The 57671-nt window shown below is 33.3% G+C and carries 52 protein-coding genes and 6 pseudogenes (1 of these 58 running past the window's edge); 49 read left to right on the top strand and 9 right to left on the bottom strand.

From position 1 onward, the window contains the following. The 4 genes from COE49_RS24140 to COE49_RS24125 all read left to right on the top strand — a co-directional run. Positions 1-252: the end of an ABC transporter permease gene (locus COE49_RS24140; RefSeq protein WP_088229115.1), read on the top strand. 2088 nt of this gene lie to the left of the window's left edge; the window shows 252 of its 2340 coding nt (coding positions 2089-2340); its start codon lies beyond the left edge, outside the window; it ends in the stop codon at positions 250-252. 10 nt (positions 253-262) lie between these two features. After that, complete coding sequence (locus COE49_RS24135; protein WP_140417251.1) at positions 263-1024, top strand: ABC transporter ATP-binding protein; 762 nt, start codon at positions 263-265, stop codon at positions 1022-1024. Positions 1025-1124: 100 nt separating this feature from the next. Further along, a complete protein-coding gene (locus COE49_RS24130; RefSeq protein ID WP_088229117.1) occupies positions 1125-1835 on the top strand; it encodes a class I SAM-dependent methyltransferase in 711 nt (236 codons plus the stop codon). Between the two features lie 120 nt (positions 1836-1955). After that, a complete protein-coding gene (locus COE49_RS24125) occupies positions 1956-2363 on the top strand; it encodes a VOC family protein (protein WP_088229118.1) in 408 nt (135 codons plus the stop codon). Between the two features lie 46 nt (positions 2364-2409). Here COE49_RS24125 and COE49_RS24120 read toward each other — a convergent pair whose 3' ends face one another. Next, positions 2410-4095 carry an alpha-keto acid decarboxylase family protein gene (locus COE49_RS24120; RefSeq protein WP_088229119.1) on the bottom strand — a complete coding sequence of 562 codons (1686 nt, stop codon included), beginning with the start codon at positions 4093-4095 and terminating at the stop codon, positions 2410-2412. A gap of 107 nt (positions 4096-4202) precedes the next feature. Between COE49_RS24120 and COE49_RS24115 the strand changes: the two genes are divergently transcribed. The 6 genes from COE49_RS24115 to pepD all read left to right on the top strand — a co-directional run bounded on the left by COE49_RS24115 (position 4203) and on the right by pepD (position 8661). Continuing rightward, on the top strand, positions 4203-4685 hold the full coding sequence (locus COE49_RS24115; protein ID WP_088229120.1) for a MarR family winged helix-turn-helix transcriptional regulator: 483 nt from the start codon (positions 4203-4205) through the stop codon (positions 4683-4685). A 169-nt stretch (positions 4686-4854) separates the two neighbouring features. Further along, the gene (gene gpmA / locus COE49_RS24110; protein WP_088229121.1) at positions 4855-5592 is read left to right on the top strand and encodes a 2,3-diphosphoglycerate-dependent phosphoglycerate mutase; all 738 of its coding nucleotides are present in this window, start codon (positions 4855-4857) and stop codon (positions 5590-5592) included. Between the two features lie 188 nt (positions 5593-5780). Then, positions 5781-6518: a type II toxin-antitoxin system SpoIISA family toxin gene (locus COE49_RS24100; protein ID WP_140417294.1), complete on the top strand. Its 738-nt coding sequence runs from the start codon at positions 5781-5783 to the stop codon at positions 6516-6518. Between the two features lie 112 nt (positions 6519-6630). Beyond that, on the top strand, positions 6631-6759 hold the full coding sequence (locus tag COE49_RS24095; RefSeq protein WP_140417252.1) for a D-alanyl-D-alanine carboxypeptidase: 129 nt from the start codon (positions 6631-6633) through the stop codon (positions 6757-6759). Positions 6760-6831: 72 nt separating this feature from the next. After that, the gene (gene spoIISB, locus COE49_RS27735) at positions 6832-7008 is read left to right on the top strand and encodes a stage II sporulation protein SB (RefSeq protein ID WP_000852590.1); all 177 of its coding nucleotides are present in this window, start codon (positions 6832-6834) and stop codon (positions 7006-7008) included. A gap of 183 nt (positions 7009-7191) precedes the next feature. Next, positions 7192-8661, top strand: coding sequence for a beta-Ala-His dipeptidase (gene pepD / locus COE49_RS24085; RefSeq protein ID WP_088229124.1), 1470 nt, complete (start codon positions 7192-7194; stop codon positions 8659-8661). A gap of 62 nt (positions 8662-8723) precedes the next feature. Here pepD and COE49_RS24080 read toward each other — a convergent pair whose 3' ends face one another. Continuing rightward, positions 8724-9194, bottom strand: coding sequence for a DUF5065 family protein (locus tag COE49_RS24080; protein WP_088229125.1), 471 nt, complete (start codon positions 9192-9194; stop codon positions 8724-8726). A gap of 207 nt (positions 9195-9401) precedes the next feature. Here COE49_RS24080 and COE49_RS24075 point away from each other — a divergent pair. From COE49_RS24075 to COE49_RS23960, 20 genes and pseudogenes are all read left to right on the top strand, one after another. Then, positions 9402-9845, top strand: a pseudogene (locus COE49_RS24075) (CatB-related O-acetyltransferase); the annotation flags it as partial. A gap of 138 nt (positions 9846-9983) precedes the next feature. Continuing rightward, a complete protein-coding gene (locus COE49_RS24070; RefSeq protein ID WP_140417253.1) occupies positions 9984-10580 on the top strand; it encodes an SGNH/GDSL hydrolase family protein in 597 nt (198 codons plus the stop codon). Positions 10581-11222: 642 nt separating this feature from the next. Further along, positions 11223-11543, top strand: a pseudogene (locus COE49_RS24065) (serine hydrolase); the annotation flags it as partial. A gap of 624 nt (positions 11544-12167) precedes the next feature. Then, the gene (locus tag COE49_RS24055) at positions 12168-13523 is read left to right on the top strand and encodes an RNA-guided endonuclease TnpB family protein (RefSeq protein WP_088229128.1); all 1356 of its coding nucleotides are present in this window, start codon (positions 12168-12170) and stop codon (positions 13521-13523) included. Positions 13524-13810: 287 nt separating this feature from the next. Then, a pseudogene (locus tag COE49_RS24045) lies at positions 13811-13918 on the top strand (metallophosphoesterase); the annotation flags it as partial. 212 nt (positions 13919-14130) lie between these two features. After that, the gene (locus COE49_RS24040) at positions 14131-14382 is read left to right on the top strand and encodes a hypothetical protein (RefSeq protein ID WP_088229129.1); all 252 of its coding nucleotides are present in this window, start codon (positions 14131-14133) and stop codon (positions 14380-14382) included. Positions 14383-14567: 185 nt separating this feature from the next. Beyond that, positions 14568-15293, top strand: coding sequence for an ABC transporter ATP-binding protein (locus COE49_RS24035; protein WP_088229130.1), 726 nt, complete (start codon positions 14568-14570; stop codon positions 15291-15293). Next, entirely contained in the window at positions 15290-16309 is a 1020-nt protein-coding gene (locus COE49_RS24030) for an ABC transporter permease (RefSeq protein ID WP_098252112.1), read from the top strand. Before COE49_RS24035 ends, COE49_RS24030 begins: the two co-directional genes overlap by 4 nt. A gap of 24 nt (positions 16310-16333) precedes the next feature. Next, a complete protein-coding gene (locus COE49_RS24025; RefSeq protein WP_088229132.1) occupies positions 16334-16987 on the top strand; it encodes a TetR/AcrR family transcriptional regulator in 654 nt (217 codons plus the stop codon). 4 nt (positions 16988-16991) lie between these two features. Continuing rightward, entirely contained in the window at positions 16992-17960 is a 969-nt protein-coding gene (locus COE49_RS24020) for a YbgA family protein (RefSeq protein WP_088229133.1), read from the top strand. 216 nt (positions 17961-18176) lie between these two features. Continuing rightward, a complete protein-coding gene (locus COE49_RS24015) occupies positions 18177-19322 on the top strand; it encodes an acyl-CoA dehydrogenase (protein ID WP_098946132.1) in 1146 nt (381 codons plus the stop codon). A 15-nt stretch (positions 19323-19337) separates the two neighbouring features. Beyond that, on the top strand, positions 19338-20675 hold the full coding sequence (locus COE49_RS24010; RefSeq protein ID WP_098946131.1) for an acetyl-CoA carboxylase biotin carboxylase subunit: 1338 nt from the start codon (positions 19338-19340) through the stop codon (positions 20673-20675). 26 nt (positions 20676-20701) lie between these two features. Further along, positions 20702-20917 (top strand): acetyl-CoA carboxylase biotin carboxyl carrier protein subunit, encoded by a 216-nt coding sequence (locus COE49_RS24005; RefSeq protein WP_002056745.1) that lies wholly within the window; start codon positions 20702-20704, stop codon positions 20915-20917. Between the two features lie 21 nt (positions 20918-20938). Then, complete coding sequence (gene mvaB, locus COE49_RS24000; RefSeq protein ID WP_098946130.1) at positions 20939-21850, top strand: hydroxymethylglutaryl-CoA lyase; 912 nt, start codon at positions 20939-20941, stop codon at positions 21848-21850. A gap of 4 nt (positions 21851-21854) precedes the next feature. Next, a complete protein-coding gene (locus COE49_RS23995) occupies positions 21855-22643 on the top strand; it encodes an enoyl-CoA hydratase (RefSeq protein ID WP_098946129.1) in 789 nt (262 codons plus the stop codon). Between the two features lie 2 nt (positions 22644-22645). Next, positions 22646-24187 (top strand): acyl-CoA carboxylase subunit beta, encoded by a 1542-nt coding sequence (locus COE49_RS23990; RefSeq protein WP_098946128.1) that lies wholly within the window; start codon positions 22646-22648, stop codon positions 24185-24187. A gap of 49 nt (positions 24188-24236) precedes the next feature. Then, on the top strand, positions 24237-26177 hold the full coding sequence (locus COE49_RS23985) for an AMP-binding protein (RefSeq protein ID WP_088229139.1): 1941 nt from the start codon (positions 24237-24239) through the stop codon (positions 26175-26177). A gap of 1297 nt (positions 26178-27474) precedes the next feature. After that, the gene (gene exsK / locus COE49_RS23970) at positions 27475-27789 is read left to right on the top strand and encodes an exosporium protein ExsK (RefSeq protein WP_088229141.1); all 315 of its coding nucleotides are present in this window, start codon (positions 27475-27477) and stop codon (positions 27787-27789) included. Positions 27790-27908: 119 nt separating this feature from the next. Beyond that, positions 27909-28448 carry a GNAT family N-acetyltransferase gene (locus COE49_RS23965; RefSeq protein WP_098357552.1) on the top strand — a complete coding sequence of 180 codons (540 nt, stop codon included), beginning with the start codon at positions 27909-27911 and terminating at the stop codon, positions 28446-28448. A gap of 47 nt (positions 28449-28495) precedes the next feature. Continuing rightward, a pseudogene (locus COE49_RS23960) lies at positions 28496-28740 on the top strand (DinB family protein); the annotation flags it as partial. A gap of 50 nt (positions 28741-28790) precedes the next feature. Here COE49_RS23960 and COE49_RS23955 read toward each other — a convergent pair. The 3 genes from COE49_RS23955 to COE49_RS23945 form a co-directional block, all read right to left on the bottom strand. Continuing rightward, a complete protein-coding gene (locus COE49_RS23955; protein ID WP_098946127.1) occupies positions 28791-29807 on the bottom strand; it encodes a D-alanyl-D-alanine carboxypeptidase family protein in 1017 nt (338 codons plus the stop codon). Between the two features lie 182 nt (positions 29808-29989). Further along, the gene (locus COE49_RS23950) at positions 29990-31147 is read right to left on the bottom strand and encodes a sensor histidine kinase (protein ID WP_088229144.1); all 1158 of its coding nucleotides are present in this window, start codon (positions 31145-31147) and stop codon (positions 29990-29992) included. Continuing rightward, complete coding sequence (locus tag COE49_RS23945) at positions 31137-31832, bottom strand: response regulator transcription factor (protein ID WP_088229145.1); 696 nt, start codon at positions 31830-31832, stop codon at positions 31137-31139. The genes COE49_RS23950 and COE49_RS23945 overlap by 11 nt, the downstream gene beginning before the upstream one ends. A 229-nt stretch (positions 31833-32061) precedes the next feature. On the opposite strand from COE49_RS23945, the pseudogene COE49_RS28170 reads away from it, so the two are divergent. From COE49_RS28170 to COE49_RS23920, 5 genes and pseudogenes are all read left to right on the top strand, one after another. Beyond that, a pseudogene (locus COE49_RS28170) lies at positions 32062-32190 on the top strand (HAD family hydrolase); the annotation flags it as partial. 13 nt (positions 32191-32203) lie between these two features. After that, entirely contained in the window at positions 32204-32878 is a 675-nt protein-coding gene (locus COE49_RS23935) for a DUF3885 domain-containing protein (protein WP_098252120.1), read from the top strand. Beyond that, the gene (gene mtnN, locus COE49_RS23930; protein WP_098252121.1) at positions 32875-33612 is read left to right on the top strand and encodes a 5'-methylthioadenosine/S-adenosylhomocysteine nucleosidase; all 738 of its coding nucleotides are present in this window, start codon (positions 32875-32877) and stop codon (positions 33610-33612) included. Before COE49_RS23935 ends, mtnN begins: the two co-directional genes overlap by 4 nt. Positions 33613-33666: 54 nt before the next feature. Next, a complete protein-coding gene (locus COE49_RS23925) occupies positions 33667-34407 on the top strand; it encodes a class I SAM-dependent methyltransferase (protein WP_098252122.1) in 741 nt (246 codons plus the stop codon). Between the two features lie 27 nt (positions 34408-34434). Continuing rightward, positions 34435-35283: a GNAT family N-acetyltransferase gene (locus COE49_RS23920; protein ID WP_088229149.1), complete on the top strand. Its 849-nt coding sequence runs from the start codon at positions 34435-34437 to the stop codon at positions 35281-35283. A 50-nt stretch (positions 35284-35333) separates the two neighbouring features. On the opposite strand, the pseudogene COE49_RS28165 reads toward COE49_RS23920, so the two are convergent. Together COE49_RS28165 and COE49_RS28160 are read right to left on the bottom strand one after the other, a co-directional pair. Then, positions 35334-35696, bottom strand: a pseudogene (locus COE49_RS28165) (transposase); the annotation flags it as partial. Between the two features lie 159 nt (positions 35697-35855). Beyond that, positions 35856-35990, bottom strand: a complete 135-nt coding sequence (locus COE49_RS28160; RefSeq protein WP_255291286.1) for a helix-turn-helix domain-containing protein — start codon at positions 35988-35990, stop codon at positions 35856-35858. Positions 35991-36286: 296 nt separating this feature from the next. On the opposite strand from COE49_RS28160, the gene COE49_RS23910 reads away from it, so the two are divergent. The 12 genes from COE49_RS23910 to COE49_RS23855 all read left to right on the top strand — a co-directional run bounded on the left by COE49_RS23910 (position 36287) and on the right by COE49_RS23855 (position 52272). Next, positions 36287-36766 carry an SRPBCC family protein gene (locus COE49_RS23910; protein ID WP_088229150.1) on the top strand — a complete coding sequence of 160 codons (480 nt, stop codon included), beginning with the start codon at positions 36287-36289 and terminating at the stop codon, positions 36764-36766. Between the two features lie 79 nt (positions 36767-36845). Further along, positions 36846-40016, top strand: coding sequence for an ATP-binding cassette domain-containing protein (locus COE49_RS23905; RefSeq protein ID WP_098946126.1), 3171 nt, complete (start codon positions 36846-36848; stop codon positions 40014-40016). A gap of 1174 nt (positions 40017-41190) precedes the next feature. Further along, positions 41191-42219 (top strand): LacI family DNA-binding transcriptional regulator, encoded by a 1029-nt coding sequence (locus COE49_RS23900; RefSeq protein ID WP_088229152.1) that lies wholly within the window; start codon positions 41191-41193, stop codon positions 42217-42219. A gap of 102 nt (positions 42220-42321) precedes the next feature. Continuing rightward, positions 42322-43572, top strand: coding sequence for an ABC transporter substrate-binding protein (locus COE49_RS23895; RefSeq protein ID WP_088229914.1), 1251 nt, complete (start codon positions 42322-42324; stop codon positions 43570-43572). Between the two features lie 26 nt (positions 43573-43598). Next, entirely contained in the window at positions 43599-44558 is a 960-nt protein-coding gene (locus tag COE49_RS23890) for a carbohydrate ABC transporter permease (protein WP_098357548.1), read from the top strand. Between the two features lie 15 nt (positions 44559-44573). Beyond that, positions 44574-45401 (top strand): carbohydrate ABC transporter permease, encoded by an 828-nt coding sequence (locus COE49_RS23885; RefSeq protein ID WP_098357547.1) that lies wholly within the window; start codon positions 44574-44576, stop codon positions 45399-45401. 48 nt (positions 45402-45449) lie between these two features. After that, positions 45450-46052: a YesL family protein gene (locus COE49_RS23880; RefSeq protein WP_098252123.1), complete on the top strand. Its 603-nt coding sequence runs from the start codon at positions 45450-45452 to the stop codon at positions 46050-46052. A 37-nt stretch (positions 46053-46089) separates the two neighbouring features. Then, positions 46090-47853, top strand: coding sequence for a glycoside hydrolase family 36 protein (locus tag COE49_RS23875; RefSeq protein ID WP_098252124.1), 1764 nt, complete (start codon positions 46090-46092; stop codon positions 47851-47853). Positions 47854-48015: 162 nt separating this feature from the next. Next, positions 48016-49344 (top strand): alpha-glucosidase/alpha-galactosidase, encoded by a 1329-nt coding sequence (gene melA / locus COE49_RS23870; protein WP_088229157.1) that lies wholly within the window; start codon positions 48016-48018, stop codon positions 49342-49344. A gap of 290 nt (positions 49345-49634) precedes the next feature. Continuing rightward, a complete protein-coding gene (locus COE49_RS23865; RefSeq protein ID WP_098357545.1) occupies positions 49635-50468 on the top strand; it encodes an alpha/beta fold hydrolase in 834 nt (277 codons plus the stop codon). A 156-nt stretch (positions 50469-50624) separates the two neighbouring features. Then, the gene (locus COE49_RS23860) at positions 50625-51407 is read left to right on the top strand and encodes a VOC family protein (RefSeq protein WP_098946125.1); all 783 of its coding nucleotides are present in this window, start codon (positions 50625-50627) and stop codon (positions 51405-51407) included. 115 nt (positions 51408-51522) lie between these two features. Continuing rightward, on the top strand, positions 51523-52272 hold the full coding sequence (locus COE49_RS23855; protein WP_088229159.1) for an aminoglycoside phosphotransferase family protein: 750 nt from the start codon (positions 51523-51525) through the stop codon (positions 52270-52272). An 87-nt stretch (positions 52273-52359) separates the two neighbouring features. On the opposite strand, the gene COE49_RS23850 is transcribed toward COE49_RS23855, so the two are convergent. After that, positions 52360-53328, bottom strand: coding sequence for a phosphotransferase enzyme family protein (locus COE49_RS23850; protein ID WP_098357544.1), 969 nt, complete (start codon positions 53326-53328; stop codon positions 52360-52362). 107 nt (positions 53329-53435) lie between these two features. Here COE49_RS23850 and COE49_RS23845 point away from each other — a divergent pair, with 107 nt between their 5' ends. Then, the gene (locus tag COE49_RS23845; RefSeq protein ID WP_098252128.1) at positions 53436-54242 is read left to right on the top strand and encodes an AraC family transcriptional regulator; all 807 of its coding nucleotides are present in this window, start codon (positions 53436-53438) and stop codon (positions 54240-54242) included. Positions 54243-54256: 14 nt separating this feature from the next. On the opposite strand, the gene COE49_RS23840 is transcribed toward COE49_RS23845, so the two are convergent. Next, on the bottom strand, positions 54257-55948 hold the full coding sequence (locus COE49_RS23840; RefSeq protein WP_088229162.1) for a M3 family oligoendopeptidase: 1692 nt from the start codon (positions 55946-55948) through the stop codon (positions 54257-54259). 181 nt (positions 55949-56129) lie between these two features. Here COE49_RS23840 and COE49_RS23835 point away from each other — a divergent pair, with 181 nt between their 5' ends. Beyond that, positions 56130-57500: an aminotransferase-like domain-containing protein gene (locus COE49_RS23835; RefSeq protein ID WP_098252129.1), complete on the top strand. Its 1371-nt coding sequence runs from the start codon at positions 56130-56132 to the stop codon at positions 57498-57500. The last annotated feature ends 171 nt before the right edge of the window (positions 57501-57671 follow it).

The raw sequence follows: 57671 nt of genomic DNA, 5'->3' as shown, positions 1-57671 counted from the left end.
TATATAACTCGTTCTATTGTCATCGTATTAATAGGCATTTTAACAGGGACATGTATAGCTGCTACGTTTGGTGAGATGTTAGTAAGTTGGTTAGGCTCATTTATGGGAGCAGGTCATATAAAGTTTGTCGTGAATCCTATCGTTTCCTATGTAATATGTCCAGCTATATTATTTATATCTGTGATAGCAACAACACTTTTCAGTAGTTTTACAATGAAACAAACAGACGATTTAAAACGAAATGGAGAGTAGGGGTTGTAACGTGAAAAAATTTTTAGAAGTAAAACAATTAAACAAAACATATTCAATAGATGGAAATGCAAATTATCACTTGTTAAAAAATATAGATTTAGAGATTTATGAGGGAGAATTTGTATCGGTTATGGGACCTTCTGGTTCTGGAAAATCGACGTTACTTTATACTATTAGCGGGATGGATCAAATGTCATCTGGAAGTGTGAAAGTTGATAGTAAAGAATTATCATGTATGAAAGAAGAAGCGTTAGCGAAATTGCGCCTTACTGAAATAGGATTTATTTTTCAGCAGAGCAACCTTCTGAGAAACTTGAATCTATTTGATAATATCATTTTGTCAGCATATTTAGCGAAATGTGAGAGTAAGAAAATAGTAAATGAACGTGCTCTGGAGCTAATGGGGAAAATGGGGATAAGTGATATAGCGTCTCATTATATAACCGAAGCATCCGGAGGGCAATTACAAAGGGTCTCTATATGTAGAGCACTCATTAATAATCCAAATATTATTTTTGCTGATGAGCCAACGGGTGCTCTAAATTTAAAATCAACAGAAGAGGTAATGCAAATCTTATTAAATATTAACCGCGATGGAACTACAATTATGTTAGTAACGCATGATGTAAAGGTAGCAGCGAAAACAGAAAGAGTTCTTTTTATGGCGGATGGAGAAATTGTTAGTGAAATACAGTTAGGTAAGCTTAGGAGTGATGATTTAAAAGCGCGAGAAGAGAAGTTGTTAAAATGGTTATCTATACTTGGATTTTAAATAGAAAACCTCCTATTGAATGTAGGAGTTTTTCTATTTGCCTGAAATTTCTAAAAGATATATAATGATTTTCTGACTATTAATTCATGGAGGGGTATTAATGAAAAATGAAACGTTACGTACACAAGAGGATATTTTAAAAATGTTGGATTCATTATTAAGACCGGCAGAACCGTTTTGGAATGAATTTTATACGAATAGAGAAAAAGATGTTCCGTTTTTTGGGAATGTACCAGATGAGAACCTAGTTTCGTATATACAAAAAGAGTGGGTTTCAAAAGGAAATGCACTAGAACTTGGATGTGGTCCGGGTAGAAACGCAATTTATCTAGCAAATGAAGGATTTGATGTAACCGCAGTGGATTTATCTATAGAAGGCATTAATTGGGCGAAAGAGAGGGCTTTAGCAAAAGGGGTAGAAATTGAATTTATTTGTGATTCGATTTTTAATTTAGAGGCTCAAAATGAATTTGATCTTGTTTATGATTCAGGTTGTCTTCATCACATTCCACCACATAGAAGAATGAATTATATAGAGTTAATTGAAAAATCTTTAAGATCGGGTGGTTATTTCGGATTAACATGTTTTGCAGCAGGCGATTTAGATGAGCGAAATGGATCAGAAATAACAGATTGGGACGTATATAGAGGATGGAGTTTACAAGGTGGTCTAGCATATTCAGAAGAGAAATTAAGAGAGATATTTAAAGAATTTGAAGTGATTGAAATTAGAAAGATGAAACAAATGGAACAACCAAATGAAATGTTTGGAGAATCATTTCTTTGGACAGCATTATTTAAAAAGAAATAAAAAAGTAGATATTTGACAAACTCATCGTTTTTATAGACAATACATTTATAGGAATATACGTTCGGTTTTTATGAACCGATGTAAGTTTTGCATAAATACATAACAAGGGGCTGTCACCATATGAGTAACACAAATCAAAAAATTACTACGTTTTTAATGTTTGAGGGTAAAGCTGAGGAAGCGATGAATTTTTACACGTCGCTATTTGATCAATCAGAAATTGTAAGTATCTCTCGCTATGATGAAAATGGACCTGGTAAAGAGGGAACTGTAATTCATGCAACTTTTACGCTAAATGGCCAAGAGTTCATGTGTATTGATAGTTTTGTAAATCATGATTTTACATTTACACCAGCTATGTCTCTTTATGTAACTTGTGAGACGGAAGAAGAAATTGAAACTGTCTTTCATAAATTAGCGCAGGATGGGGCAGTACTTATGCCTTTAGGTGCCTATCCATTTAGTAAAAAATTTGGTTGGTTAAATGATAAATATGGTGTGTCTTGGCAGCTAACTCTTGCTGAATAAAGATATGAAAAGAAAAGCGTAACCTATTTTAGTTACGCTTTTCTTTTTAAGAATTTTGTTGGCCGAATCTTTTCCCAAGTTTAGCTAACAATTCAGGCTGATCCCCTTGGCTCATTACAACTTCAACAAAGGTAAGTTGATTCTTATTAATACTTATTTTAGTTAAGACTTCTGCTAACTCTGTTTCATTTGCTACTTTAAATGTTTGGCTTTTTTCTTCTGTTCCGAATACGTTCGCTAGTTTTGTGTAATCCCACATTTGTATGTCATTATACAGTTCGTTTTGACCGTGAATTGCACGCTCAACAGTATATCCATTGTTATTGATTAAAAATATAATCGGTTTTAAATTTTGACGTAGTATAGTCGATAACTCTTGGACAGTTAATTGAAAAGAACCATCACCGATAACTAAAATGTTGCGCCGCGATAAATTAGCGAGCTGTGTACCAAGTAGAGCAGGCATTGTATAGCCGATTGCCCCCCACAATGGCTGCGCTACATATGTTGTGTTATTCGGTAAAGGGATAGTAGCACTACCGAAGAAAGGGGTTCCTTGCTCTGCAATTAAAACGTCATTTTCTTGTAAAAAGTGGTATATTTGTTGCCAAAAACGTTTTTGTGTAATCATTTGTTCTTTTGGATTAAACTCTTCAGTAATAGATAGTGATTCTGAAATAAATGGCTTAATATCAAGTGTTTCCTCATTACGATGTTCAATTACATCACTTAACTGCTGTAAAACATCTTTCATTACAACCGGCCCATACTTTTTATCTATAATTTTCACAGTATATGGATGGATTTCTATTACTTGCTCTTTCGTAAAACCTTGTGTAAAACCGCCAGTAATAGTATCAGTTAATTTCACACCGATACTAACAATACAGTCAGATTCATCAATTCTTTTTCGCAAGTATGGAGAACTAACATCACCAGTATAAACACCTATAAATTGTGGGTGTTTTTCAGGGAATATTCCTTTTCCCATACTTAATGTTGCGATAGGAAACCCAGTTTTTTCTACGAAATGCAGTAAATCTAATTCGGCATGAAATCGATCCACTTCAAAATCAGCTAAAATAACAGGTTTTTTGGCACTATTTATTTTTGAAATGGCATGTAGAAGCATTTTATCTAATGCTTCTTTATTACTTAAAATAGGTTTATTTATAATCGGTTCTGTCGGTTTATTAATTGGTTTATTATATACATCAATCGGTAAATTAATATGAACAGGTCGTTTTTCATTCCAACACGCACGTAGTACACGGTCAATTTCTGCAGCAGCATGCTCCGGGGTCAAATTTGTTTGTGCTACAGTGATTTCTCGATACATATTGGAGAAGTGATCAAACTTTCCATCACCTAAAGTATGATGAACGAGTGCTCCGTTTTCCATTACTTTTGTTGTTGGCGTACCTGTGATTTTTATAACCGGTACGTTTTCTGCATATGAGCCAGCAATTCCGTTCATGGCGCTTAATTCTCCAACGCCGAAAGTAGTAATTAGAGAAGCGATTCCTTTTATGCGAGCGTATCCATCTGCAGCATATGCGGCATTTAATTCATTACAATTGCCAATCCACTCTAAATTTTCATATGCTAGTACATCATCTAAAAAAGCCAAATTATAATCACCAGGGACCCCAAAAATATGCTCAATTCCCAATTCGCTTAATCGGTCTAATAAATATGTACTTACAGTATATTGCGTTTTCAAGTGAATCATCTCCTAATTATGCAATGCATATTTCAATAGACTAAAGAAGTTCCAATGCGGTCATTAAAATATTGATTACTGGATTGTGGTATAATTTACATACAGGGGGAAAGTAGATGACACAACATAAAGAAGAACAGATGAATGAAGCATTAGCATTATTTTACTTTGCATATAAAACATTTACTGAAAAGCCAGATGAAATTATAAAAGAGTATGGTATTCAACGAGTACATCACCGAATTTTATTTTTTATCGCACGCTTTCCAGGGATAAGTGTAAATGAGTTATTATCACTGCTAGAAATAAGTAAACAAGCTCTTCACGGGCCGCTACGTCAACTTGTGGAAAAGGGCTTAATTGAGAGCAATGAAGCTACACATGATCGCCGTGTGAAACAGTTATCTTTAACAGAAAAAGGTACCGATTTAGAGAAAAAACTGAGTGATGTACAAAGACAACAAATGGGTGCCATTTTTTCAAAATTTGGTGAATCATGTGAAGAAAATTGGCATCAAGTTATGAATGCAATGGCAAATAGCCGTTCTGGTTTTGATGCATGGATATCAAAACGGGAAATACCAGTTGATCAAAAGTAAGGAATTAAAACATCTGTTTTATAGTTTGAAAAAGATTTGGTTTTATCCATACATTGGGTAAATATAAATTTAATCATAGTATGTGTGGATAAAAAAATTACATTACCAAAAACTTTATATGTGTACGCAATGGAACAATAAAATTCACATTTCCGAGAGGGGAATTATAATGATAAAACTTGTACTTATTCGTCACGGACAAAGTTTATGGAATCTCGAAAATCGCTTTACTGGTTGGACAGATGTAGATTTATCAGAGAATGGGCTAAGTGAGGCAAGAGAAGCAGGAGCAATATTAAAGAAAAACGGATATACGTTCGATATTGCGTATACATCAGTATTAAAACGAGCAATTCGGACGTTATGGATTGTACTTCATGAGATGGATCTCACTTGGGTGCCAGTACATAAATCTTGGAAGCTAAATGAAAGACATTATGGTGCATTGCAAGGGTTGAATAAAGATGAAACTGCGAAAAAATATGGTGAGGAGCAAGTTCATATTTGGAGAAGAAGTATTGATGTAAGACCGCCTGCTCTTACGAAGGATGATCCTAGATATGAAATGACTGACCCAAGATATAAAGCACTTAAAAAAGGTGAGTTTCCATTGACAGAATGTTTAGTGGATACGGAGAAAAGAGTACTTGATTATTGGCATTCAGAAATTGCGCCATCATTAAAAAGTGGTAAAAAGGTAATTATTTCATCGCACGGTAATACGATTCGTTCACTAGTGAAATTCTTAGATAACCTTTCATGCGATGGTGTTGTTTCATTAAATATTCCAACGAGCATACCACTCGTGTATGAATTAGATGATGATTTACGTCCAATTCGTCATTATTACTTAAGTATGGATGGAGAAGTACCTGAAGGGGAAATTCCGAAACATATATCTTTTTAACATGAAAATTTGAAACACATGCTTGTCTACATATACAATGTAGATTCATGATCAAAGACGTGGCACCTTCTAATGTATATGCGATATTGCTAAATTTAGAAGCTTGTCCACGTCTTTTGTCATAAAGAGAGCTGCTTGTGCATGTAATGATATCGTGAGTAGTTTTTGAATGGAGGGTGATGTCATTGGTGATCTCTAACATTCGAATCGGCTTATTTATTTTAGTAATCATTTTTCTAGTACTTGTTTTCTTTTATTGGAAAAATGAAGAGCTGTACGAGGAGAAGAAGCAACGTATTAGAAAGACTTGGTATGGGTTGTTTATAATATCAGTCACAGTGTATTTCATGATAAAAGGAATTGATTTAACCCTCTGGAAAAATCTATTAATGTTCACTGCAATGGTTATTTTCGTTGATATTGCATTTATTTTAACACCTAATATTTCAGAAATATGGGGAGCGAAATTTAGCGATATCGGCAAGACAGTTCAATCGATAAAACGGTCATTAATTGCTTCTAAAGCAAGAGGAGAAATATACACAACAATAATCCAAAATGTCAATCCAGCAGTGTTCGGTACAATGGAATGGCTTACGGAGGAAGAATATACAAAAAGCTTAAACGCATTTTTAGATTCGTATGGGGAAAAGATTGGAGCAAAAATTGTTGTATTTGAAGCGGCAAAGGAATTAAATACAAACTTTCGTGGTATCCGTTCTCAATTTAGTATTATCGTTCCGTTTGAACACATCGAGCAATTGAATGAGCAGAAAGCGGTGCAAGTAGATAACGTCGGTATTATACCAGCAAAAATAGTGAGTGATGTTTTTATTATTATTGATGGGAAGAAAAATAATCTTCAAGATCGGGATTTTGAACATGTATATAATCTAACGATACATCATAGTTATTTTAGTAAATAAGGACAGGATTTTCTTCTGTCCTTTTCACTTATACATAAAGGGAAAGCAAATTTAGACAAACTTGTATAAAATCGGACAATCATTCCTACACTAGCACGTAGAGGTGATTGTAGTGATAAAAGATTATGACAATGATTTTTTTAAAGAAGATAATGAAGATATAACAGATTTTTCTTTAATAAAAGGAGATACTTTGCAACAAGTAGAAGATTTAGAAGAAGAATTAAAAAGAAAATCATGATTGTACACTTTGTCTGTATTTGCTATATAATATAAATAGAAGATTGTATCTTTTTGAAGAGGGGGAGAAGAGATGGCTGAAGTGAATATACAAAAGTCTTCATTTTTTAAAGAAAAAAAAGAAGAACCAAATACAGATTTCTCTCTTGTGAAAGGTGCATTAACGGAAAATATAAATCGGTTAGAGAAACTGATGAATAATAGCAGTTCAAAATATATACGAGTGAAAAAAACAAAAGAAAATGCATAGTGCATTTTCTTTTGTTTTTTATTGCGTTATTCGCGAATTAATAAGTAGTGGTGTATGGGGAAAACATAAATTAAAGCTTCAATTTCAATTTTTTAAAAGGATAACAGAAAGGTAAAATAATGAATCATGGTATAATGATAAAAGACTTACATATTATTTTGTCATTTTGAGAGGAGCTTAAAAATGTATTCTACTTTAGAACAATTAACAAAGCACCCTGTATTTTATCATTTTGCAGAAATTTCAAAGATTCCTAGAGGGTCAGGTAATGAAAAGGAAATTAGTGATTATTTAGTACGTTTTGCGAAAGAGCGTAACTTAGAAGTCATTCAAGATGAAGCATTAAATGTCATCATAAAAAAAGAAGCGACTGCTGGTTATGAAAATGTACCAGCTATTATCATTCAAGGGCATTCAGACATGGTATGCGAAAAAAATCAAGCGACAGTACATGATTTTGAAAAAGATCCAATTGAATTACGAATTATTGGAGACATGTTATATGCAAATCAAACAACGTTAGGTGCTGATAATGGTATTGCAGTTGCGTATGCATTAGCTTTATTAGATGCATCAGACATTCCGCATCCAGCGCTTGAAGTAGTTATTACTACTGAAGAAGAAACGACAATGGGCGGGGCTTTCGCAGTTGATGCAAATCACTTTGACGGAAAGATTTTTATTAACATTGATTCTGAAGAAGACCACAAATTACTTGTAAGTAGTGCAGGCGGTGCAAAAGCAGTCGAAACAATTCCAGTAATTTGGGAAGAAGCACCAGTAAATATGGATACATATCGTCTCTATGTTGGCGGACTTAAAGGCGGACATTCTGGCATGGAGATTGATAAGCAACGTGGGAATGCGAACAAAGTATTAGGACGAGTTTTACGTGATTTATCTGTAAATATTCAATTTGAAATCAGTGAGGTTCACGGCGGATTAAAAACGAATGCAATTCCGCGTGAAAGTGTAGCTACACTTTTATTACGTCCAGAAGATGTAGAACAAGTAGAAGAAAAGCTAGAATCGTGGACAAGAGTATTACAAGAAGAAATGCGTGCTGTTGATCCGGATGTTCATGTTACAATTACAAAATTGGATGAGAAAGTAGAAAAAGTATTTGCTAAAGAAACACAAAAGCAGCTTATTTCATCGTTATTCTTAATTCCAAATGGCATTCAAAGCATGAGTATGGATATTAAAGGTCTAGTTGAAAGTTCAACAAATTTAGGCGTTATTGAAACGCTGCAAGATGAAATTAAATTACGTAACGAAGTGAGAAGTTCTGTAAGTAGTTTAAAACAACATGTTGCAGATGAAATTAAATGTATTGCCGAATTAGTTGGTGCAACATTTGAAATAGAGTCAGAGTATCCAGAATGGCCATACAATCCAAATTCACAAATTCGTAATTTGTTTGAAAAAGTGCATCAAGAAAAATACAATAAAGATGTTGAAATTTTCGCTGTACATGCTGGAATTGAGTGCAGTGTATTCGTTCAAAAAATGCCAGAGTTAGATGCAATTTCATTTGGTCCAGACATTTTTAATGTTCATACACCAGATGAACACATCAGTATTTCTTCTGTTGTGAATAACTGGGGATTCTTTGTTGATGTAATGAAGGGTACGAAAGAATTAGCTAAGTAATGATGAAATGAAAAGTAGCCTATAAAAATTTATAGGCTACTTTGTTTTTTAGTATTGAATATTTATTTTGAGATTTTAAAGCTGCCACCATAATAATAATTTTCTCCAAGTTTCATAACAGCTACATACGTTCCAGGATTATAAACCTTAGTAATAGGCGTTACAAATCTACCATAATTATGTGATAAACCTGAGTCGTAAATGGTTTTATATCTATGCAAGTTTATTTCATCATTTTCATTTTCACTCAATCGATATATTTTTACAATGCCAGTATCCTTACCACCAGTGTATATATTAACATCGAAGGTATCTCCCTGCTTTAAGTTACCAACTGCTAACTCTTGTAAAAAATCTGCATTATGATGTAATGAAAAATAGTTTTGCCACTGCCAAGTATCTAGAATTGGTGATCTTTTTTGTATAAGTTCTGATTCAGCAGACACAGGTGTGGTGGTACTAATTGTATCCGAAAATAAAAATCCTCCAACAATCAATGCCCCAATAATTGCTGATTGCTTTAAAAGTTTCATCTTCTAAACCTCCTAATTAATAAAGGATTCAGAAATCGTTTTTGTGAAAAAATAGCTGTGAAATCTAAAGGATGATAATATCTTCTATAATCATATTAACATTCATTGATTTATCAGACAAATCAATGAATAATAAAATTATATCGAGGGAGTTAAGGCTAATATAAGAAAGAAGTAAGATATATAACTAAGAAATCTTTATCGTATGTAATTGGGAGCTATGTTTGTATTGCTAGCGGAGTAGTCATATTAATGGGTGGTAATCACAATCATCACTCAGAATGGATTACAGTATATCCATTCGCTGAGCAAATTGAATATTCATATAAACCGAAGGGCGATACAGTCATTAAAAGTGATGCTTGGATTGGAATGAATGCTATTATTATGCCTGGCGTTACAATCGGTGAAGGTGTAATCGTTGCAGCAGGATCTGTCGTAAGTAAAGATATTCCACCATATACAATAGTTGGTGGAAATCCTGCTAAGGAAATAAAGAAACGATTCACTGATACAGAAATTAATATGCTAATGGAAATGCTTTGGTTTGATTGGGATAGAGAATTAGTTGAGAAGGCAATTCCTTTTTTATCTAGTTCATCTATTGAATTATTGTATGATTTTTATAACAAGGAAGTAAAAAATAGATAGATCTGTGAGGAAAACTACATTCTATATAGGATGTAGTTTTTTTGAATGTAATTGAAATCGAAAAACACTTAGAAATAACAATTACGTTGTGAGCTATTGTATAGTATAGATATGGTTAATAATAAAGGGGGACTACATATGTGGAAGCGATTTGTAGCGATTGGTGATAGTTTTACAGAGGGGATAGGGGATGAAGTTGAGGGAATAGCATTAAAAAGCTGGGTAGACCATTTTGTTCAACTGTGTGAAAACGATATAGAATATGCTAATTTTGCCAAGCGTGGGTTAGTAACTAAAGAAATTCGCTCACAGCAATTAGAAAAGGCATTAACTTTTAATCCGGATTTGGTTAGTCTAATTGCAGGTGCAAACGATGTATTAAAAGGACGTTGGAATCATCATGCATATAAGAACGATATGAAATTTATGATAGATACATTAAGTAAAACAGGTGCTGATATTATTATAGCAAACCTTCCAGATTTTACAGTAAGGCTTCCTTTTTCTTCTGAAAAAAAACAAGTGTTAAAAGAACAATTATTAGAGGCAAACGAAGTTATACTTTCATTGAGCAGAGAGTATAAGCTTCATTATGTTGACTTTTGGAATCATCATTTAGTTAATGATAATACGCTTTGGTCTACGGATTTAATTCATCCAAACTCAAAAGGATATGTAAAAGTTGCTGAATTGATTTATAGTAGTTTGTCTGTACATGACTCTTTTAAGCTTTAGAATGAACTAGCCCCCTGTCGCATATAGCGCAGGGGTTTTGATGCGAAAAAGAAGGATATATAGTGCCTATAAATTATAGTTTAAGTAATTCTTTTTATTGTCTATATTTTTGTTGTTTTCTGTTGCAGGACCCTTAATATAAGGGTCCTTTTTTCTATCAAATATCTACAAAATAAGATCGGAGAACCCAAACTAAAAGATATTTTAAATAAAATTGTTAAAACAGTACTAATAATGATACCGATTGCCAAAAGACTCGCTGGTTTTCATTTTTGAAAGGTTGGCATTGCTAATAGTAAATAGAAGAGTAAAACAAATTGAAATGGACAAGTAAGAGTAATTTTAAACTTTAACAAAACAGTTATTTAGTAAAACATAAATAGAGCACACAAATAAGTATGCTCTAAGAAAAATTGATGATACAAGTGAAGTGTTGCGTGAAATTCACAAATAATAATCAGATTTTTATGAGTGTATTTTTAACATTGTATGCTTTACTTGTTTTTTAGGAGCCTGTTATGTAAGAGAATGTATAGGTGATTATTTTATGAAAGTAATTGCACACCTTACATCCTCAGGAGGATTCTTCTATCAAAAAAAGATAATCAATGGAACAAATGAAACTTGTATCTTGTCTAAGCGAAAGCAATTGCTACGAATCTTAAAGCTTTTACGGTCGGAAATGCGCTTCCGGTTCATAAGCGTAACATTCTTACAGAGTGGATGAAAGGGAATGCTACAGGAGACAAACTTATTCGTGCAGGCGTGCCAACTGACTGGGTAGTTGGGGATAAATCAGGAGCTGGAAGTTATGGGACACGAAATGACATTGCTATCGTTTGACCACCAAATAGAGCACCAATTATTATCGCAATTTTATCCAGTAAAGATGAGAAAGAGGCTACCTATGATAATCAACTAATTGAAGAGGCAGCTGAAGTTGTAATCAATGCTATTAGATAATAATCTCTTAGTGATCTTATTTCTTTACCAGATGTTATTGAATGTATTCTTATTATAAAAAAAGTAAAAATATGAAACATATATTACGTATTTCATCTGAAATTTCATGTACTGCATTTTATTAACTTAAAAAATTTCAAAAATGTATAATAAAATTCAGTTAACATAAAATAAGCGTTTTATGAAAATAAAAGGAGAGAATATGAAGAGAAATATTAATAGAATCATATTGTGTATTGGCACAGTAGTAGGATTGAGTATCTTTTTATCCCTTTCGGCAAGAAGACTCCATCTGATTTGTGTTACGGGTGAAACCCAACAATTCAGGTGGAGATGAATTGCCGTCAACAGGTAGACAAAACAATTTTGTTTCTTTTGTCTTACGATATAATCTGCCCTAGATAAGGAGGGAATATATCGTAGGATAACGAAATTAGATAATGATAATCATAATCATTTGGCTGCTTGAACCAAAAAGAATTACGATGAAGACCATGTTCACATTTTGTTCCGTTCTAAATCTTGATTTGTCAAAAGTAATTAACAGTTACACAATTATTTCTTTCCTAAGNNCTTAGGAAAGAAATAATTGTAATGAACTCTCTGAGAAAGGTGGTGAAAACAATGGCTAGAAAGAAAGCGGTAAAAATATTACGTAAACAAAAGAAAAGAGAAACCATGCAACGGTTCACGCAGAAACAGCATATCGGACGAGCTTGCCTCACAGCTAAAGAATTTCGTTTACTTCAGCGTATGTCGCATAGTTCAAAAGCGTTGCGAAATGTTGGATTGTACACCATTAAACAAAGTTATTTGAACGATAATAAAACGGCTACTGTAAAAGAAGTGGACAATGCCATGCACGCTGATATGAACTACTGGGGTGTTCAATCAAACTCTGTTCAAGCCATTCGTAGAGCCTTATTTACAGAAGTGAAGAGCTTTTTTAAAGCGTTGGAACAGTGGAAGAAAAATCCTGAGAAGTTCACAGGGCGTCCTAAGTTTCCCAATTACTCTCGTTCCACTGACAAACGAATTATTGAAATCTATCAAGTTCCAAAAGTGGATGAGAACGGGTATTGGATCATTCCGATGAATGTGGCATTCAGAAAAAAATTTGGTTCTATTAGAATACGTATGCCTAAAAACTTAAGAAATAAAAAAATCTCCTATATTGAGATTGTACCGAAGCAAAAAGGTCGGTTCTTTGAGGTGCATTATACATATGAAATGCACGTTTCTCAAATGAAGAAACCATCCACGACTACTAGTAACGCTTTGAGTTGCGATCTAGGTGTAGATAGATTAGTAAGTTGCGCAACGAATACAGGTGATACGTTCTTAATTGATGGAAAAAAATTAAAATCCATTAACCAGTACTTCAACAAAATGATACGTAATCTGCAACAGAAAAATATGGAGAATGGACTTTCTAAACGTGTTGTAACGAATCAAATGGCTGCACTTTGGCATAAACGCGAAAGACAAATAAACGGTTACATTTCACAAACTGTAGGCCTGTTGTTCAAAAAAGTGAAAGCGTGCAACATAGATACGGTTGTCGTAGGGTATAACGCTGGTTGGAAACAAAAATCTGATATGGGAAAAAAGAATAATCAAAAGTTTGTTCAAATCCCATTTCATAAACTGGTGGCAGCAATTGAGAATAAATGTGTAAAAGAAGGTATCCGATTTTTAAAACAAGAAGAAAGCTATACTTCAAAGGCTAGTTTCCTGGATAAAGATCCGGTTCCAGTTTGGTCTAAGGATGATAGGACTCAGTATCGCTTTAGTGGCAAACGAATCACTCGTGGTCTGTACCAAAGTAAAGCAGGAACATGTATCCATGCTGATATTAATGGTGCATTGAATACATTGGAAAAATCAAAAGTTGTAGAATTGGAAGAGAATCTTAAAGTGAAAACGCCGATTCTATTAGAAGTACAAAAACGTAAGGCTGTTGCTTCGCGCATAGCTTAGTGGGTGCGTCAACCATCCATGTGTACGCGACTTGTCGGGGCTTGTAGCACACGCCGGATTCATCTGAGTGGTGGTTTCTTCTGCAAGGAAGAATTGCTCTTTTTCGAAAGGGTGGTGCAAGTGGGGAAACGAACGTTCGTTGCCAGTACCAACCAAAAACATACTTGGGGTGTTACCATAAGGTGGCATGAATGCTAGAGCGTCAAACAGTCTAGTAATAGACGAAAAGACCTAGCATTCTAACTCAAGCCCCCACTGAAACGTTTTATCTCAGTGGAGATAGTTGACATGAAGAACAAAATACAGCAATGATAGTTAGTCGAGGATTAGGAAATAGTATTATTCCGCAAAGAATCTTTAATAGGCCGGAACTTATAGTCGTACAGTTAAATTAAACTGTACGACTTTTTATGTGAAAAAGGAAAAGGTGCTTTTATATTTTATACAAGTTTACATTACAATTTTGTTAAAAATTTTCTACGTTACATAAAGTAACAAAATTTGACCCAAAGAATTTGTTATAGTGTAAATAATCAAAAAACTTAAAAATTAGTCGAGTGAAAAGTGTGATAAGGAATTGATGTAAAAAACTTAAAGGGGTGTACACATGCACAAAGAATATGAAATTGAAGAGTATACGGCGATTGAGGAACAAATACATTATTATTGTAAATGTTTATTAGTAAACCATCCTGATCAAATTATAAAGTACTTAGAAAAAAGATTGGAAAAATATGCAGAAACATTACAATATGCACATTTATATCCCGACACAATTATCTTACCGTTACAGCAATTAGTTATCGAATATTCTTTAGACGTTGCTAGAATTAGGAAGTATATGAATTTAAAAACATAAAATGAAATGTATAGTGTAAATGAAACAGAGTCGACTTTAAGAAATAATATTCTAATGTCGACTCTGTTTCATTGTTTAATATTTTTGATTGAAAATAAATACTAATAAATGAAGTTTGACATATAATTACGCAAGAGTAAAATAAAAGTGAGTACTCACTCATTTTGTAAAAAGGGGGATAATACATGGAACAGCCTTCAATTATTTTACGGACTGTATCAAAAAGTTTTGGAAAAAAAGAAGTTTTACACAATCTTTCATTACAAGTTGAAAAAGCAGAGATATTTGGTTTAGTTGGTCCTTCAGGATCTGGAAAAACAACACTTATTAAAATGATTGCAGGTATAAATGAGGCAACGAAAGGTGAAGTACTTGTTTGCAGCACTAGTATGCCTAACTTAAATGAAATGAAAAGAATAGGTTATATGGCTCAGGCTGATGCATTATATGAAGAACTGTCAGCATATGAAAATGCAGATTTTATTGCAACAATGTATGGTTTAAAAGGTAAGCGTAAGAAAGAGCGAATTAATGAGGTTTTTGAACTTGTACAATTATCCGAGCATATGAAAAAGCCAGTACAGCAATTTTCAGGTGGAATGAAAAAACGTTTATCATTGGCGATAGCACTTCTTCATGAACCAGAAATATTAATTTTAGATGAGCCAACAGTGGGGATAGATCCACTTCTTAGAAAAACGATTTGGGAAAAGTTTTATGATCTTAAGAAGAAAGGTACAACAATTATTGTGACGACGCACATTATGGATGAAGCTGAATTTTGTGAACGACTAGGGTTGATTAGAGAAGGGAACTTAGTTGCGGTTGGAACACCTGAAGAATTGAAAAAACGTGTATCATCAGGACGAATTGAAGATGTCTTTTTATTAGAAGAGGTGGTCGAATCATGAGAGTCAATGGTGTAATTATCCGTATTATTCGTCAATTTTTTCGTGATAAGCGTTCGTTAGCTATGATGTTTGGGGCACCGATGTTATTACTTTGGTTATTATCTCTCGTGTTTACACAAAAAGATTATATACCACATATCGCTGTAGTGGATGTACCAGCTCCAATAGTGAAAGCAATGAAAAATCAAGACGCATCAATTTATGAATATGAAAAAGAAAAGGCATATTCTGAATTAGAAAAGCAAAAAGTGGATGCAGTGATACACTTAGAAAATGGAAAAATGAAACTATTATTAGAAGGCAGTGATTCATCCAAAAATCGTGCTGTACTTCAAGTATTGCAAAAGAGTACAGAAAAGAATGATGTATCGATTATGAAACCTGAAGTGGAGTATTTACACGGTTCTAAAGACTTTACGATGTTTGATGGGCTTGGGCCAGTATTAATCGGTTTCTTTACATTTTTCTTTGTATTCATATTGTCAGGAGTATCTTTCGTGAGAGAACGTTTAAGTGGCACTTTAGAAAGGTTATTGTCTACTCCGGTAAGAAGATGGGAAATAGTTGCAGGATATATTATTGGTTTTGGAATCTTTGCATTTATACAATCTATTATTATCGTAAGTTTCTCTGTCTATATTTTAGACTTGTATGTAGCTGGCTCTATATGGCTAACGCTCCTTATTACATGTATGTTATCACTAACTGCACTAACATTAGGAACGTTTTTATCGGCATACGCAAATAATGAATTCCAAATGATTCAATTTATCCCACTTGTTATCGTACCGCAAGTGTTCTTTTCTGGATTGTTTCCAATTGAATCTATGAACAAATGGCTACAAATGTTAGGAAAACTATTTCCACTCACATATGGTGCTGACGCGATGAGACAAGTGATGATTCGAAATCAAGGATTTAATGAAATTGCACTAGATCTTACTGTTTTACTTCTTTTTTCACTATTATTTGCAGTAGGAAATGTATTTGCTTTAAAGAAACATCGCAAAATATAATGATGACAAAAAGGAGCTATATAAATGGAGAAAGATTGGCTTGAAGAATTAGTTGCTGCAACGAATACAGATAAACGAAATGAACGTCAAATGCGTATTTTAGAAGCAGCCGTGGATATGTTTGGAGAAAAAGGATATGCTTCGACTTCAACAAGCGAAATTGCAAAGCGTGCTGGTGTAGCGGAAGGAACGATCTTCCGCTACTATAAAACGAAAAAAGATTTATTGCTAGCAGTCGTCATGCCAACTTTAACAAAGTTTGCAGCGCCATTTTTCGTACAAGCCTTTGCAAAAGAAATATTTAAATCGGAGTATGAATCGTATGAAGGACTTTTAAAAGTTGTAATTCATAATCGATTTGAATTTGCGAAAAAGCATTTTCCAATGATAAAAATACTAATTCAAGAAGTACCATTTCAGCCAGAGTTAAAAGCTGAAATACAACAATTAATAGAAACAGAACTCTTTTCACATTTTAAAAAGTTAATTGTAAAGTTTCAAGAAAAAGGCGAAATTATTGAGATGCCACCATCTTCCGTATTACGCCTTACTTTATCAGCGGTATTAGGATTACTCTTAACCAGATTTTTATTATTGCCTGAGGAAAAATGGGAAGATAAAGTGGAAATTGAAAATACGATTCAATTTATATTGTACGGATTAACGCCGCGGAGGTAATGTGATGCGCCAATTTGCTAAACCGAAAATTGTTGTAAGTAAATGTCTAGAATTTGATGCGTGTCGTTATAATGCAGAGATGATTCCAGATGTAACAATACGAAATTTACAGCCATTTGTTACATTTATCCCAGTTTGTCCAGAAGTAGAAATTGGTTTAGGAATTCCTCGAGAAACGATACGAATGGTAGAAGAAAATGGAATAAAAAGGCTTGTGCAACCGTCGACACGGGAAGATGTAACTGGAAAAATGGAGCAATTTTCAAAGGATTTTTTACAAACGATATCCGATGTGGATGGTTTTATTTTAAAGAATCGCTCGCCAAGTTGTGGTACGCGTGATGTGAAAATTTATGCTGGTTTTGAAAAAGCACCAGTAAAAGGAAAGGGAGCGGGCTTATTTGGCGGAGCAGTAATAAAAAAATTTTCACATCTTCCAATTGAAGAAGAAGGTAGATTGTCGAATTTTATTATTAGAGAACATTTCTTTACAAGGTTATTTACAATCGCATATTACAAGATGATTAAACGTAATAAAAATATGAAAGACCTCGTATCGTTTCAGTCGGACAATAAATATTTATTTATGGCTTATAATCAGGTAAAACAAAAGGAATTAGGGCGTATTATTGCAAATCACAAAAATGAAAAGCTTGAAGCGGTATTTGATAAGTATGAGAAGAGTTTATATGAATTGTTTATGCGCACACCCCGCTATACATCGAATGTAAATGTATGTGAGCATATTTTTGGATATTTTAAAACGAAGTTGAAAAAACAAGAAAAAGATCATTTTTTCGATTTGATACAAAAGTATATAGAAAAGAAAGTCCCACTTAGTAGCTTACTTGCAATTTTAAAATCATGGGCCCTTCGATTTGATGAAAAGTATTTATTAAGGCAAACATATTTCGAACCTTATCCAGAAGCTTTAGTAGAGATTTCAGATTCGGGGAAAGGTAGAGATTATTAAACAAAAAATTGCATAATTCGACAAGAAAACTCCTATGTTGTTGTAGAACAATGTAGGAATTTTTTTGTGCATTAGTACAGAATCTGTTTTAAAATTAAGTTATGACAGAATTATAACAATTATCTAACTAATGTTCTTGTCTTTTAAGTAGCAATGTTTGTAGTAGAAACTCGCACGCTGTCGAAACTCAATATTCGATAAGGGGTGTGTAGCGGAATGGAATTTACTCTAACTCGCGAAAAACAAATGATTAAAGAAATGGTACGTGACTTTGCTGAAAAGGAAATCGCACCGAAAGCTGTGTATTATGACAAAACTGCAGAGTTTCCATATGAAACATTTCAAAAAATGGGCGAACTAGGATTATTAGGCATCCCATTCCCAGAAGAGTATGGAGGTTCAGGTGGCGATACAGTATCGTACGCGTTAGCAGTTGAAGAAATTGGGCGCGCTTGTGGTGGTACAGGCTTAAGCTATGCTGCAACAATTTCATTAGGTGCTTCTCCAATTTATTATTTCGGTACAGAAGAACAAAAACAAAAGTATTTAGTTCCAATGGCGTCAGGTAAAACATTAGGTGCTTTCGGATTAACGGAGCCAAATGCAGGGTCTGATGCAGGGGGCACACAAACGAAAGCGGTTTTAGATGGCGATGAATATGTAATTAGTGGTGAAAAGTGTTGGATTACAAATGCAGAGTATGCAAATACGATTATTGTAACCGCTGTCAACGGTGTTGAAGATAATGGCAGAAAACGCATTTCGGCATTTATCGTACCAACTATTAGTGAAGGATTAACGATTTCTAGTCCTTACGATAAGATGGGTGTTCGTGCTTCTAATACTTGTGAAATCATACTTGATGGTGTTCGTGTACCGAAAGAAAACATTCTTGGTGATGTAAATAAAGGATTTAAACAATTCTTATATACACTTGATGGAGGACGTATTTCAATTGCTGCATTAGCTGTTGGTATTGCACAATCTGCATTTGAACGTGCATTGCAATATGCGAAAGAACGTCAGCAATTTGGAAAGTCCATCTCTAATTTCCAAGCGATTCAATTTAAATTAGCTGATATGGCGACTGAAGTAGAGCTAGCGCGTAATTTAGTACATAAAGCAGCTTGGTTAAAAGATAATGATAAACCTTTCGGTAAAGAAGCGGCAATGGCAAAACTATTTGCATCTGAAGCAGCTAGTCGTATTGCGAATCAAGCAGTACAAATTCATGGTGGGTATGGCTATATGCGTGAATATGAAGTGGAACGACATATTCGTGATGCAAAACTATTAGAAATTGGTGAAGGAACTTCTGAAATTCAACGTCTCGTAATTGCAAGACATTTAGGATGTAGATAAAAGGGAGGAATCACTATGTTTCAAAAAATATTAATTGCGAATCGCGGGGAAATCGCTGTTCGTATTATGAAAACTTGTCAAAAACTTGGCATTCGTACTGTTGCTATTTATTCTGAGGCGGATGAAAATGCTCTTCATGTGAAAATGGCAAATGAAGCTTACTTAGTAGGTGGACCGCGTGTACAAGAAAGCTATTTAAACCTTGAAAAAATTATAGAAATAGCTAAGAAGACAAATGCTGAAGCAATCCATCCGGGATACGGATTATTATCAGAGAATTCATCTTTTCCGGTTCGCTGTAAAGAAGAGGGCATCGTATTTATTGGTCCTTCAGAAGAAATCATTACGAAGATGGGAAGTAAAATTGAGTCACGTTTAGCAATGCAAGCAGCAGATGTACCAGTAGTTCCAGGGATTACTACAAATATTGAAACTGCTGAAGAAGCAATTGAAATTGCAAAACAAATTGGTTATCCATTAATGCTTAAGGCATCCGCAGGCGGCGGAGGCATTGGAATGCAGTTGATGGAAACTGAGCAAACGCTCACCAAAGCGTTTGAAAGTAATAAAACAAGGGCACAAAACTTCTTTGGTAACGGAGAAATGTATTTAGAGCGCTATATAGCAGATGCACACCATATTGAAATTCAACTTTTAGCAGATACACATGGCAACACAGTGTATTTATGGGAGCGTGAATGTTCTGTGCAGCGCCGAAATCAAAAAGTAATTGAAGAAGCACCTTCACCATTTTTAGATGAAGGTACACGAAAAGCGATGGGAGAAATTGCTGTACAAGCTGCTAAAGCACTTGGTTATACAAATGCAGGTACAGTTGAATTTCTTGTAGATGATCAAAAGAACTTCTATTTCTTAGAAATGAATACGAGATTACAAGTAGAACATCCAGTTACGGAAGAAATTACTGGATTAGACCTTGTAGAACAACAGCTCCTTATTGCAAGTGGTGAAAAATTATCATTTACACAGGATGATGTAAAGCGTTTGGGTCATGCCATTGAAGCTCGTATTTATGCAGAAGATCCAAAAACATTCTTCCCATCACCTGGGAAAATTACAGATTTAACATTACCGTCAAATGTACGTATCGATCACTTCTTAGAGAATCATGTAACAATTACACCTTTCTATGATCCAATGATTGCAAAGGTTATTGCTCATGGTGAGACTCGTGAAGAAGCGATTTCGAAATTACATGAGGCTTTAGAAGAATTAAAAGTAGAAGGTATTAAAACGAACACGCCAATGCTATTACAAGTATTAGAAGACGAAGTGTTCAAAGGTGGCATTTATACAACAGGTTTTGTAACGAAACAACTTGTTAAAAAATAAGATTTAACAATACTAAGGGGGAAAAAATGATGACGAAAGTATATGCATCGATGGCAGGAAACGTTTGGAAGATTGTTGTAGGAGTAGGAGATACAGTAGAGGAAGAACAGGATGTCGTCATTTTGGAATCTATGAAAATGGAAATTCCAATCGTTTCAGAAGAAGCCGGAACTGTAATGAAAATTAACGTGCAAGAAGGCGACTTTGTAAATGAAGGGGATGTATTAGTAGAAATTGAATAGGGAGATATAGGGGGAAGCGAATTGAAACTACCTAATTTTGCTGTCATTAAAGAAGTCGGGCCACGTGATGGCTTACAAAATGAAAAAAAGATTGTTGGCACAAAAGATAAAGTAAAATGGATTCAACTACTTACAGAGGCTGGATTATCGTACGTTGAAGTTTCCTCATTCGTTCACCCTAAGTGGGTCCCTGCATTAGCAGATGCAAATGATGTGTTTTCTGAGCTGAAAAGGGATCCAAATGTTACATATGCAGCGCTTGTTCCAAATCAAAATGGTTTGGAACGAGCTTTTTTGCAAAATGTAGATGAGGTGAATGTTTTTTTATCAGCAAGTGAATCTCATAATAAAAGTAATATTAATAAATCAATTAAAGAAGCATTAGTTGTAATTGAAGATATAACAAAACAGGCATTATTCGAAGGGAAAAAGGTAAGAGGCTATGTTTCTACTGTATTTGGATGTCCTTATGAAGGGGATATAAGTGTCGCAGCAGTTGATGAATTGTGTAATCAACTATTTTCATACGGCATTTATGAAGTCTCACTTGGTGACACGATCGGTGTAGCGAATCCGCTACAAGTAGAGCGAGTATTAGAGCATTTATTAAAGAAATATGATGCTTCGCAGTTTGCAATGCATTTTCATAATACGTATGGAATGGCTTTAGCGAATGTAGTTAAGTCGTTAGAGTATGGCATTACAACTTTTGATAGTTCTTGTGGTGGACTCGGAGGATGTCCTTATGCACCGGGAGCATCAGGTAATGTTGCTACTGATGACCTAGTATATATGCTCCATAAGTTAGGGGTCCAAACAAATATAGATGAAGAAAAGTTATTGAGAGCTAGCCAATTTATTCAAAGTAAATTAAATATCCAATTACCGAGTCATGTGTATAGAGCGCTGCAACATAAAACGATAAGTAGGTGAGAAGATGCTACAATTACAAAACATTTCAGTTGATTATGTAACACCTCACGTTGTGAAGGTTTCGTTAAATCGTGAAAGACAAGCAAACTCATTATCTTTAGCGTTATTAGAAGAATTACAAACTATATTAACGCAAATTAGTGAGGAGTCAAATACACGTGTAGTTATTTTAACAGGAGCTGGCGAAAAAGCGTTTTGTGCTGGTGCAGATTTAAAAGAGCGTGCCACTATGAATGAAGAACAAGTTAGACATGCTGTTAGTATGATTCGTTCTACTATGGAAATGGTTGAACAATTACCACAACCAGTAATTGCGGCTATAAATGGAATCGCACTTGGTGGTGGTACGGAATTAAGTTTAGCTTGTGATTTTAGGATTACTTCTGACACTGCAAGTCTTGGTCTTACTGAAACTACACTTGCAATTATTCCTGGAGCAGGCGGTACGCAGCGCTTACCGAGATTAATTGGTGTCGGTAGAGCGAAAGAATTAATTTATACAGGAAGACGTATTTCGGCGCAAGAAGCGAAAGATTATGGTTTAGTAGAATTTGTTGTACCAGCTGAAAGGTTAGAAGAGAAAGCAATTGAAATTGCAGAGAAAATTGCTAGTAATGGACCAATTGCTGTTCGACTAGCAAAAGAAGCAATTTCAAATGGTATTCAAGTAGATTTACATACCGGATTACAAATGGAAAAACAAGCGTATGAGGGCGTAATCCATACGAAAGATAGAGTAGAAGGATTACAGGCATTCAAGGAAAAACGTCAACCAATGTATAAGGGGGAGTAAATATGTTAGATCAAAAACAACAATCTAATTCATTTGAAGAACGAGTTGAAACAATTAAGCAAGGCGGAGCACCGAAATATCATGAACAAAACAAAGCGAAAGGTAAACTATTTGTTCGTGATCGTTTAGCTCTTCTGTTTGATAACGGTGAATATGTTGAAGATGCATTATTTGCAAATTGTGAACAAAATGGATTACCAGCAGACGGCGTTGTAACTGCAACCGGTAAAATACACGGTCGTACTGCGTGCGTAATGGCAAACGATTCAACGGTAAAGGCTGGCTCATGGGGATCACGTACAGTTGAAAAGATTTTACGTATTCAAGAAACGGCAGAAAAATTACGCGTACCATTATTTTATTTAGTTGACTCTGCTGGTGCACGTATTACAGATCAAGTAGAAATGTTCCCGGGGCGTCGCGGTGCGGGAAGAATCTTTTATAATCAAGTAAAATTATCAGGTAAAGTCCCGCAAATCTGCTTATTATTTGGACCTTCAGCAGCTGGTGGTGCGTATATTCCAGCATTTTGTGATGTTGTTATGATGGTGGAAGGAAATGCATCTATGTACTTAGGTTCTCCACGTATGGCTGAGATGGTTATCGGCGAGAAGGTAACGTTAGAAGAGATGGGCGGAGCTCGTATGCATTGCTCTGTATCAGGATGCGGAGATGTATTATGTAAGACAGAAGAAGATGCAATTACGCAAGCTAGACAATATATTTCATATTTTCCAAGCAACTACTTAGAAAAGACTCCATTGATTACACCTCAAGAACCGAAACAGTTCGATAAAACGTTAGAACAAATCATTCCAGAAAATCAAAATGCTCCTTTCAATATGAAAGATCTCATTAACAGAGTTATTGATGAAGGTTCTTTCTTTGAAGTGAAAAAATTATTTGCTCAAGAATTAATTACAGGTTTAGCACGCATTGATGGTAAACCAATCGGTATTATTGCAAATCAGCCGCGTATGAAGGGTGGCGTATTATTCCACGATTCTGCTGATAAAGCGGCTAAATTTATTAATTTATGCGATGCATATCATATTCCATTATTATTCCTTGCAGATGTACCAGGATTTATGATTGGTACGAAAGTAGAGCGTGCTGGTATTATTCGTCACGGTGCAAAAATGATTTCTGCAATGAGTGAAGCAACAGTACCGAAAATTTCTATTATCGTCCGAAAAGCGTATGGGGCTGGTTTATACGCAATGGCAGGTCCAGCATTTGAACCAGATTGCTGCTTAGCATTACCGACAGCTTCTATTGCGGTAATGGGCCCAGAAGCGGCGGTTAACGCAGTATATGCAAATAAAATTGCAGCTTTACCAGAAGAAGAGCGTGCAAGCTTCATTGCTGAAAAACGTGAAGAGTATAAGAAAGATATTGATATTTACCACTTAGCATCAGAGATGGTGATTGATGGTATTGTTCATCCGAACAATTTACGTGAAGAATTAAAAGGACGATTCGAAATGTATATGAGTAAATATCAAGTATTCACGGATCGTAAACATCCTGTATATCCAGTTTAAAAGCCCTATTTAGGGCTTTCTTGCTCAAAAAGTCAAGGAGGGGAAAACATTGAAACAAGCAGTTTGGTTTCCAACAGAAGAGTATAAGGAAAAAACGCGTTTATATAGTTGGATGAAATCATTAGGCCATGAAGATTACGAAGCCTTTTATAATAAATCAATTGAAGAAACAGCGTGGTTTTGGGGAGAAGCTGAGAAAGCAGTTGGCTATCAGTGGATGGAACGATATACGGAAGTGTTAGATTTAGAAAATGGTACACCGTTTGCACAGTGGTATACTGGCGGAACATGTAACGTTGTAGAGTCTGTTTTATCTCGGTGGATTGCTGACGATGGAATGAAAAGACAACCTGCACTTATGTACGAAGGAGAAAATGGAACTTCGAAATCATTTACATATGAAGAGCTTGACAGCTGGGTAAGCCGTGTTGCAAACGGTTTGAAACATGCGGGTATTGAAAAAGGTGACCGTGTAACAATTTACATGCCGATGATTCCTGAAACAGTTGTTGCTATGTTAGCAGTAATGAAAATTGGAGCGATTATTTCACCAATATTCTCAGGTTTTGCAGCTGATGCAGTAATGACACGTGTACAAGCAGCTGGTTCAAAAATGATAATTACGGCAGATGGTTTTTCGCGCCGAGGTAAAATTGTTTCATTAAAAGATGAAGTAGATAAAGCTTGTGAACATTGTCCAACTGTTGAAAAAGTTGTAATCGTTCGGCATGCGGGAAATGATTTTACTCCGCATAACTATGATTTCTCATGGAGTACATTAGAAAAAGAAAAACCATTTGTACATGCTGAAGAAATGAATAGCGACGATCCCTTGATGCTCATTTATACATCAGGAACGACTGGTAAACCGAAAGGAACAGTGCATACGCATGCTGGTTTCCCGCTAAAGTCTGCATTTGATGCAGGATTTGGAATGAATATAAAACAAGGTGATCGTGTATTATGGGTAACTGATATGGGCTGGATGATGGGACCATTTTTACTATTCGGCTCTTTAATTAATGGAGCAACGATGGTTATGTATGAAGGTGTGCCAGACTTCCCAGAAGCAGACCGCTTATGGGAGACGGTTGATAAATATGAAATCACACATCTCGGTATTTCACCAACATTAATTCGTGCGTTAATGGCAAAAGGTGATGAGTATGTAAATAAACACTCGCTCAAGAGTTTAGAAGTATTCGCATCAACGGGGGAACCTTGGAATCCGGATCCGTGGATGTGGCTGTTTGAAACGGTTGGAAAAGGAAAAGTCCCAATCTGTAACTATTCGGGAGGAACTGAAATTTCTGGAGGGATTTTTGGCAATGTGCTTATTAAGCCAATTGCACCAATTAGTTTTAACGCATCCTTACCAGGAATGGCAGCGGTTGTACTTGATGATCAAGGTAAACCAATTCGTGATGAAGTCGGAGAACTATGTTTAGAGAAACCTTGGGTTGGAATGACAAAGAGTTTCTGGGAAGACGATGAGCGTTATGTAAACACATACTGGTCACGCTTTGAAAATAAATGGGTCCATGGGGACTGGGTCATTTACGACGGTGAACAATATATTATTACAGGACGTTCAGATGATACGTTAAATATTGCAGGTAAACGTATTGGCCCTGCTGAATACGAATCTATTCTTGTGAAACATAATGATGTAATAGAAGCTGCTGCAATTGGTGTACCTGACGATGTAAAAGGTGAGGTTTGCCATTGTTTTGTAGTATTAAGAGACGGTGTAACATTCACAGGAGAATTAAAGAAAGAATTAATGAGTTTAGTAAACTCTCATATTGGAAAAGCATTATGTCCTAAAGATATTCACGTTGTAGAAGACTTACCGAAAACACGTAATTCGAAAGTAATGCGTCGTGTTATTAAAGCAGCTTACTTAGGAAAAGAGTTAGGAGATTTATCGTCACTTGTAAACCCTGAAGTAGTTCCGTTTATTCAGGGGTTGCAGTCTAGTAAATTATAAAACTAGGTATGAGCTCTATTTAATTAGAGCTCATTTTTTTGTATTAAAAAATATGAGGCCAAACAAGGAGAAAATATTGAAATAGAAGGTGGAAATTAAACTATGATGTTTTTCAATTTAATCTAAATGTATAGGTATTTTGTATGTCTTGAATTTGAAAATAGAAAGTGCATTTCGCTTTTCTTAAAAAATTCTAGTGTGAATTACGGTTGAGTTATGTTCGTTGTAATACAACTTGCTAAAAATTTATCATTAAATGTAAGTGCGCTCTCAATGGTAAATGGCATTACAATTGTTAGATTCTTACTCACATAATCAAATCCAATTTCTAGTTCGCATTCGCCGCAACTAACTGAAGAAGATATAAGTGTGCCAGATAAAATATTATAGACAATGGTAAACAAGCCGGACGAGTTAATCCTGGTAAGACTCAAGGCAAAGTATTTCGATCTCTTTTTCTATTAATAGGAAATGTAACGGATTCGCTTTTTGGAAAGGAAGAAGAGATTAAATTATAAATTTAAAATGAAAATAAAACGTAGGTTTTGTTTGTTGATTTTGAAGGGAGAGAGGGGAATTAGAAGTTATAATTCTATTTTCCCCTAACAAATTACTTAGATTAAGGTTGTGTTAAATTCGTTGTAACGCAACTTGCCTGGAATTTGTCATTGAATATAAGAGTACCTTCACCAGTAAATGGTACTCTTATAACTAGATTCTTACTAGTATAATCGAATTCAGTTGATAGAGCACAATTTCCACAATCAACAGTAGAAGATATCAGTATACCCGATGAAACATTATAAACAAGTGTTAAACAAAGTGACTGTGTTAAACCTGTAACAATACAAGACATTCTATTTACACCTCCTATTCTCTTACTTATTAATAGAAAATGCAAATGAGATAACTTTTGAAACGGTATATGCGGAAATGAATAAAATATTCCATCTGGTTTAACAGAACGAAAATTTCAAAGTAGATTTAAATAGCAAATTGATAGACCTTACTAAAATATAGATTTAAACGATCATTTTAAACGAACAAACCGGCATCTAATTGTTTGAGCCAGTTTGTTCGTTTTTCTAGAATTAAAATTATTCAAGGAAAAAACTATTGTTGTGATTGCGGTTATCTCAATTATTTAAATTAAAGGTTGAAACGGTACTGAATGTATTTTGAAACCAATAAAAAAATTTAGTACAAAAGTTTGTTTTTTCTTTTCTATGTTTTTGCCTTGTACACTTTTAAGCTAGTGGACATACTTTACTATTAGGAAAAATTAAGGGGTGAGATTTTGGGTTATCGTTATAGTAATTCTAAAAAGAAGTGTACATGTAAACAGGATGATTGTTGGGATGCTTTTGAAGAGTGCAAAAAAGAACAAGAAGAGCAAAATAAGGCATGTGACTGTTGCTGCGTGCAAGGAATTAGAGATGAGCTTAAAAAATTAGTAAATAGAGCAGTGCGCATTAATACAGGAAGTAATAATTATGCAGGGACTGTTTCTTCAGTCACTTGTGATGTTGTAAAGCTTGCTAATAGTGCTGGGGTAGTTACAGTCATTATATCAGTTTGTAAAATTGAAGCGATTGAGCCATTGTTGACATAGGAAATATGGTGTAATTAGGCTATGTTTTTATAAAGCCATTCTTATGAATGGCTTTATTTTCATTTCGTATAAAAGGAGAATATATTCTATATATAGAAATAAGCTTGAGGATATATAGAATGGTGCATGAAAGGAGAATGGAGTTGATTAAACTAGAACCCTTTAAAAGAGTCGATTTCAAACAATTAATAAATTGGATCCATTCCGAAGAATTTTTAATACAATGGTCGGGTAATGCATTTATTTATCCATTAGATGAACAGCAATTACATAAATATATCGAAAGTATAAACACACTAGCTTTCAAAGTAATAGATGAAGAGACTTTAAACGTTATTGGCCATATTTCGCTTGGACAAATCGACAATATAAATAAGTCTGCGAGGATTGGAAAAGTGTTGGTAGGTGATACGAAAATGAGAGGACGTTCTATAGGAAAACATATGATGAAAGCAATACTTTATATTGCTTTTGAAGAATTGAAACTACATAGAGTTACTCTTGGTGTTTATGATTTTAATACGTCAGCTATTTTATGTTATGAAAAAATAGGGTTTGTAAAAGAAGGTTTATTAAGAGAGTCAAAAAAAGTAGGAGATACGTATTGGAATTTATGGGAAATGAGTATGTTGGAATATGAATGGGACAATAAAAAATAATAGTTCTATATAATTGTATTATGTTAACTAAATGACGAGTGGGAAATTTTCATATTGTAGATATTGCGTATAGCTGGATTTGTGATTTGAAAAGAAGTAGATGAGCTGCAATTTAGGGGTTATCAATCAATTCAAAGTTTCATGGACGAATAAAGAGTATAGGTATGGTGAAGTATTACGACACGTTATTGTACATGAAATTCATCATATAGGTCAGCTATCAATATGGGCAAAAGAGTTAAACCTTCAGCCTGTTTCAGCGAATTTAATTGGAAGAGGGTATAGATCTTAAAACCGACTTACACTGCAAACGCAAGTCGGTTTTATATATAAGAAGATTATTCAGTTGAAATCCTCGGATTTTTTTTGACGTATATGTAAAAACATTAATATTGTAATGATGAAAAAAATTATCATCGTTTGTATAATTAAATTTTTAAATTGAAGTAATATTGACCAAGATGTAAGAGCATCTTTAAAAGCTTGAAGTGCGGAGTAGGAGGAAGGATCAAAACCGTACTGTAGTAATTTTTTTGTTTCGATAAAAGTACTGTTTTCTTCATCGGCTTCTAATATTACTGAAATGAGCCTTGTGTCACCTCGCTTAGCTGTACCGACAAAACTATAATTACCGTTAGTTGAAAAACTAGTTTGCAAGCCATCAACACCTTGGAGTTTAATGTTTTTATTAAGAGAATAAATCATCTTATTCGTGTTAAAAACTTGGAAATCTTTGAAGGTAAATTGGTAAGAGGTTAGTTTCGTAATGTTCAGCACATTTGGAAAATCTTTTACTAATTGTGTTGCTAGTTTAGCTGCGTCTATCGCTGTTGTACTAGGTTGTTCATTTGGATCTTGATTAACACCAGTAGAGTTTAGAAATGGAGATGATTGTGACAACTGTAATTGTTTTGCTTTTTCATTCATTAACGTTGTAAAGCTATCTTCATTTCCACCAATGTGTTCTGCTAGCGCAAGTGCGGAACGATTATTTCCTGTTAGAAGCAATACATAAAGTAAATCGCGAACCGTCGTTTTATCCTTTGACGTTATTTGAATAGGACTTGTTTCCACTTGGAACACTTCGTTACTTATTTTTACAGTTTCATCCAACTGTATTTTTCCGTTATTTAGTTGTTCTAACACGATATACTCTGTCATTAATTTAGATAAAGTAGCGGATTGTATTAGAGTTTCTTCATTTTTTTTATAAATAACTTCACCTGAATTAGCATCTATTAAAATAGCTGATTTAGCTTGAATAACTGGACCATTTACATAAAGATAAAAATATAAAACGATAAGTGCAGTAATGAGAAAAGATAATAATAAAACTGTTATTTTTTTTAAGAATTGCATAAGCGATCCTCCTACTATGACATCAATATTATTATTGTAAGAAGGAATGCTTAATTAGGAAGAAAGAAAAGGTAAAGAATTTCTAAAGATTTATAAAGGATTATTTAATTTTGGATATTTATAGAAAAACAAAAGGTTCAATTTCTTATCGTAGAAGAAATTGAACCTGAATTTAGGTTAGATTAACCTTTAAAAGGTAGTAGTTTTACAGTGAAAGTTGTTTTAGTGTCATCACTATATACTTCAATTGTTCCTTTATGCAGTTCGACAATACTTTTGGCAATTGCTAATCCGAGGCCAGATCCACCAGTGTTTGTTGAGCGTGATTTCTCAACGCGATAAAATCGTTCGAAAATCTGAGGTAAATCTGTACTAGGAATGGGTTGCCCGTAATTTGTTATATCAATTGTAATCATATTATTGCTTTCATAAGCAGTAAGGTCAATATAGCCGCCATCGTTTCCGTACGTGATAGCATTTATAATAAGATTTTCAAATACGCGTACTAATTTGTCACCATCAGCTAATACCATGAGTTTTTGAGATGGGAAGGAAGGCCTGCATTCTATGTTAGCTTCTTGAACCTGTATTCGGAATTGAACAGTTAATTGGCCAAGTAGCTCTACAATATCAATGGGAGCAGAATATAAACTTAACTCTTTATTTTGAACACGTGTATATTCAAACAAATCATTCATTAATGCATTAAGGCGTGTTACCTTATCATAAATGACCTGTATATAATGACGCAATTCTACTTCATCTCTATAATTATCATGCTGGATTAAATTTACGTAGCCTACTATTGATGTAAGAGGGGTTCGCAAGTCGTGTGATACATTTGTAATGAGTTCGCTTTTTGCTTGTTCCGCTTGTCTTTCTTCATCAATTGAGACTTTTAATTGTTCAACAATTTGATTGACCCCAGTTGCTAATTCTTCTAAATAATTATGATTTACGATGGAAACTTTGTGATTGAAATTTCCACTTGCGATATAGCGAATCTCTTCGATCATTTTTTTTATACAAGTTTCATAGTACATCTTTCTTTCATGACGATAAAAAATATATAAATAGGATGAGAAAATAGAGAATAGAAACAAATAAGATACAATCATCATCCAGAGGGATTCCTTTAGCCCTTTATATTTTTCATAGCCGAAAATTCTAATGAATTCTTTACTGAGTTCACTTAAAGTAAGGGAACTCTCAATTACACTCGTTATGAGGCGATATATAATTAATTCGGTAATAGGAGTTAGTGTGATAGCTAATAAGAGCCAAAAAATAATTTTCCATTTTGGAATATCTTTTAATATATCAAATGCTTCATTTCTCAATTTTATAGCCCACTCCCCAAACAGTATGAATAAATTTTTCTCCATTCATTCCTGTTTCAAGTTTATCACGTAAATTACTAATATGGACCATAACAGTTTTGTTAGAACCATAACCATCTTCATTCCATACGCGTTCAAATATTTCTTCTGAGCTAAATACTCTTCCTGTATTGCTTGCAAGTAAGTATAAAATATCAAATTCAATAGATGTAAGCTTAATATACTCATTATTTACTTTCACGGTATGATTATGCTTATGGATTTCAGCAGTTCGAATGCGAATGATACCATCTTCTTTCTTTTGAGTAGCAGTGTTTTGGAAAGAAGATCTTCTTAACAAAGCTTTCACTCTAGCCACTAGTTCTAGTGGGTTGAATGGTTTAATCATGTAATCATCTGCCCCTGTCATGAGCCCTAATATTTTATCCATATCTTCAGCTTTGGCACTTAGCATAAGAATAGGCACAGTATTATTTTCACGAACTTCTTGGCAAACTTCTAATCCGTTACGTTTTGGCATCATAATATCCAGAATCATAAGATCTACTTCATATGTACATAGCATTTGTAAAGCTTCCTCACCATCATATGCTTTATAAATATTATAGCCTTCATTTCGTAAATAAACAGCGAGTAATTCCACAATATCTTTATCATCATCAATAATTAATATGTTTTTATTCATTATTTAGTTAGTTCCTTTCCTTACAAATCATCAACATTACAATAATATCAAACATTTATGTACTTTGTAGCAATGATTCCACATAAAAATTTATTTTACGTATTAAAAAGGAATTAAAACATTTATAGCGAATACAAAATAAGAGTAATATTTAAATTTCGTATTATAACGAAGAATAGTTATAAGGAGGATTCGCTATGTTATAATGATATATATTCATTTATTCCAACTAGAAAAATTTTTAGAACGTGCTGCATTTGCTTATATTTCATATTTGTGGGAAAGAGAAGATGCATTGAAAGTTATACATCTGTGGCTAAAAGAAGCATATTGGTACTTTAAAAAAATTGTAGAATAGAGAGGTCATGAAAATGCAATTAAAAGAATATATGAATCAAACATTTCCAGGTGTTACATTAGTACCGTACATTTACTCTCAGTGGGAAAATCATTTGCATTTTGAGTTTGGGAAAGGTAAATTTCCATTCAAAGAAGGAATAGATGAATACAATATGGATTATTTTTATCAGTTATATAAGTACAATAATGAAGTATTTCATGACATATTCTCGAAAAAAGATACAGTGTTTTTAGTAACAAATGTTTATAGATTTAAAAAGGATAATATTAAAACTCCACAGAAAATGAATATATACAATAAATATATTAAGAAAAAAGATTTAAAGTTTCGCATAAGACAAGAAACATTATCATTTCTATTTGAAGATGATGAAGCAGATTTATATTGTACATCTCAATTTTCTTTAAAATGTCTTGCGGAAGATATTAAACATGAACCGCTTATTCAGGCTGCTAATCATGAAGACTTTCCAGAACTTTACCCTCGTTTTGGACGCGAAAAAAGGGGTTCTTATCCAAATATATTTCTCATAAATGCAACGAAAGATATTATCATGTTTATTTACGATGATAGAGGATGTGAAGTAATTGCGAAGAATAAAGAAAGAATACGAGATTTATATGAGAAATACAAAGAGTGGATTCCAGGTTATGAACGAGAAAGTATAGATAACTTATTTAAATGACAGTAGGGGAAGTGAAGTGTGTAATGAAACGTATTGCAATCGTATCCGCATGGGAACCAGAACTTACGTATTTGCATCAATATTATCCAAGTGAGCGCGTTGAAAAAAGAGCAGCTTGGGAATTTCATTTTCATACTATTAATGAGCTGGAAATAATATCAGTTGTAACTGGTGTTGGCAAAGTAAGTTGTGCTAGTTGTGTACAATTATTAATTAGCGAGTTTCAGCCAGATGAGTTATTTATGACAGGCATATGTGGAAGTCTATCAAATAAGGTGAAAAATGGTCAAATTGTAGTAGCTCTTAATGCAATACAACACGACGTTACTGCTGCTGGTTCGGGAGAAGATGTTTTTAATTTATATAATGGTAGAACAGCACCTATTGAAACAACAAAATCACTTGTAAGAAGAATAAAAAAAATACGGTCTTATGAACCGATTCATTTCGGTACATTCTTATCTGGGGATCAACGTATTCGCAGTTCAGAAATGAGATATTTACTCTATACTGTATACGGAGCTTTGGCGGTTGATCAAGAAGTGGCAGCTTTCGCTTATGTTTGTCACATAAATAAAAAACCATTTTTATGTTTAAAAGCTGCTTCGGATCAAGCAAATGATAAGACGAAAGAAGAACAAAAAATCTTTAAAATGTTAGCATGTGAAAGAGCATGTGAACATTTAATTGCTTTTTTACGTGTTTATGAAATTACTGTAGTAAATAATAGATAGCAAAACTTATATAACAAACCATACATGTATTTTAAGTTAAGAGGTGGAATAATATTGCATACGTATTATGGTGAACTTTGTACAAAAGTATATGAAAGTGATAAATCAATTGCGGGCGGAAAAGAATTAGAATTTTATCTTTCTTTTGTAAAAGACAAAAATATGAAAGTGTTAGAACCGATGTGCGGGAATGGTAGAATGTTAATTCCGTTTATGCAAAATGGTATTGATATAGTAGGGTTCGACCTTTCTGTAGAAATGCTGAAAGTGTGTAGAGAAAAAGCGGAGAAATTTAACTTGAAGCCAGTTATATCGCAAGAAAGAATCGAAAACTTCCATGGTGATAAAAAATATGATCTTATCATGATACCAATTGGATCATTTTCACTTTTACCTGATAATTTAGTAGATGTTAGTCTTCAAAATATGAAAAATAACTTAAACGAAAATGGGAAATTCCTTCTTACCGTTGTATTAGGAGGGAATAAAGAGGAAGAGATTCTTGACTGGATTGAAACAAATAGAAAAGAAATTAAAAATGAATTGATTGTTGAATATAGAAAAGTATCAAATGATGATGTGCAAAAGCTTTTGAATATTAAACTAAAGTATGAAATTATTCATGATGAAAAAATAGTACAAACTGAGATTATGGATTTTCCTATAAGATTATATGAGTTAAAAGAGTTTGAAAATATCCTTATTAATAATGGTTTTAGTCAAGTGGTTATTCATGAAATAAAGGATGGATATGGTGAAGGGAATTCATTTCACGTGTTCGAATGTAGTATATAACAAGCCAAAGCGGAGGATTATACTTATATGATTCAATACAAAAGATGTAGTGAAGTAAGTATAGATTTAGTGTACGAAGCTTTTAAAGATGGATTCTCAGATTACATCATTAAAATGGATGTTTCAAAAGAAGATTTTATTAAAAGATTTTTGGGACCAGAAGGAAATGCGCTAGAACACTCTTTTTTGGCTTTAGATGGTGATAAATCTGTTAGCGTAATACTGGGCGGTATAAAAGATTATGAAAGTATAAAAACAATGCGTTGCGGAACATTAGCCGTTCATCCAGAGTATCGAGGAATTGGTGTAAGTCAAAAGTTATTTGAACTGCATAAAGAAGAGGCAATTCAAAATGGATGTAAACAACTTTTTCTAGAGGTCATTGTAGGTAATGACAGAGCGGTTAAATTCTATAAAAAACTAGGTTATGAAAAAGTATATGATCTTTCTTATTATAATTTAAATGATGTAACTAAACTAACAAATAAAGATAATAAAAATGTTGAAGTGAAAAAATTTGAATTTCAAACATTTAAACTTGAAATTCAAAAATGGCTTAACTTCCATATAAATTGGCAAAATGATATTGATTATATTGAGAAAACAAATAATTCGTATTACGGTGCATATGTTGATAATGATTTAAAAGGTACAGTATGTATAAATGAACATGGGAAAATTAGCTTTATATTTGTAGAAAAAGACTATAGAAATATTGGTGTTGGAACGAAATTATTACGAGCATCAAGTGAAGAATTGAAGTTATCAAGTTTGTCAATCGGGTTTCCTAATAATGGATTACTGGAAGGGTTTTTAAAGAAAAGTGGATTTAAAAAGAATGCATTAACACAATATGAAATGTATCATTTATTATAGAAGCAGAAGGAAGTATGAACTGACCCCATAAAGTTAGACAGGTCGTTTCATTAGGCAGCCTTTAGGGCATGAGTTCGATATTGTAGCGGACTCATGCCTTTTAGTTTTGCCTTAATTCTTTTGTGATTATAATAATCGATATATTTTTCAAATTCTTGTTTAAAGTGTTCTATGCTTTCAAAATCTTTTAGGTAAAGAAATTCAGAGTTCATAGTACCAAAGAAGCTTTCAATAACCGCATTATCGTAACAGTTCCCTTTACGAGACATACTTTGCGTAATCTTGCGTTTCTTTAAGGCATGACGATACTTCTTCATTTGATAGTACCAACCTTGATCTGAGTGAATCAGAAGATTGGCTTCCTCTGGTAATTGTTGAAAAGCCTTCTCTAACATTCTTGAGACAAGTGAATAGATGTGCCATTTTCTAATAAGTCCAGGTAAAGAAATACTGAAAATAACTGCCGTTTCGTTTGGAGACGTCCCATTCTCGATCATATAATTTAGTACGTCTAGTTTATACTGTGCAGAATACGTTGTATAGCCTTTTTTAAACGCTTGAATTCCATAATATTAAAATTGTTCGATCCACATACGTACTACTTCATGATTCGCTCTCAATGATTTCGCAATATCTTTTATACTTTCACTTCCATCTTGATAACGTATAACTGCATTCATTTTGTTATCTGAAGTAAATTTAGTCATAAAAAAACTACACCTCCAATTGTTAGACTGTGTCTAACAATTGGAGGTGTAGTTCAAGTAGTCTTTCTGCTTTTTATTTTTGTCATAAAATAATCCCCTGTCGTACAAACCTCATATCTACAGTTTTCAAAGAACAATCTGTAGGACATGATTATAGTAAATGGTTATAACAAAGCCATATATTGTTAAAATGCCGTAAAAAGTATGTTAATTGAGATTTATTTTTTTAGCAAAATCAAGTAAAATAATAAAAGAGAACATATATTCTGTTGGAAGCAGAAGGAGGCGTATGAATAATGATTGCTATAATAGATAAACAAAATAATGAATACGTAGTACAATTTGAGCGGCATTTTCCATATTCGATAGAAGAAATATGGTCTGTGTTAACAGATAATAATAAATTGAAAAAGTGGATGTCTAACTTGCAAATAGAAAATCTTAAAACAGGTGGAATTATTAAATTCGACATGATGGATGGTTCGTTTTTAAATATTGATATTTTAGATTGTAAAATAAATTCAACATTAGAATTCACGTGGGATAAAGATCGTGTTCGATTTGAAATACATAAAGAGAAAAATGGATCCATATTAATACTTAAAGAATTCATTCATGAATTAACAGATCATACACCGAAAGATATAGCCGGTTGGCATATTTGTCTAGATCTTTTTTCTTCTGTTTTACAAGGAGAAGAAAAAGAATTTTCAAAAGGTGAATGGAAATATTGGTTTAATAAGTACAAGGTAAAGATCGATGAATTGAAAAGATAGCGATTATACAAGTTTTATTTATTATGTAATTATTATCTTATAAAAACGTATTTCTAAAACGATAAGAATAGAGGTTAGTATGAAAGTAAATCAATTAATTGCGAATAATATTAATAAATTGGATGCAGAAATATTGGCAAATAAATCGTTTGGAATTGCTGGTTTGTCTGGATCTGGTAAAACTACACTTTGCCAAACGATTGGCGAAGAATCAAAAAAACGATTAGTTTCTTTATTACCAAAGGCTGAATATCAATATTTATTTCCTAACATTATGGAAACGAATTTTAGTGCTATTAAGATGGAAGAAATGCCTTTAGTACTTTTTCTAGGAAAATCATCGATTTCATCTAATCCGCGTTCAACAATTGGTACTCATACTGGTATTTTTACAGAGGTTCGTGAAAAACTTGCTGAAGAATTCAACCTTTCTCCTGAGGTATTTTCGTTTAATAATCAGTTAGGCTGGTGTACTGGCTGCAAAGGCCGTGGTACTACTAAAAATATTGAGTGTAAAAAATGTAATGGAAAACGTTATAGTGACGAAATTGAACAACATGTAATTGACTTGTTCGCTAAACCACATACCATTTCAGATATTAATGATTTAAGTATTGAATCTATTCTTTCATTAGCAAAAGAATTAAATATTAGTGAAGCAAAACAACATATTTTGCAAAATATTATTAATATGAACATTGGTTATTTAACATTAAATCGAATTATGGGTACGTTGTCAGGTGGAGAGTTAACAAGACTATACTTGGCTGAATTCATGGCAGTAAGTGAAAATGCTGTGATTATTATTGATGAGATTTCAGTTGGACTTGATCATGAAACATTATTACAAATATTAGAAGAGATTAAACAATTAGGGTGTAAAAATCAAATTTGGCTTATTGATCATTCAGATACAGTACTAGATACAACTGATGAGCAATTGTTCTTCGGACCTGGTAGCGGAAAATATGGTGGGAAAATCGTAACAGAATCACCAAGACCAAAACCAATAATTTGGGATCGAAACAAAGAAGTACCAACAGACTATTATACATTCCATGATTTATATTGCCGTAATATCCAAATAGCAGAGTTTCAGATTCCTAAAAATAGGCTTGTAACTGTTACAGGAGAATCTGGATGTGGGAAATCTACACTTGTTAATGAATGTATAGCTACAGATTTCTTAAAACGATATCAAAAAGATAAACTAGTTATGGTAGGACAGGATCGAAACCAATCAATTACAAGTCGATCAACCGTTGCAACTTTCCTTGATATTAAAAAGAAACTGACAAAATATAGTGAAGAAATCGATGATATTTTTGAGCGCTCGATTGAGGATATTATTGATGAGATTCCAAGTGAAGATATTGCGTATAAACGTTTAAGCCTATTAATCAAATTAGGACTTGGCTATTTAACATTAGAACGAAAAACACAAACATTATCAACAGGGGAGTTTCAATGTGTTCATTTAGTTTCTGAGTTATTTGCAAAAACAAGAAATCCACATACATTATTTATTTTTGATGAGCCTTCAAAAGGTTTATCACAAAATATTTTAAATCAATTTATAGATAGTATTAGAGGGATTTTGCAAGATGAATCAGTTTCTATCATTATGATTGAGCATAATAGTTACATGTTAGAAAGCTCTGATTATATTGTTGATTTCGGGAAAAGGCAGAATGAATCTGTAGAGCATCTGGATGTTGTCAGTCATGAGAATTACTATCGTCAAAAAAGTAGTGTGAATAGCACAGAGAAAATACATATTTCTTCAATACTTAAACAGAAAAAAGGAGTTCACTATTTAAAAGAAAATCATATTAACTATTTTAAAAATGCCGAAAATATTTATAAAGGTGGTATTTTAAAAAGTTTATCATCAATGGCCCGTTTAATTTATGGTGAATATGAATCGGATACAATTGCACCGGTTGTAGCGATTGATCTTGAAAGACATTTATATAGTCAATATAGTTTCTTATATGAGATCGGTGGACTAATTAATCATATTGTAGCTGCTCATCCGACTAATAAAGATGCGAGAAGTTTTGATTTTTATTCGCAGGACAATCATTGTCCATCTTGCTCTGGTCGCCTTCAAATTGAAGTTTTCGATAAAGATATTACAATTCAAAATAAAAACGTTCCATTTTGGGATGGTCTATTCGATCCGGAAATCATGAAAGTATTAAAATTTTATCAATATGAAAAAATAGAATTTCTATTTGAAGAAATTAAAAATGAACTTGGTCACGATTTATCAAAGAGCTATAATGATATGTCAGAAGAAGAAAAACATACATTTTGGTACGGATATTTTGAAAAATCATTTTATGATAAAAAAGGAAAGACACGTAGAACATGGGTAGGATTTAATACGATCATTGGGGGATATATCGTTATTTCAAAAGCAGCCATTAAAGAAGAAATTAAAGAATCTAAAGAAATGGTTGTATGTCCAATTTGTGAGGGAACAGTATTAAATCATCATAAACCACTTAAATTTGATAACTTCGATATTCGTGAAATTATCAATCAACCAGTTGATGAAGTGTTGAAAATAGTCGGTGATTTACCTGCACTTCATAAATTAAAATCTATTGTTGGTGGCGATATGAAATTGACAGAAGATGTTTCTTTGTTGCCAAGAAAACTACAAGTTGCACTAAAAATATTTGAATTAGAGCAGGCAAGCTTTTCAAACTATGAAATGGTGTTACAAAATGTTTTACCATTCTGGGACGAAATAAAAGGAAATATAGAATCTATTAGCGTTAATAATCAAATAACTGTTTGTGATTTTCCTAATGTGTATGAAACAAGAGAAACCATTATAGATAAGTATTTCACAAATGGTAAATATAAAAAACTAACATATGTGTATGAAGCATTTGGTTACAAAAAAATAGTTACCCAAATTAATAAAATTAAGAAAAGTAACCCATGCCCATTCTGTAAAGGAAAGAAAGTTATAACAGAAGATAATCTACATGACGGCGTGTTTAAATTAACAATTCCATGTGTAACTTGTAATGCAAGTGGTATCAATGATGAAGGGCTTAAAGAAATTGTTGAGGGCATAGATGTGCAAACATGGTTAATTGGAAAAGTTAGTGATGTTGTGGATGAAAGCTTACGAACGGAAGCTGTTGAGGATATACCTATTTTTAATCGTATTCGTGAATTGGATAAACGAGATATGATGGTGGTTTATGAATGTTTGGAGCTTAATAAGTAAAATTTAACTAGTCTATGTCTTATTAAAAAGACTAGCTCAACTGAAGCAGTTAATATAAAGCGTATATTCTTAATAATAAATGTAATAACGTGTTATGAATATTCCAAAGTAATGAAAGAGGGTCCAATTTCTTAATGTGAAAATTAAGAAATTGGACCTTTAAATGTTTTTATTTCCTACACATGTTATTTTACACTAAGACAAAGAGTTAAAAGATTGGAAAATAAAATGGTTCAATGCTTGATATGTTATACAATTATTACAGTATAAAAATAACGATAAAGGAGAAAAACAGTTTATGAGTACTGTGATATATTCATTAAATTATTTATCCAGCTATTTGTGGGCAGTAAAACTCCCACCAACGATAACGATTTGCTTATCTTTTAATGTAGTAAAAGACATGATTAAGCCTCTCCCTTAATATAAAATTAAAAATTAATCTGTGTTGCTTTTATTATTCGTTAAAATATGATTATCAACTTTTATTGTATATTTTGGGGTTACTTGAAGTTTACATTGAAAATAGGCCGGAATTTTGGACATCCTTTCACAATCTAATATAATTAGGTAACCAAAAATCACCAATGAAAAGTTCTTATATTAAATAAAAAAGCCGACTTTCAATCCATAATTCTGGAAGGAATAGTCGGCTTTTCTTAATTTCCACACTGTTTTTTGCTTATCTTAACCCAAAAGTTTTACGATTCTTTTTAAATTAACGGTGAATATGGCCATTGCTCCTTGTAATTCCATACCAATTAGACCAGAAGATGAAGCTACATCGTACCCGTGTTACCCTCAAAACTCATTATTTTTATTAACTCCTTTGATGGCACTCGCTACCCGAATAGCAATGAGATTAATGCAATTACAGTTGAAGAGGCTGAATGCTTCTTCAGTAAATTTTTATTTTAGTTTACTGAATTAATTGATTTATTTAATGGAATTTTTTTCGCTCTTTATATCGTAATGAAAAATGAGTGAATGTTAATAGTTATTAAAATCTTCAGATCCTTAAATCTCAATATGGGTGAATAGTGGAGGGAAAATAAATTGAAAATTATAAAAATTAATATTGCGCTCGCTTTTCACCTCTGATATATTATATTTAAGTAAAAATTCACTAAATTATTACTTTTATTTACTAAAAATAGAAAAAGAGGTAATCATATTGGTAACATTAAATGAAATTGCCAAAAAGGCACAGATATCAAAAACGACTGTATCAAGAGTATTAAATGAGGATCAAACTTTATCCGTTACAGAAGAGACTCGGAAAAAAATCCTTCAGGCTGCAGAAGAGTTAGATTACATACCTAAAAAGCAACGAAATATAGAAAAAAAAATTACCAATCCTAAGCAGTACGGAAAAATTGGGCTTTTGATGTATCTTTCTCAAGAATCGGAATTTGATGATCCATATTTTTTGGCCATTCGTAATGGAATTGAAAAGAGGATGATTGAATTGGGAATTGAACTATCGAAAGTGTTGAGACCTCCTTTCAATAAAAAGGATCTAGAAGGATTGGATGGATTAATAGTAGTAGGAGTCATAGGTCAAGAAGAGGTGGAAAATCAAGTAAAGCAAGTACAACATTTAGTGTTTGTCGATGTATCTCCTGACGAACAACTATATGATTCAGTGGTGATAGATTCTGAAAAAGCTACTGAAAAGGTTATTCAATACTTATTGGATTTAGGACACAAAAAAATAGGCTATATTGGTGGTCAATCATATACCGTTGGTGGATTATCTGGAAAATTAGAGATTCATGATGTACGAAAAAGAACATATGAAAAAATGCTAACGGAACAGGGATTATATAACCCGGAATATACTTATATTGGAAAATGGACAACAAAAGATGGCTTAACGCTAATGGAGGAAGCGATCCATTCAGGGAATCTCCCTACCGCCTTTTTCATTGGAAGTGACCCTATGGCCATTGGTGCTTTGAAAGCTTTAACGGATTCAGGATTAAAAGTTCCTGATGATATCGCAATCTTTGGATTTGATGGGATTGAATTATGCGAATTTGTTACTCCTCCATTATCCACTGTAAAAGTTCATACCGAGGAGATGGGGAAAGTAGCAGTAAATCTTCTAGTTGAACGCATTGATGGGAGAACACTGCCATTAAAAGTGGTGGTTCCGACTAGTTTGATTATTAGAAAAAGTTGTGGAGGTGAGGGGATTTAAAAAATTTTTAAGAAGGAATGAAAGCGCATTCTTAAATTTAGGTCTAAAGATTGTTTTACAAAAGACAAAATTGATCTTCAAAAAATGATAGGAGGATATATGTTGAAAAAAAGAATATCGTTACTATTAATTTTAGCTATTTCTTTTGCAATGCTGCTTTCTGCTTGCGGGAACAGTGAGAAATCTTCTAGCCAAGGTAAAAGTGGGGAGAAAGTATTACGCTTTGCTACATGGGATACTGGAGAGAGTCTCAAATACCAACAAGATATTGCGAAAAAGTTTGAAAAGGCGAATCCAGGAGTGAAAGTGCAAGTTGAAGCATATGCTGACGGGTTTGAGGATAAGCTGGCTGCTTCTTTCGGAGCAAAAAATCCCCCTGATGTTATGTATATGTGGAATTATCCAGATTACTATAAATCACTGGAGCCACTTGATGACTACGTAAATAAAGACAGTAGTTTTAAAACTACTTTCGATGATTTTTATACGAATATTCTAAATTATCACAAATTTAAAAATACTACCTATGGATTTCCAGTTGGTTTTACCACTCGCGTCATTTACTACAATAAAAAACTTTTCCAAGAAGCAGGGGTACCTCTTCCGACTTCTGGTTGGACTTGGGAGCAGTTCAGTGATGCGGCGAAAAAGTTATCCAATCCTGAAAAGAAACAATATGGGTTTGTTCTCTCTTCCAAAAAAAATTCATATGCATTCCAAGAATATGTATGGAGTAATGGGAGTAGTTTCATTAGTCCTGATGGCAAAAAGGTAGATGGATATATGAATAGTTCAAAAACACAAGAAATCCTTAATGGCTTTCAACATATGATTGATGAAAATAGTGCTATTGTGTCTGATAAAGTCACTGAAAGTTTCAAATCAGGGAAAATCGCTATGATCGAGAACGGCATTTGGCCTTTAGAAGATTTTAAAAAGGCTGGCATGGATTTTGGAACTGCAGAAATTCCATCCTTTCATGGACAACCTTCAAAGGGTGTTATCCATTCTGCAGGAATTGCAATGGCCAAAGACTCTAAAGAAAAAGACCTAGCTTGGAAATTTATCAAATACTTTGTATCAGCAGAAGCAGCAGAAATGAGAAAGACTGATATGCCAGTACTTAAGAGTGTGGTTTCCGAACAAAGTCATAAAAATGATCAGTTATTAAGTACATTCTATACTATGCTTGAAAGATCATCAGATACTCCAGGATTTTTACTTACAAACAAATGGACAGAAGTTGACAAAAAACTAGATTATGCAATTAGCAGTGTATTATTAGGGCAAAATTCAGCAGATAAAGCCTTGAATGAAGCGGTTAAATTGACAGAGCCTGCATTGAAAAAATAGTTTAAGAGAAAGAAGGGGATCATTTCATGATTATAAAAACTGAAAATAAAATAACTCAAACGGTTCCCGAACGACCCATATCCATTCTATCAAAGATTAGATGGGGAGACCTTACTCCCTATCTATTCATTTCTCCTTGGATCATTGGTTTCATCTGTTTTACGTTCGGACCATTGATTTTTTCTCTTATCATAAGCTTTTTTGATTGGCCTACTGTTGGAACCCCAACGTATATTGGTTTCAAAAATTATATTGATATGTTTACAAATGACCCAGTGTTTTGGCAATCTTTAGGAGTTACCTTTAAGTTTGCTGCTATTTTAGTACCGTTAAACATCGGTATTGCTCTCTTGCTAGCTATATTATTAAATCAAAAAGTAAAATGGCTTTCAGGCTATAGAACGATATTCTATCTTCCTACGGTTGTTTCGGGAGTAGCCCTTTCAATGATTTGGTCATGGATGTACGACGGAGAATACGGTTTACTAAACTATCTACTATCATTAATAGGCATTAATGGACCAAACTGGCTAAATGATCCAACCTGGTCACTTTTTGCAATCGTGTTTGCAGGTATTTGGGGGCAAGGGACTATGATGCTGATATTCTTAGCCGGTTTAAAAAATATACCGAAAGACCTATATGAAGCTGCAGATATAGATGGTGCAAGTAAATGGCACAAGTTCAGTAAAATAACACTTCCGATGCTGAGTCCGACCATTCTGTTTAATGTCATTACTGCTATCATTTCAGCATTTCAACAGTTAACACTCGCGCTTGTTCTAACAGGTGGAGGACCTTTAAGAAAGACGTATTTCTATGCGATGTATGTTTATGAAAATGCTTTCAAGTATTTTAAAATGGGTTATGCATCCGCAAATGCATGGTTTATGTTCTTAATTATTTTGGCTCTGACATTACTGGTTTTCAAAACATCTAATACTTGGGTTTACTATGAAAATGAAATGAAAAAGAAACAAAAATAGGAAAGGAGGAATATGATGATTATGAGAAGTATAACAACGAAGGTCATTGTACATACAATACTGATTATTTTTTGTTTATTTTTTATCGCACCATTTCTTTGGATGTTCATTACAGCTGTAAAAACCCCTGCTGAGACATTTGTATTTCCTCCGAAACTAATTCCGTCTCAGTTTGAATTTGGTAATTTTTATACAGCCTGGACAGTTTTACCTTTTACAACATTTCTGAAAAATTCTTTGATTGTTACAGGATTAGGAATCATCGGACAACTATTATCATCTTCTTTAGTAGCTTATGGATTTGCCAGATTCAACTTTAAAGGAAGGGACGTTCTTTTTCTAATTTTACTAACAGGAATGATGATTCCCTGGGATGTAACTGCAATTCCCTTATATATGGAATTTAATCAGTTGGGCTGGATTAATACTCTAAAACCACTGATTGTTCCTACCTTTTTCGGATCACCCTATTTCATTTTTTTACTTCGCCAATTTTTATTAGGAGTTCCTAAAGAAATGGAAGAAGCAGCGCTCATAGACGGGGCGAACCATTTTCAAATTTTTTATCGGATATTCATTCCGTTAATGGCTCCAGTATTGGTGGTTGTCGGTGTGTTTCAAATGTTAGGCTCATGGAATGATTATTTAGGACCATTAATTTTTCTGAACGATCAAAGTAAATACACTTTAACGTTGGGACTCATGCAATTCAAAGGGATGTTTGGAGTAGATATGACTTCTATCATGGCTTCGACTCTATTAATTTGTATTCCTCCCATTATAGTATTTTTTGTAGCACAGCGCTTTATCCTGGATGGTGTTCAAAATACAGGTATCAAATAATGTTTATTTCCTACCTGATCAAGGAAGACAGAAAGGAGGAAGTGGGCCGTGATCGCAAGGATTTATCATTTATTAGAATGGGTCATGAAATTGTTATTCCTTAATTTATTGTGGATTGGATTTACATTGATTGGTTTTGGAGTGTTTGGATTATTCCCATCGACTGTTGCTATGTTCCAATTAATAATGGATTTGATTAACAAAAAGGATACAAAAATGGTAGCAACTTTTTGGAATTCCTATCAATCTAATTTTAAAAAATCGAACAAAATGGGGTTTTTCATCGTTTTAATAGGTTCGATACTTATGACGGATCTTTATTTTTTTCAAATGTATGACACCTTGGTAAGTAGGGTTCTTTCCCTAATGAGTTTGTCAATGCTTTTATTTTATGTAGTGAATTTACTCTATATTATTCAGACATTTAATCATTTTGAAGTAAAAACATTTCATTATTTTAAATATGCCACATTTATAGGCATAGCAAATCCGATAAAAACGATCTTGATCATCATCACTCTCATTTTGATGTCACTTCTTTTTTTAATATATCCAGGTCTATTTTTCATGTTTGGTGGTAGTGGTATTGCACTAGTCATCGTATTGTTTACAAAAAATATTTTTGCTCGCTTAAAAGGTGTAGCTCTATAATTCAATATTCTAAAAAATAAAAAGAGGAGGAGAGGCTATGATCACACAAAAGGTAAACATTGAGGCCGTTCATGAAGATAGTGTCAAAGTCAAAATTGAACAAAGAGAAGAAAATGGAGTTTTATTTGTTCATATCCATATAGGATCAGAACAACCCATTGAATTCCCAAAAGTTAATTTAGTTTGGCATCACCCAATTGTTGATATTCAATCATATTGGCATCCAGGATCCTCCCGTAGTAAAAGTTTCGGTGTGGATTGGGATGGAGGTTTTTCTTCTAAAGCAACAGTATTAGCCCCGGTTGGCTGTTTCTATAATCAAGAAGGACAAAACAGGCTGGCTGTAGCATATTCCAATGCGATGGATACTGTTAATTTTAATTTGGGCGTCCATGAAGAAACTGGAACGATGAAAGCGCAAATCACATTATTTACAGAGCCATCTAAAGTTCGATCATCCTATGATGGAGTGATTCGAGTCGATATGAGGGATATTCCTTATTATCAAGCAATCCAAGATATTTCCGTGTGGTATGAGGGAATGGATGGATATGGGCCATCCTTTGTTCCGAAAACTGCGAAACTTCCTATGTATTCGACATGGTATAGCTTCCATCAGGACATATCTGATGATGAAATCGAGAAACAATGTGAGATTGCGAAACAGTTAGGGTGTGGGGCTGTTATTGTTGACGATGGCTGGCAGACAGAAGATGATCATCGTGGTTATGCTTATTGTGGAGATTGGGAAGTGTCTCCTAAAAGAATCGTGGGCATGAGGGAACATGTTGAGAGAGTACATGATTTGGGGATGAAATATTTATTGTGGTATAGTGTACCATTTGTAGGAATCTATTCAAAGGCGTGGGAGCGCTTCCGAAGTAAAATTTTATATTTCAATGATAATCTCCAGGCAGGAGTTTTGGATCCACGTTACCCAGAAGTCAGGGAATATTTGATATCTACTTACGAAAAAGCTCTGAAAGAGTGGAATCTAGACGGATTTAAATTTGATTTTATTGATTTATTCGATTTAAATCGAGCGGAGGGCCGAGCAATTCAATTTGATCCAGAACGGGATTATGAATCCGTACAGGAAGCGGTGGATTGTCTATTTACTGATATTATGGAAAGTTTAAAATTAATTAAGCCATCCATTATGGTTGAATTTAGACAAAGATATATCGGACCTTATATGAGGAAATATGGAAATATTTTCAGGGTAGGAGATTGCCCGAATGATGCAATTACAAACCGTGTTGGTATTATGGATCTACGCTTGCTATCAGGAGACACTGCTGTTCATTCCGATATGATTATGTGGAGTCCAGAAGATACGACTGAAAATGCGGCACTGCAATTAATCAATGTTATTTTTGGTGTACCGCAATTTTCCATGCGTTTTGAAAAATTAAATAAAGATCATTTTGAAATGGCAAAGTTTTGGCTAGGGTTTTCGAAAAAATACCAAGACGTTTTATTGAATGGTGATTTAAAGCCTACTGCACCAGAATTACTTTACCCGATAGTAGAAACTGTGAATGACTCAACCAAACTAATCGCCATTTACGCAGATGTTTGTATTAAGACTGGTACCAATATTCCCGAGGAATTTATTATTGTAAATGGCACTTTAAATGAGGAGTTCATCCTAGATTTAGAAAAAGATCTTATAAATATAACAATTGAGACATACAGCTGTACTGGAAAATTAATCCGAAAACATAAAACCAATCTATCCAAAGGGTTACATAAGATGGAGACAGAGAAATCTGGAGTTCTAATTTTTAGAAAGTCCTAAATCGGATTATGGCTTCATAAAAATGAATGCTGGTATTCAACTAGAACAAACTGTTTTTAGGAACACTGTAATGAGACGATTTTTTTCAAGGATTTTTATTCTAAAAAGTCGTTCCTAGTTGCGATAAATAATAAATTAAAATGGTTCATGAGGAGGAAAAAAATGTCTAAAATTACATTTATAGGTGCGGGTAGCACGGTATTTGCGAAAAATATTCTTGGTGATTGTATGCTTGTGCCAGCGTTAGAGGGATTTGAATTCGCACTATATGACATTGATGTGCAAAGGTTAAAAGATTCTGAGAATATGTTGACCAACTTGAAAGAAAACTTGAATAAAAATATTCAAATTAAAGCCTATTTAGATCGAAAGGAAGCGCTTAAGGACGCAAAATACGTCATTAATGCTATTCAAGTGGGTGGTTATAAGCCAAGCACAGTAATTGATTTTGAAATTCCTAAGAAATATGGTTTACAGCAGACGATTGCTGACACGGTAGGGATAGGCGGTATCTTTCGTAATCTCCGAACCATTCCTGTGCTGCTAGATTTTGCAAAGGACATGGAAGAGGTTTGTCCTAATGCCCTCTTTCTAAATTATACCAATCCTATGGCGGTATTAACAGGCGTGATGAATCGTTTTACAGCAATTAAAACAGTGGGCCTATGTCACAGCGTTCAAAGTTGTACAAGCGAACTATTCAAATCATTGGGCATGGATTCTGAAGGTGTTCAAGAAAAGATTGCAGGAATTAACCATATGGCATGGCTATTGGAAGTAACAAGAAATGGTGAGAATCTCTATCCAGAAATTAAAAGAAGGGCAAGAGAAAAGCAAAAAACAAAACATCATGACATGGTGAGATTTGAATTGATGGATAAGTTTGGATATTATGTGACCGAATCATCTGAGCATAACGCCGAGTATCATCCGTACTTTATCAAATCTAGATATCCGGAGTTAATCGAAAAATACAATATTCCCCTTGATGAATATCTGCGCCGTTGTGAACAGCAAATCAAAAGGTGGGAAAACATGCGGGAGGAATTAGTCAATAATAAGGCATTAGACCATGTACGCTCACAAGAATATGGTTCATGTATCATTGAAGCCATTGAAACGAATATCCCATTTAAATTTAATGGGAATATACTAAATACCGGAAGATTGATTAGCAACTTACCTGAAAAAGCCTGTGTGGAAGTTACGTGTATAGCGGATCGAAGTGGCATAACTCCAACGTATGTTGGAGATCTACCTGAGCAGCTTGCTGCATTAAACCGTACTAATATTAATACGCAGCTGCTAACCATTGAAGCCGCCATTACACGTAAACGAGAATATATTTACCAGGCGGCGATGCTAGATCCCCACACGGCCGCCGAATTGTCATTGGATGATATTGTTTCCCTTTGTGATGATTTAATAGAGGCACATGGAGAGTGGCTTCCGGAATTTATTAAAAAAGAGGAAAGTGCCTTCAGCTTGTAGGATTTTATTTTAATCAAGTAAAACAACGTACAAAGCTATATCAATCATAAATGATTTTTCCTGCAATCAGCAGTTACGATCTAGAAACTACTAAAAGTAGTTTCTATTCGAATGAATTCGAAAAGGTTTATGATTATTGCTGTCAAATCATAATATATTTTAGCGTAAAAGCTGCTTTCCTTTAAAAGAAAAGCAGCTTTTTGTGTGAGAAAGAATGCAGGAAAAACTTGAAAATAATAGAAATAAGTAAAGTGATAAATCAAAAAAACGAAATATGGAGGATAATTGTTTTGAAACGCTACTATATTAACAACGAAAAAATAAACGTACATATTACTGAATGGGGAAAAAATGACAAGCCCGTTATCTTTTGTTTACATGGATTAGGAAGTACGAGTTTAAGTTTTATAGAGATCGCTGAAGAATTAAAAGAAGAGTATAGATTCATCTCCATTGATGCACCTGGGCATGGTAAAACACCACCTTTAGAAAGAACAGAAGATTATGAGATGCAGAATTTAGCAAATTGGTTAAATGAAATAATAAATGAACTGAGAATCGCACATTTCTATTTTCTATCACATTCATGGGGAAGTTTTGTAGCGCTATTTTATTTATTGAATAATCCAGAAAAGGTATTAGGAAGCATTTTAATTGATGGAGGGTATCAAACGAAAAGGCTTAAAGAAGAAACGCTTCAAGAGGAAATTGCTTATTACGAAAAAGACTTTGATGAATACGTTTTTAATAATTGGGATGAGTTTTTCAAAAGTGAAAAAGAAGCTTATACTAGATGGTCTCCATTATTAGAACTTGCAGTAAAAGATCTTGGGGTTGAACTGGATAATAAAGTATGTTGGCATGCGAGGGGGACAACAGCTAGTGGTATAATAAGAGGTATGCATAAAGATGAAACAATTGATATATATGAGAAGTTACCATCTAATATTGTTTTACTTCGAGCTACAGTTCCGCAAATTTGGACGGATTATCGAGATAAGACAGTAAATATTTTTAAAGAAAAAACGAACAGTATAGTAAAAATAGTACCTGACACTACACACTTGTTACACTGGGATAAACCAGAAGTTGTTATAGCAGAAATAAAAGGTAATTGGAGCTAACCTACTCATACTAAAGTTGTAGTTTCAATATAAAAAATCAATCCTTCCGTTTGATTTTATCTATTTGTAATTGTAATAAAATACGAGTAGATAGTATATAGGGGGATGTAAAATGATTACACACATTTCAGATATTAAACTACAAACTGTTTCTATATTTCAGATATTAAACTACAAACTGTTTCTATAAAAGGAGTAAAACAAGTATACGGAGATATATTATCTTTTCCAATAAAAAAAGAAACAGCATCATTTATTCAATTTGAAGTAACACCATACACAACAATTAGTTTTCAGGAAGCATATGAACCAATTGCACCTGCGCATTTCGCATTTGAGATTCCATACTCAAAATTTCATGAAACGGCAAGATGGCTTGAAGGATCTGGACTACTCATTGTGAAGTGGAAAGATGGAAATACAATTGGTGAGGAGAACGGCCTATTCAATTTATACTTTAAAGACGGTGATGGAAATCTTCTCGAAATTATCGCACATAACTATGTTAAAGAAGATGTATTAGTACCGCATTCACCGTTAAATATTTTATACGTAAGGGAAATCGGTCTTCCCGTTAAAAGTGTACCTATATTTATGGAATGGTTGAAATCAAATCTAGATATGAAAACGATGGAAGATGGGGACATTTTCAACTTTGTTATAGGTGGAACTGCCTATATCGTTGCAACTTGGTGGCAGCGACCTTGGATTCCGATTGAGATGAAAGCTTTACCACCGAAAGTACACGTTTCTTTCGGAACACCAGATGAAGCATTTTTACAACGAATCCAAAATAATTTTAAGAAAAATAGTGTTCCGTTTGAATGTAAGCGTAATGAAGTATCGTTTATTCAACAGGGATATTCATTTACTGTCTTGCATACACCAGACTTTTATTCTGATATTCCTAAACAATTAAATCTACCACTTTCTATTTAAGGATAGAAAGTGGTAGATTTTTGTATCTTCGTGAAGAAGGTTTTCGTTATGATTACATTGAATTTAAATGATAAGATAAATCGTTATTAAAATTTATTTTAAGGAGGGAAACGAAGTGAATCTAGGTAATCCGATTGCAAGAGGGAATACAGCAGAAATTTATCTATATGATGATAAGGTTGTGAAATTATTTAAAGAATACCTCCCAGATACAGAGGCTATAAACGAAGCAAAAAAACAAAAATATACTTATTCATGTGGGCTGCCCGTTCCGAATGTATTTGAAGTGACAAAAATACAAGATAGACAGGCAATTATTATGGAATATGTAAAAGGAGACAATATTGGTGATCTCCTGCTTAGTAATCTAAATGAAGCAGAGCATTACATTGGCCTATGTGTTAATGAACAAAAAAAGATTCATGCTATACGAGTGAATACGGATGAAATGGAATCAATGAGGGAAAGGTTAGAGTGTCAAATTAAATCTGTACATAATTTGGATGAGAAACAAAAGGAAAATATATTGAAAAAGTTAGATTCAATCAAGTTTGAACCCAGATTATGTCATGGAGACTTTCACCCATATAATCTAATGTTGAGTAATGATAATGTGAAAATAATAGATTGGGTAGATGCTAGTTTAGGTGATATTCGTGCAGATGTGTTTCGTACCTATCTATTGTATGCTCAGGCTTCAGTAGAATTAGCTGAAATGTATTTACATATATATTGCAGAAATACTGATTTATCAAGAAATGAAATTTTTCAATGGGCTCCTATTATTATTGCAGCTAGGTTTTCTGAGAAAGTCTCTCCGGAAAACGAAATATATTTGAACAAATTATTGAACCTATATTTGTGATTAAAAGTAAAATGTTGCCTAGTATGTAATTAACTAATAAATGATGTTGCTCAACTAAAGTTTCCTTGTAGTTAAACAACATCCATTTTAAATATTGATACAGGGATACTTATTTTCAAGTTTCATTCTATAAAGATTCATTATCCGTACTTGTTCCTCAGTTAATTCTTCTTTATCCCAATACATATGCATTAAACTATATTCAAATATCTCCTTTAATTTTATAAACAAGGGAAGCTTGTCTATCATTTCTTTAGGTAATTCATTTTCTTCTTGATACCCATCAAGTATTGCTTTTGTAATTAAATTTTCATAGTCCGAAATATTTCCATTGCCGGCAAATGAGTATTCTATCGCGCTATAGATTGGAACTGCTAAATCGAATATGTAAAAATGTTTTTCACAGTCTTGAAAATCAATCATTGTTAAGTTTAAATCATTATCAACTAAAACGTTTTCTAGCCATAAATCCCCATGGATCAGGCCGTAGTTTGTAGGTGTTTTTGGTAGATTTTTTATGGAAGATAAAACATCAGATGCAATTTCTCTAATAATAGTCTCTTCTTTAGGAATATACTTAAGAAAATTATATTCTTCATTTTCATACCAATCGTTAATATGTTTTACTGGCTCGGTATTTTCAAAGTTGTTAGATATACGATGCAATTTACCAATCTGTTGACCAAGTTTTTTAAATACATTAGCATTCCATTCACTTCTTGGTAAATGTATGCCAGGGGCAGCTTTATATACTACTGCAAAAATCTCCTTGTCTAATGTTAATTTCTCAACTGAATTCCCAGTTAGTGAAGGTATTACGGGAGGAACACCTAAGCCATTTTGATATAAAAAATTTGTAAATGTAACTTCTTCTAACTGTTCTTTATACGTTTTATAGTTTGTAATTCTAATGAAGTAAGTACCTTCTTCCGCGAGACATTGATACATTTCGTTCGTTATGGATTTAATGTTAATAAAATTTAATGGATATTGTTCATTTATTAAGTGGAGTATCTCTTTTTCTAACTCGTTCATTGTAACTTCCTTTCTAAGCATAAATTTTCAATTGGAAAACTAATAATCTCTTAACTTACAAAATTCGTGTTTTAATTTTTGAAATCCTTTAAAATTGATAGAGTAGAGCTTTTAAAAATGTTTTTGGAATATATCCAAGAGAATTTCAACTAAACAAAATGCCTATTCAATCATTTGTTAAACTCAATATAGAAGGGGAGTGTAAAATGAATATTTCTAGAAAAGTAGAGGTTGAGCAGTTACGAAATACGAAGAGTGAGCTGTTTGATAAAGGTGTACTTCACATATTAAACGGTCAAATGATGTATGAAGAGTTTAAAAATGAAAAGCTAATGGGTGAGTCTGATTATGCACCATTTAACGAAGCGATGTGTGTAAATCTCGTTACTACACAAGTTTTTGATGAAGAATTTATTAAAACAAGAGCAACGGGGCATAATAGTTCAGTTGAGGATTATATAAAAAAAGTTATAGATCCATTACATAATCTTTTTAAGAACAAATATGAATGTATTGTCTTATGGTTTGGTGAAGATATGTTTTGTCAAATGAACCTACTTACAATACTTTCATACCTTGAACAGTCAGGATATGAGGGAAGAGTGGTTTTAAATAGCTTCAAAGAGGATGAATTCAAAGTCAGTCAAATTGAAATGAAGTTAGGAAACCATCACTCTGTATATACAGAAGTATTGGTGAATCATAGGAAACAATCTGTAGAGTTACTTCCAGTAATGTATCAGGCTGTAAACTTATATTTAGAAATGTTAAAAGAAGATAATGATGTAATAAAATTCATTTCCGAAAATAAAAATTTATCAACGCAAAAATTATTAACAAAGTTATTCCATCTTTTTCCAATAATCGGATATGGAGATTTTCAGTACATAGAATTGATTAATAAAATAAAGAAAAAAGCTGCACCTAAAATATAGGCACAGCTTTTTTCTTATATTTGTTCAAGTAATTGCAATTCTTTTTCTACAAATGCCATTAGTTCTTTAATTGTTTCACCTGAAAAATCAAAACGAATGCCAGCTGTCTCATATACTTCTTTTATGGATTTTGAGCTTCCTAGCGATAGAGCTTTTTTATAATTTACTAGAGCTTGGTTCGGATTTTCTTTATATTGTTTATACATTTGCAGTGCACCAAGCTGGGCGATAGCATATTCGATATAATAGAATGGCACTTCAAAAATATGCAGAACAGGTAACCAACTCGTTGCTATCCAGTTTTCGTAACCATCAATATGTATGACGCTCGACTGATAAATTTTTTGAAGTTGTAAGTATTTTTCATTTCTTTCTCCAGAAGTATGATTCGGATTTTCATAAAGCCAGTGTTGAAATTGATCTACGATAAGCATAACAGGTAAATATGAAATAACATCTTTAAAGAAGTTGATTTTCGCTTGTTTTAAATCTGTTGTGTTTGTATAGAAAGTATCCCAGTAGTCAATTGAGAATAATTCCATTGTCATACTAGCTAGTTCAGCTGTTTCAGCGGGAATTTCTATATATTGTCGTAAATCTAATGGTTTGATGAGTTCGTTATGAATGCTATGACCCATTTCATGTATGAAAGTAACAATATCATCTTGCGTATAGTTAAGGTTCATAAAAATATAAGATAATTGAGAAGTAGGTAAGTACTCACAAAATCCACCAGATGCTTTTCCTTTGCGGCTTATTAAATCGAGACAATCATGTTCATGCATTCGGTTTAAAAGTGCTGAAAATTCAACATCTAGTTTATTGAATATGCGAGTGCTTTTTTCAATTAAATCATTTTCATTTGTAATAGGTTTAAGTACTTTTTGATCAGGGGCTACAGCTGTTACATCCCATGGACGAAGCGTATCCACTTGTAGTTTCTCTTTTTTCTCTTGTAATATTTTATCTTTAAGTGGCACAACGTATTTACGTATTGATTCAGCAAGTTCATAGCAATCTGCTGCTGTATAATCAAAACGCTCATATTTTTTGAACATATAATCACGATAATTCTCTACTTGAATGTTTTTTGCCTTTTTATGGCGAATTTCAATTAATTGATTTAGTATGTTTTGAAGTTCTTTTTCAACAGATAAAAACTGTTCAGAAATAATTGTTTTTGCCTGTTTACGGATATCACGATTTGGATCTTGTAAATATGATTGTAATTCCGTAATTGTTTTTTCTTCGCCGTCCCAAGTTCCACTTAAACTCCCTGTAATTTCAAAGTACTCTGTTACTAATTTGTCTTCTTTAATTTCTAATTCTATGTTTTCCTCGCAAAATAACGTTTGAGCATTTTTTATTTTCACATCTAATAAACCATATACTTTAGAATCTAATTCCATTCGAAAAGGTGACTGTAAGTATTTATTATTAAATAAATGTTGATAACGTTTTAAAAGAGGTCTTATAAACTGCTGATCATGTTCAAAAGTATCTTTTATTTCTTTATTATTTGTATTACATTGAAAGGCAATATAGTGTGATCTTAATTGTTCTTCAATTTCCCAAATTAATTTAGATTGCTCTTTTAACCAATTTTCAAGGTCTTGTTTTGAGGAAATCACTTCATTTAATAAAGTCGAAAGAGCTTTTTCTAATTCAATTACATTACTAATATCAATCGTATTTAAGCGCTGCATTATATATCCCTCACTTTTTATTTATTCATGGAGATATTCTATTCATGAATTATAATTCCTTTGTTAAGTGGAGAAATTGTGAAGTAATATATAATTGAATAAAAAATCTAAATAGAAATTCGAAAAAGTATGTTCATAAATATAAGCTGTAACAATACAAAATTGCTGAAGAAGGTGTGAGATGTATAAGTATTTACATGTTTTAAACAACATAGAAAATATGATTCAAAATGGAGAGATAAAAGAAGGGAAGAAATTACCGTCTATTCGGACACTCGTTACGCAATATGAATGTAATAAGGCGACAGTTATACGTGCATTTCATGAATTAGAAAAGCGTCATATTATTTATTCCGTTCCTCAAAGTGGATACTACGTTGTTAAAAAATCAGGGAGTACCATAGAAAATAACGAGATAATTGATTTCGCTTCTTCAGCACCAGATCCAGATGTTTTTCCGTACTTAGATTTTCAACATTGTATTAATAAAGCCATTGATACATATAAAAATGATTTATTTGTATATGGAACGCCGAAAGGTTTACCATCTTTAATTACGGTTATTCAAAAACAGCTGGCAAACTATCAAGTCTTTACAAAAGAAGAAAATATTTTTATAACGTCAGGTGTGCAGCAGGCGCTTGCTATATTAACTTCTATACCATTTCCGAATGAAAATGAAACGATATTAATTGAACAGCCAACGTATCATTTGTATATTGAATACCTAGAAATAAATAACATTCCTGTACTCGGTATTAAGCGTACAAATGAAGGGATTGACTTGAGTGAATTGGAACGTATATTTCGAACAGGAAAAATAAAATTCTTTTATACGATACCGAGATATCATCATCCGCTCGGAACGTCTTATTCAAAGGATGAGAAAGAAAAAATCGTACTGTTGGCTAAAAAATATAATGTATTTATAGTGGAAGATGACTATTTAGCAGATTTAGAAACTGATTCAAAAGCGGATCCGTTATATAGCTTAGATGATTGTAACCATGTAATATATTTGAAAAGTTATTCGAAGATTATTTTTCCAGGTTTAAGAGTCGGTGTAGCAGTTATTCCACCGGCTATTGCAAATGCTTTTCATAAATATAAAAAAATTTTAGATATTGATAGTCCAATGATATCTCAAGCTGCTTTAGAAATTTATATAAAGAGCGGTATGTTTGAACGTCATAAAAGTAAAATTAATTCTTCCTACTACAATAGATCAATAAAACTAGCAGAAACATTAGAAAAAGTGCAAAATGAAAACCCACTTTTATTTACGTTTAAAAAGCAAAAAATATTTGGAATACACACTTGTTTAGAAATACAGAAAAACATATTTACAGAAACATTTATAAAAAAATTAAGAGAAAATCAAATAAGTATCGATTCAATTGATAGAAATTATTTAAATGATTTTCATAAAGAAAAGTTGTTAAAGTTAAACGTATCCAATGTAAAAGAAGATAAGATTGAAGAAGGTATTCGTAAACTAATTGAGGAAGTAAAACAATCGGGACGTCTAGATTTTCAATTTAAAAAAGAATAATACTTAAAAGGAGGTTTGTTATGAAATGAAAAATAATAGCCTTGTATGTATTGTTGTGAAGTCACTATAAAATTGTTAAATTACAAATGATATCGGAAACATTTACAATGAAGATACTTAAAAATCTCAGCCGTAATATGTCATTAAAGGGTCATTTTCTAGAATAAGAGA

The sequence above is a fragment of the Bacillus sp. AFS029637 genome (genome assembly GCF_002584985.1).
In the GTDB taxonomy this organism is placed as follows: domain Bacteria; phylum Bacillota; class Bacilli; order Bacillales; family Bacillaceae_G; genus Bacillus_A.
Note: the sequence above shows the minus strand (reverse complement) of the source record. Positions and strands in the feature narration are given on the sequence as shown.

Coding starts and splice junctions, on each gene's coding strand:
- COE49_RS24130 (WP_088229117.1), top strand. CDS start 1,125: ATGAAAAATGAAACGTTACGTACACAAGAGGATATTTTAAAAATGTTG.
- COE49_RS24125 (WP_088229118.1), top strand. CDS start 1,956: ATGAGTAACACAAATCAAAAAATTACTACGTTTTTAATGTTTGAGGGT.
- COE49_RS24120 (WP_088229119.1), bottom strand. CDS start 4,095: ATGATTCACTTGAAAACGCAATATACTGTAAGTACATATTTATTAGAC.
- COE49_RS24115 (WP_088229120.1), top strand. CDS start 4,203: ATGACACAACATAAAGAAGAACAGATGAATGAAGCATTAGCATTATTT.
- gpmA (WP_088229121.1), top strand. CDS start 4,855: ATGATAAAACTTGTACTTATTCGTCACGGACAAAGTTTATGGAATCTC.
- spoIISB (WP_000852590.1), top strand. CDS start 6,832: ATGGCTGAAGTGAATATACAAAAGTCTTCATTTTTTAAAGAAAAAAAA.
- pepD (WP_088229124.1), top strand. CDS start 7,192: ATGTATTCTACTTTAGAACAATTAACAAAGCACCCTGTATTTTATCAT.
- COE49_RS24080 (WP_088229125.1), bottom strand. CDS start 9,194: ATGAAACTTTTAAAGCAATCAGCAATTATTGGGGCATTGATTGTTGGA.
- COE49_RS24070 (WP_140417253.1), top strand. CDS start 9,984: ATGTGGAAGCGATTTGTAGCGATTGGTGATAGTTTTACAGAGGGGATA.
- COE49_RS24055 (WP_088229128.1), top strand. CDS start 12,168: ATGGCTAGAAAGAAAGCGGTAAAAATATTACGTAAACAAAAGAAAAGA.
- COE49_RS24040 (WP_088229129.1), top strand. CDS start 14,131: ATGCACAAAGAATATGAAATTGAAGAGTATACGGCGATTGAGGAACAA.
- COE49_RS24035 (WP_088229130.1), top strand. CDS start 14,568: ATGGAACAGCCTTCAATTATTTTACGGACTGTATCAAAAAGTTTTGGA.
- COE49_RS24030 (WP_098252112.1), top strand. CDS start 15,290: ATGAGAGTCAATGGTGTAATTATCCGTATTATTCGTCAATTTTTTCGT.
- COE49_RS24025 (WP_088229132.1), top strand. CDS start 16,334: ATGGAGAAAGATTGGCTTGAAGAATTAGTTGCTGCAACGAATACAGAT.
- COE49_RS24020 (WP_088229133.1), top strand. CDS start 16,992: ATGCGCCAATTTGCTAAACCGAAAATTGTTGTAAGTAAATGTCTAGAA.
- COE49_RS24015 (WP_098946132.1), top strand. CDS start 18,177: ATGGAATTTACTCTAACTCGCGAAAAACAAATGATTAAAGAAATGGTA.
- COE49_RS24010 (WP_098946131.1), top strand. CDS start 19,338: ATGTTTCAAAAAATATTAATTGCGAATCGCGGGGAAATCGCTGTTCGT.
- COE49_RS24005 (WP_002056745.1), top strand. CDS start 20,702: ATGATGACGAAAGTATATGCATCGATGGCAGGAAACGTTTGGAAGATT.
- COE49_RS23995 (WP_098946129.1), top strand. CDS start 21,855: ATGCTACAATTACAAAACATTTCAGTTGATTATGTAACACCTCACGTT.
- COE49_RS23990 (WP_098946128.1), top strand. CDS start 22,646: ATGTTAGATCAAAAACAACAATCTAATTCATTTGAAGAACGAGTTGAA.
- COE49_RS23965 (WP_098357552.1), top strand. CDS start 27,909: ATGGTGCATGAAAGGAGAATGGAGTTGATTAAACTAGAACCCTTTAAA.
- COE49_RS23955 (WP_098946127.1), bottom strand. CDS start 29,807: ATGCAATTCTTAAAAAAAATAACAGTTTTATTATTATCTTTTCTCATT.
- COE49_RS23945 (WP_088229145.1), bottom strand. CDS start 31,832: ATGAATAAAAACATATTAATTATTGATGATGATAAAGATATTGTGGAA.
- COE49_RS23935 (WP_098252120.1), top strand. CDS start 32,204: ATGCAATTAAAAGAATATATGAATCAAACATTTCCAGGTGTTACATTA.
- mtnN (WP_098252121.1), top strand. CDS start 32,875: ATGACAGTAGGGGAAGTGAAGTGTGTAATGAAACGTATTGCAATCGTA.
- COE49_RS23920 (WP_088229149.1), top strand. CDS start 34,435: ATGATTCAATACAAAAGATGTAGTGAAGTAAGTATAGATTTAGTGTAC.
- COE49_RS28160 (WP_255291286.1), bottom strand. CDS start 35,990: ATGACTAAATTTACTTCAGATAACAAAATGAATGCAGTTATACGTTAT.
- COE49_RS23910 (WP_088229150.1), top strand. CDS start 36,287: ATGATTGCTATAATAGATAAACAAAATAATGAATACGTAGTACAATTT.
- COE49_RS23905 (WP_098946126.1), top strand. CDS start 36,846: ATGAAAGTAAATCAATTAATTGCGAATAATATTAATAAATTGGATGCA.
- COE49_RS23890 (WP_098357548.1), top strand. CDS start 43,599: ATGATTATAAAAACTGAAAATAAAATAACTCAAACGGTTCCCGAACGA.
- COE49_RS23885 (WP_098357547.1), top strand. CDS start 44,574: ATGATTATGAGAAGTATAACAACGAAGGTCATTGTACATACAATACTG.
- COE49_RS23875 (WP_098252124.1), top strand. CDS start 46,090: ATGATCACACAAAAGGTAAACATTGAGGCCGTTCATGAAGATAGTGTC.
- melA (WP_088229157.1), top strand. CDS start 48,016: ATGTCTAAAATTACATTTATAGGTGCGGGTAGCACGGTATTTGCGAAA.
- COE49_RS23850 (WP_098357544.1), bottom strand. CDS start 53,328: ATGCTTAGAAAGGAAGTTACAATGAACGAGTTAGAAAAAGAGATACTC.
- COE49_RS23840 (WP_088229162.1), bottom strand. CDS start 55,948: ATGCAGCGCTTAAATACGATTGATATTAGTAATGTAATTGAATTAGAA.
- COE49_RS23835 (WP_098252129.1), top strand. CDS start 56,130: ATGTATAAGTATTTACATGTTTTAAACAACATAGAAAATATGATTCAA.